Source organism: Streptomyces sp. NPDC017520 (assembly GCF_044329855.1).
Lineage (GTDB): Bacteria > Actinomycetota > Actinomycetes > Streptomycetales > Streptomycetaceae > Streptomyces.
Genome location: NZ_JBIRKB010000022.1, coordinates 1 through 57,671, shown reverse-complemented (window position 1 = coordinate 57,671; position 57,671 = coordinate 1). Strand labels below are relative to the sequence as shown.

Genomic DNA, 57,671 nt, shown 5'->3' with positions numbered 1-57,671 from the left:
ACGCGGGCAGGGCGTCCAGCGGAGGATCCTCGTCGGCGCCGTAGCCGAACGCGAGGGTGACCTCCTCCTCCACGCCCGCCTTCGTCCGCGTGACGCGTACGGTCGCGATGCCCGGTCGCGAGCGGTTCCCGACCACGACGAACCACGATGGTTCCGGCGCCCGTTCGAACGCGACGTCGGTCAGGCGGGCCGGGGACCAGGGGAGGGTCGCCGGTTCCGACGTGCCCCAGCCGGCCGGCGGTTCGCCCGTCAGCTCCCGCCACACCGCCTCCAGGCCACCGCCCAGCACCAGCCGCTCGTCCGCCGGGTGCACCATGCGGAAGGTCAGGCCCAGCTGGCGGTCGCCGGTGTCGTGGACCTGCTGGAAGGCAGCCGCCACCGGGGTGCGCGGGTCGTCGTCCGTGGCGTCGGGGGAGAGCACCGGGTCGAACGCGCCGTCCTGCCACCGCAGTACGGCTCCGGTCAGTCCGTCGTAGTAGCCGTCCCGGTCGTCCCGGACGATCCAGCGGGACGGCCAGCCGCCCAGGGCGTCCCGTACCGCGGGGGAGAGCGTGGTGCCCGCCGGGCTGACGATCTGGAGGCCGAGACCCGCCTTCGCCGCCGCCCGGAAGGCGTCGGACAGCCAGGCCGTCATCGCCACCACCGGGCGGTCCTGGATGACGACCGCGACCTTGTCGGTGAGCACGTCGATGGCCGGCTGGGCGGCGGCGGGTTCGGGCGCGACGCTCACGCCGTCGGTCCTCACCACGGCGAGCGATCCGGCCGCGTCCGGCGGCCAGGCGGAACCGCCCGCCAACGCGGCGAGCCGGGTCGCGAAGGTGCCCGCGAGCTGTTCCGCCTCCGCGACACCCGTGGTGGAGCGGGCCTCCGTCCACCAGTACGGGACCGGCGGGGCCGTGGTCCCGAGCAGCCGCTCGGCCTCACCCTCGACGGAGACCAGCAGCGGGGCCTCGACGGAGACGAGCGGGCGGCCCTCCGTGTCGCAGAGCTGGATCACCGCGCCCCCGCCCCGTGTGCCGACCAGCTTGTCCGGGCCGCCCGAGAGCAGGCCCGCCAGGACGGCCCAGGGGTCCGGAATGCGAGGGGTGAGAGCGATGACGTCCTTGGTCATGGAGTGGTCGTCCGGTCCTTCCGGTCCTTCGTTGTTCGGCGGTAGGCGGTAGGCGGTAGGCGGTAGGCGGTAGGCGGTCGGCGTGCGCCGCGGGGCGGGGCTCGTCTGTCCCGCGAGGTCTCACATCGGCGCGTACACCGTCTGGATCAGGCGGTTGGGCTGCCCACGGCTGACGAACACGCCCCGACCGGGAGCCTGTTGGGAGGCGTACACGCCGGGGAACAACTGGCCCTCGCTGCGGTCGCCCGCCATCAGGAGCGCCGAGGCCCCCGACTCCCGCAGGCCCTGCACCAGCGGCTCGTACATGCCCCGCGAGGCGCCGGCGACCCGGCGCGTCAGAACGAAGTGGAGGCCGATGTCGACCGCCGAGGGGATGTACGGAAGGAACGCCGCCAGCGGTGACTGTCCGGCGGTCGTGAGGACGTCGTAGTCGTCGACGAGGACGACGATGCGCGGGCCCGCGCCCCAGTTGCCGGGCTCCAGGTCCTCCAGCCGGGCGTTCTCGTCGGGCAGGCGCTTCTCCAGCTCGGTGGCAATGCCGGCCGAAAGCCCCGCACACAGCTTGGAGTTGTACGCGTACCCGCCGTTGAACTCCTCCGGGACCGCACCACGCAGTGAGCGCCGGGGGTCCATCACGGCGAACACCAACTCGTCCTCGCCGTAGCGGTCGATGAGCCCGTGCGCGACCGTCCGCAGCAGGTTCGTCTTGCCGCATTCGCTGTCCCCCAGGACCAGCAGGTGCTGGTCGTGCTGGAACAGGTCGAGCAGCACGGGTGCGAGCGCCGACTGGTCGAGACCGATCGGTACGCGCGTGGGCTCGGCCGCCGACCCCGGCAGCGAGTGCGGCCCCAGAACCTGCGGCAACACCCTCACCGGCTGGGCCACTTCGCCGCTCCAGGTGGCCCGGACCGTACGCGCCGTGCGTTCCAGGACCGCGCCGAGGTCCGCCGTGTCGGCGACCCCGTCCGTACGGGGGAGCGCCACCTGGGCGAAGAGCTTTCCGTCGGTGAGGATCCGGCCGGGCTCGTCGGGCGACAGGGTCTCGGCGAGCTTGCGGTCGATGCTGGACTCGCCGGGGTCGTTGAGGCGCAGTTCGACGCGGGTGCCGAAGTTGGACTGGATGGCGATGCGTACGTCGTTCCAGCGCAGCATGGACGCGACGATGTGGATGCCGTAGCCGCCGCCGCGCTTGAGGATGTCGGCGATCGCGTCGTCCAGCTCGTCGAAGTCGTCGCGCAGTGCACCGAATCCGTCGATGACGAGGACGATCTCGGCCGACGCGAGTTCGGGCAGCCGGCCGGCCGCGTGCAGGGTGCGCAGTTGCTCGACCGAGTCGATGCCGTGCTCACGGAAGAGTTCCTCGCGCACCGCGAGCATCGTGCGGACCTCCTCGACGGTACGGGCCGCCCGCTCCCGGTCGGCGCGGCCCGCGATACCGCCGACGTGCGGCAGGCCCGAAAGGGCCTGGAGACCGCCGCCGACCAGATCCAGCCCGTAGACGCCGATCTCGCGCGGGGTGTGGGTCAGCGCGAGGGAGAGGACGAGCGTGCGCAGCAGAGTCGTCTTGCCCGACTGGGGCCCGCCGATCACCGCCGCGTGACCGCCCGCCGTCGTGAGGTCAAGGAACCACTGGCCCTGCCACTGCTTGGCAGGGTCGTCGAGCAGTCCGAGGGGGATGCGGAGAGGCCTTCGGCGTCCTTCCGTGACCGCTCCGGTCAGCCGCATGCCGCGCGGTCCGATGTCCAGTGGGCCGGCGACGGTGTCCAGCGCGGTGGCCGTGGGCAGCGGTGGCAGCCAGATGCTGCGTACGGGCGGCGCCGCTCCCGTCAACTGGCCGACCATGACGCCGAGTTCGGTCGGGCCCGTCTCGCGGCGACGGGACGCCGGCTCCACGGACTGCCGCGACTCGTCCGGACCGGACAGGGTGTTGAACGCCTCGTACGGCAGCGCCAGCGGGCTGGTCTCCTCCTCGTCGGTGCTGCGGACCGGACCGCGATAGCCGCCCGAGACATAGCCCGCCTTGAACCGGGCGTAGTGGCTTGTGTCGACCTTCAGATAGCCGAACCCGGGCAGCGGAGGCAGGTGGAAGGCGTCCGCCGTGTCCAGGACGGTCCGGGACTCGTCGGCGGAGAAGGTCCGCAGGCCGAGACGGTAGGAGAGGTAGGTGTCCAGGCCCTTGAGCTTGCCGCCCTCGATGCGCTGGCTGGAGAGCAGCAGATGCACGCCGATGGAGCGGCCGATTCGGCCGACGGAGAGGAAGAGGTCGATGAAGTCCGGCTTCGCGGTGAGCAGTTCGCCGAACTCGTCGATCACCACGAACAGGTGTGGCAGCGGGTCCAGGTCCGGCCGCTTCTCGGCGCGCAGAGCCGCGTAGTCTCCGATGTCCGCGACGTTCCCCGCGTCCTTGAGGGCCTGCTGGCGGCGCTTGACCTCACCGGCGAGGGAGGAGTGGACCCGTTCGACGAGCCCCGCCTGGTTCTCCAGGTTGGTGATGACCCCGGCCACGTGCGGAAGGTCCGCGAACGGCGCGAACGTCGCCCCGCCCTTGTAGTCGACCAGCACGAGCGCCAGGTCTTCCGGCGGATGGGTGGCCACCAGGGCGAGGACCAGGGTGCGCAGCAGCTCAGACTTGCCCGAGCCCGTCGCGCCCACGCACAGACCGTGCGGGCCCATCCCCAGCTCCGAGGACTCCTTGAGGTCCAGCAGCACGGGCTCGTGGGAGTCGCTGATGCCGATCGGGACGCGCAGGAAGGCGCGCTCGCCGCGCGGCGCCCACAGCCGTTCCAGGTCGAGGCGTGCCACGTCGTCGATGCCGAGCATCGCCGCGAACTCCACCGGACCGGAGAGCGGGGCGTCGGCCAGGGATTCGGCGGACAGCCGCAGCGGCGCGAGCATCCGGGCCAGCCCCTCGGCGAACGGGATGCCCGCCTCGTCCACCGTGCCATGGGCCTCCACGGGCTCCGGCGTCCGCAGGTCCTCGATGGTCACGTCGGTGCCGTCGACCGTGATCCGTACGCTGACGTGTCCCGGTTCCTGCACCCGCCGCTCCAGCAGATGCAGCACGGTGACGCCCATCTCGCGCAGGCCGACGGCGTCGTCAGGGCGCGGCAGGTCCACCGCGTCCTCGCCGTGCCCGTCCGTGACGACGAGCAGCCGGGAGTTCATGGACAGCGCGTCCCGGCCGGCCAGGCCCCGGCGGACCTCGGCCGCGTACGAGGCCCGGCGGCGCAGCTCCGCCCCGATCTGCCGGGCGAGCTGCGGGGCGGAGGGGGCGATGCGGCGAGCGGCGACCGGCCCGTCGAACTGCTCGGTGTCGAGCAGGTGCGGCAGCCACTTCGCCCATTCCCAGTCGGCCATGCGCTCACCCGGCGCCGCGACGGCGATGGCCACGTCGTCGGGTGCGTGCAGGGCGGCCGTCTGGACCAGCAGGGCGCGGGCCACCCGCAGACAGTCCTCGCGCGGGCCGATCACACTGACGTTGCCGATCCGGTCCAGCGGGACGGTGAGCGGCAGTTCGGTGCCGTTGCGGAACCGGTTCACCAGAGCCGACGCCTCGTTGAGCATGAACAGGTCGGGCGGGGTGAGGACCGTCGAACCCGGCTCGGCGATTCCCAGACCCCGTACGGGCATCTCGCCGGTGCCGACCCGCACCCGCAGGAAGTCGTCGTCGACCCTGCGCCGCTCCCAGAGGCGCGCCGGGTCACGCACGATGTCGTACAGGGCGTACGGCGGGGGGTTCAGGACATCCGCGCGCTCACGTCGTTCGCGCTCCTCGCCCGACAGCTCCTCCCGCAGGTCCTCCACATAGGCGAGGTACGCCTCGCGCTGAGTGCGTCGGGTGCGCTGGGCCTTGCCCCGCTGCGAGAAGAGCAGCGCCACGGAGCCGATGACGGTGACCACGAGGATGATGGCGCCGAGGGCGGCGAACTGGCTGTTGCGGACGACCGTCATCATCACGACGGACGACATGACCCCGGCAACCGGCAGCAGCGACATCGCGACGTTGCCCGCCTTTCCCTCGGGGAGGTTGGGCGGGGCCTCGATGGTGCGGGGCACGGGCGCGGCCGGGGGGCGGGTGGTCCGGGCGGGGCGATGGATCAGTCGGGTGCTCATGGGCGTGGTCCGGCGTTCGCGGTGGCGGAAGTGGAGGAAGTGGCAGAAGTGGAGGAAGTGGCGGAAGCAGCTGCTGCGACTGTGGCTTTGGCTTTGGCTTTGGGTGCGGCGGTCGCAACGCCCCGCGTCGCGGTCACCGGCGCTTCTGGGAGAGCTGGAAGACCTCGGCGGCCAGCCGGGTGGCGGCCAGCCGCGTCGGCCGGGCGAGCAGTTCGGTACGGAGTGCGCCGCCTGCCGCCAGATGCCGGTCGTGGGGCAGTACGTGGACGGTCGCGCCGGTGGACCGCAGCTTCTCGGCGGCGGCCTCCACGTCGATCCCTGGGCGGGACGTCGTGCTCGTGAGCGCCACCACGGTCCCGGCGATCATGTGGCGCGGCAGCCCTTGCATCCACTGGAGGACCGCGTACGTGCTGGTGATGCCGTCCAGCGTGGCGGGCGCGGCCAGTACCCGGGCCTGGGCGGCGGAGAGCGCGACCCGGGCGACCTCGGCGGGCAGTGTCTCGCAGTCGACGACGGTCACCCCGAAGTAGCGGCGGAGCGCGACCATGACCCGCTCGTACGCCGCTGTGTCCAGCATCGCTCCGATCCGCCCCTGGCTGCCGGGCAGCAGCCAGGCGTTGTCGGGGAGTTGGACGAGGTATCCGGTGACGTCGAGCAGCGACATCTGCGGCTCCACGATGTCCGCCAGGTCGGCCGTGGTCCAGCGCAGCGCTTCGGCTCCGAGACGCAGGGGCAGCGAACCGAGCGCCGGATCGGCCTCGACGAGGAGGACCGGGTCCTGGCGGTAGTGCGCGTACGCCGTGCCGAGCAGGGCGGTCACCGTCGTCTTGCCCGCGCCGCCCCGGATGGAGGTGACGGCGATCTGCCGGCCGGTCGTCACCGGCTGCTGGAGCCGTTCGGCGGTGCGGGTGATCTCGGCGACCTCGCGGGCCGCCGACGAGGAGACGATCCGGCGTACCGCGCGAGAGACCCGCGCGGCGGCCGGCTCACCCTGCCGGGGGCGGCGTGCCGTACCGGACAGCGCGCTGTCGATCACGGGCCGTGAGTCGGGGGACCGGGCGGGCCGCTGTGCGCGTGCCGACGGTGCGGCGGGAGAGGGAGCGGGCGACGCGACGGGCGAAGAGGGCGAGTTCGGGCCCGGCACCCGCCCGCCTGTACGCGGCTGCGGCTGCGGCTGCGAAGGCTGCGCCTGTTCCTGTGCCGCGGTGTGGCCCTGTGCCGCAGTGTGGCCCTGTGCCGCACTGTGGTGCTGCGCGCGCTGCGGAGGAGGGGTACCTCTCAGGTCGCGCAGCACATCGCCCTGCCAGTTGTCCGCGTTCGGCATGTCTGCCCTTCTCCTCCGCTCCGATGCCCCGACCGGAGCCGCCCGCGCATGAATGTCAGAACTTGTCGAGCAACTGGCCGTAGATGCCGAACACACCGATGGCGAGCGGGAACAGCCCCACCATGCCGATGGACTCGATCAGGTCAGCGGTGCGCCGGAGCCTCACCCGTACATGCTCGGGAGGCTCCACCGTCAGGGCGAGCAGGGGCAGCAGTGCCGCCACGCCGAGCACCACGACGGGGCCCGTGCCCCCGGACGGCTGCTCCATCCACAGCATCACGAGGCGTACGAGCAGGACCGCCGCGCCGGCGAACAGGGCCACCACCTCGGCCACCAGAGGGAACGCGCGAGCCCTCGACAGCAGCACCACCGCTACCAGCGAGGGCAGGAGCACCGTCCACACGGTCGGCCGTGCGGTGAGGGTGAGGAGCCAGCCGGCCGCCGTCGCCGACGCCGCGGTGACCACGGTGGCGAGGGCGAGTCCTCGGTGGGTGGAGGTCAGTGCGTCGGCCACGTCGTGACGGCTGACCGATGCCCCGCCCGACCGTCGGTCATCGAGCGCGGTGAGGCCGGACGCCATCAGCGCGAGCCGGGGCAGCACGCCGAGCAGCACCACGGAGAACACCGCCATCACAGCGCCCAGTCGGGCCGGATCGGGCTCCACGGCGGCGACGGCCTCCCACACCGCGGTGACGGCGACGGTGGCACCGGCGCCGATCAGGCCGCCGCGGCCGAGCGGCGAGAAGAACCCGAGCAGCAGCAGGGCCAGGGCCACCGCCGTCCCCACCGCGGCGAGCCGGGCCGGGCCGGACCAGTCGTACGCGTCGGCGGCGGTCCAGGCCGTGAGAACGCCGAGGCCGCCCGAGACGGACAGTAGCGCGGTCGACAGGCCGCGATTGCCCGTCCCGATCCGCGCGCACAGCGCGCCGCCCACCAGGAGGACGGCGGTGGCGACCGCCAGCGCGACGGCCAGGGTGCCGAGCGGGAGTTCGCGCCGGGCCAACAGGGCGGCGATCACCGCGAAGGCCACGGTCGACGCCCCGGCGGTGACCCTGCGAGCGGCCGGACGCCAGCGCCAGGCCTGGAGGTCGAGGCTGTCCGCCACCTGGTCCGTGACGTCGTGGACGACCGGGGCGGGCGGAGCCGCGTGGGTCCTGACCAGGCGCAGCACGGCGCCGTCGCTGACGTTGGCCGAGGCGAGCGTGCTGTCGTGCGGCAGGGCTGAACCGTCGGAGGTGATCAACTGCCGGGTCAACGGCCGCGAAGCCGCCCGGTCATCCAGCAACTGAAGGATGTCCGGCAGTAGTTGCCCGATGGGTGTGTCCGAGGGCAGCACGATGTCGGCCCGGCGCCGCTCGCCGACCAGGGTCACCCGGCTCAGTTCCGACTGGGACGTCCTTGCTGTGCTCACCACTTACGGAAACCTATCATCGTGATGTTCCGGAATTTCGGGCCAATGAGGCATAGAGCAGGGCGTGGTTGGCGCATTTCCGAGCTCGGCGCAATTTCGTCTGCGATACGTGCGCGCCTGGTGAATTTCCGGCCACTTCGTCGTTTCTCGGCCGGAGTTGATCAGGGGCCGCTCTCCGGGCCGGAAGAATGCGCCGGCGATGCGTACTGCTGCGCCTGCCGTTGCTGCTTCTCCTGCTCGGCCTTCTGTTTGTCGAGCGTGTGCTGGAGGAAGGACCAGCCGACGCACCCGGCACAGAGCACGGCGGTGATGGCGATGCCCGCGAATACCTTCCCGAGGCGCTCGTCGGCGGTGCGCCGTGCGCGCCCCACGCCGAAGAGCAGAGCGTCTCGCGTCCTGCGGCGGCGTACCCCCACCGATTCCAGCAGCTGACTGTCGTAATCCCGTGCCACACCATCCCCCTTTGCCACTGCAACATACCGAGGGGTGGTTGTGGAGTACACATCAGGGGGGGCGGGACGTGAGGGAAGCGGAGTTCACGCCCCGCCGGGGCGCGTCCAGTCGTGGTTCTCGCGTACGAGGGTGAATCCGGCCGACCGGTAGAGCGCTGCGGCCGCCTCGTTGCCGGCCGGCGTCAGGACGGCCACCGCACTCGCGCCCCGGTCGACGAGCGCCGCGCACGCGCCCCGTACGGCGTCGCGGCCGTAGCCGTGACCTCGGTGGTCCGGATGGGTGCCGACCGGTTCGAGCAGTCCGCACCTTCCCGCGCCCCCGAACCAGCCGGTCGCGGCGGCGGCGGGGTCCCCGGCGGGTGTGCGGACGAGCGTGTCCACGGCGAGGTGGCCCGCGGGGGACTCCTTCATCCTGCGCCAGTGGTCTACGGAGAACGTGGATCCCTCGAAGGCGGCCCGGTGCACCAACGCCCGGTCGTCGGCGTCGGACCCGGTGACCCGCACCGCGCGGCTCGACACCGGCCCCGGGGACCAGGAGAAGACGAGCCAGGGCTCCTCCGTGTCCGGTTCCCAGCCGGGTACGGGCAGGCCGTCGGTCGCGTCGTTGCCGGGTACGAGCAGGTCCTCCGCGTCCGCCGCGAGCGCTCCGAGATCGGCGTCGGGTGCGGCGGTCACGCGCAGTACGGGGCCGTCGAGGAAGCCGACCGCCACGGGTGCCGCCTGCGCCGCGTCGCCGGACCGGGCCCCGGCCTGCGATGCGACCTGGGCCCCGGCCTGCGATGCGACCTGGGCCCCGGCCTGCGATGCGGCCGGTGCGTCGGGCCCTGCTGAGGCCTGCGCGTCGGTCCAGAGGTAGACGGTCGCGTCGTCCAGTCGCAGAAGCCAGCCCACGTCCCCGGGGTGCAGGCTCCCGGTCGGGGCGTCGGGCGGTGTCCACGCACGCAGGGCACGCAGCGCCGGGCCGGTGCCGGCAGGGGACAGGCGGTGCCGCGTGAGTGAGGCCATGCGCGGAGACTAGTCAGCGCGCCACAGAAGCGCGAAGACTTTTGTGCCCGGCGTGCCCGGCGTGCCCGGGGCGCCTGGGGTGCCCGGGGTGCCCGGGGTGCTCGGGCCGGTGGTCATGTCTGCCGCAGCGCGAACCACAACTCCGCCCGTACGTCCATGTCGTCCAGGTCCGAGCCCAGCAACTCCCCGCACCGCCCGATGCGTTGGCGGACGGTGTTGCGGTGGACGCCCAGGGCCACCGCCGTACGGTCCCAACTGCCGTGGAGGGAGAGCCAGCAGCGCAGGGTGTCGGCCAGCGGCGCGGTGAGCGGGGCGAGGAGGGCGCGGGCGTGGGCGGCCGCCTGTGCGGGCGGGACCAGCGCGGCGAGGCCGCTCGCGGGGGCGTCCACCCTCAACGGGGCTCGGGTCGCCCCGCGTGGGCCAGGGCGCGGGCGGCCAGGGTGTCGGCGGCGTCGAGAGCGGTGACGGGGGTGGGCGCGGACGCGCCGAGCGTCCAGCCGGGCTGCGGGGTGAGCCGGGCGGAGCGGGGCGGTGCATCCGTCCCCGCGGGATCGTCGTCCAGCGGCTCCCCGCCCTCCGCCGGGCCCGCCCCCGGGGTCGCCCTGCCGTCCGGGCCCAGCAGGAGCCGGACCGCCTCGCCCGCCCCACGTCCCGCGTCGACCAGGGCCGTGCCCAGCGACGCGCCCAGGGCCCCGGCCGTCAGGGCGTCCGCCGGGGCGCCGTCGGTGCGGCGGGCGTGGATCACCGTCCAGGGGCCGGTGGAGCCGAGGAGGGGCGCCACCTCGGCCGGGGAGGCCCCCAGGAGCAGGCGGACCAGGGCCGCCGAACGGCCCGCCGCGTCCGCGCCCTGGTGGGGGGCGGCCAGGAGGGAGAGGAGGACCACCGCGATGCCCGCCACCGTGTGGTCGCCGGACTCCCGTCGCCGGGTCGCCAGCGCCAGGACCAGGCCCTCGCCGCCACCCAGCGCGTACGCGGACAGGAGGGACCCGCCGTGGGTGTCGGTGGCTGAGGAGGGGGAGCCGGGGCGTTCGCGGGCGACCACCCGGGCCAGCCGGGCCAGGGCCCCCGCCGCCTCCGGGTCCGGGCGGCGGCCCGCCGCGTGCACCTCCTCGCCCCGCGCCGTCAGCAGGACCGCCCGGCCGCCGAGCCGCGTCGCGAGCTGGTGGAGGACCGCCGGTACGGGGTCGGGGCGGGCCGCCGCCGTCGCCAGCGCCTGCTGGGCGCGGGCCATCCGGCGCAGCTCGCGGTGGCGTGCCTCCGCCATCAGCTGCCATACCGCCCGCGCGATGGCGGTGAACGGGGTCTCCGGCCCCACCTCCAGCAGCGGCAGGCCCTCCCGGTCGCACGCCTCGATCAGGGCCCGGGGCACCGTCTCGTGCACCGGCCGCACCCCAAAACCCAGCGCCGCCGCCCCCGCCTCCACCAGCCGGCCGACGTAGCGGTCCGGGTCCGTCAGCAGCACCCCCGCGCTCAGCAGCAGTTCGCCGCCGAGCAGATACGGATACGGGTCGGCCATCTCCGAGGTGTGCACCCAGAGCAGATCGGCGTCGGCCGGGCCCGCGATCCGGCGCAGGCCCAGCTCCTCGCGCGCCAGGAGCTCCGCCAGCGGGATGGGCGGGGTCGGCGGTCCGGCCGGCGGAGTCGTCCGCGGGGTGTCCGCGGAAGGGTTCGGCGTGTTCGGCGTGTTCGGCTGGTTCGGCTGGTTCGGCATGGATGGTTCATCCATTCAGTGCGTCGCGAATGGAGGAAACGTACACTTCAAAGTTGGCTTTCGGCCACCTACCGTCTTCCGGGGGTGTGGGCCGGACGGGCTGGGAGGCCCGCACACTTGACACCGTACGAACCCGAGGGAAAGGCACACCCCCATGAGCAGCACCGAATCGCCGCGCGGCCCCATCGACTCCTCCCGCGTCCCGCGGTACGCCGGGCCCGCGACGTTCGCCCGGCTGCCCCGGCTCGACGAGGTCGGCCGGACCGACGTCGCCGTGGTCGGCGTGCCCTTCGACACCGGGGTCTCCTACCGGCCCGGCGCCCGCTTCGGCGGCAACGCCATCCGTGAGGCCTCCCGGCTGCTGCGCCCGTACAACCCGGCGCAGGACGCCTCCCCGTTCGCCCTCGCGCAGGTCGCCGACGCCGGGGACATCGCGGCGAACCCGTTCAACATCAACGAGGCCGTCGAGACCATCGAGGGCGCGGCCGACGACCTCCTGGGCACCGGCGCACGCCTGATGACCCTCGGCGGCGACCACACCATCGCCCTGCCCCTCCTGCGCTCCGTCGCCAAGAAGCACGGGCCCGTCGCGCTGCTCCACTTCGACGCGCACCTGGACACCTGGGACACCTACTTCGGCGCCGAGTACACCCACGGCACCCCGTTCCGCCGGGCCGTCGAGGAGGGCATCCTCGACACTTCCGCCCTCTCCCACGTCGGCACCCGCGGCCCGCTCTACGGCAAGCAGGACCTGACCGACGACGAGAAGATGGGCTTCGGGATCGTCACCTCCGCCGACGTCATGCGGCGCGGCGTCGACGAGATCGCCGACCAGCTGCGGCAGCGCATCGGCGACCGACCGCTCTACATCTCCATCGACATCGACGTGCTCGACCCCGCGCACGCCCCCGGCACCGGCACCCCCGAGGCCGGCGGCCTCACCTCCCGCGAGCTGCTGGAGATCCTGCGCGGCCTCTCCTCCTGCCACCTGGTCTCCGCCGACCTGGTCGAGGTCGCCCCGGCGTACGACCACGCCGAGATCACCTCCGTGGCCGCCTCGCACGCCGCGTACGAGCTGACGACGATCATGTCCCGCCAGATCGCCGCGGAGAAGGCGAAGGGGGCCGCGTCCCAGTGAGCCACGACCACGACGACCGGCCGCAGCTCACCGCCGCCCAGGCCGCCGCCGTCCTGAACCCGCCGGCCGGCCGCAACGGCGGTGACCTCGTCGTCGAGTCCCTCCAGGGGCTCGGCGCGACCACCGTCTTCGGGCTGCCCGGCCAGCACGCGCTCGGCATGTTCGACGCGCTGCGCCGCTCCTCCCTCCGTTACGTCGGACTCCGCGTCGAGAACAACGCGGGCTTCGCCGCCGACGCGTACGGCCGGATCACGGGGGAGGTCGCGCCGCTGCTCCTGTCCACCGGGCCCGGGGCGCTGACCTCGCTCGCCGCGCTCCAGGAGGCGGCCGCCGCCTCCGCGCCCGTCCTCGCGATCTCCAGCCAGATCCCCACGGCGGGGCTCGGCGGCGGGCGGCACGGCTATCTCCACGAGCTGCGCGACCAGCAGTCCTCCGTCCGCGACATCGTGAAGTCCGTGCACACCGTGCGGTCCGCCTCGCAGATCCCCTCCGCGATCGCCGCCGCCTGGGAGTCCGCGCTGACCGCCCCGCACGGGCCGGTCTGGGTGGAGATCCCGCAGGACGTGCTGCTCGCGGAGACGACCCTGCCGGTCGTCAGCGCCATGGACGCCACCCCGCGCGAGCTCTACCCGCGCCCCGAGCTGACGGTCGCCGCGGCCCACCTGCTGTCGAACGCCGAGCGGCCCGTGATCGTCGCGGGCGGCGGAGTCGTCCGCTCCGACGCCTCCGGCAAGCTGCGCGCGCTGGCCGAGAAGCTCGACGCCCCCGTCGTCACCACCTTCGGCGGCAAGGGCGCGTTCCCCTGGGAGCACCCGCTCTCGCTCCGCTCCTGGCTGGAGGACCGGCACACGACCGACTTCCTGGAGGACGCGGACGTCCTGCTCGTCGTCGGCTCGGGGCTCGGCGAACTCTCCTCGAACTACCACACCTTCCGCCCGGGCGGCCGGCTGATCCAGATCGAGGCGGACGCCGGGAAGCTGGAGGCCAACCACCCCGCGCTCGGCATCCACTCCGACGCCCGCGAGGCCGTGGCCGACCTCCTGGAGGCCGTCGAGCGGCGCGAGGACGCGGGAGCCGCGGAGCGCGTGGCCACGGTGCTGGAGAAGGTACGGGTCCGGATCGCCGCCCAGGAACTGACCCTGGAGCAGCAGGTCCTCGCCGCCGTCCGCGAGGCGCTGCCCGACACCGCGCCCAGCTTCTGGGACATGACGATCCTGGCGTACTGGGCCTGGTCCGCGTTCGACGCCCGCCGACCCAACACCATGCACTCCGCCCAAGGCGCGGGCGGCCTCGGCTACGGCTTCCCGGCGGCCATCGGCGCGGCCGTCGCCGACCCGACGAAGCCCGTGCTCGCGGTCTCCGGCGACGGCGGCGCGATGTACTCCATCGCGGAGCTGGCCACCGCCCGCCAGTACGACCTGCCGCTGACCTGGCTGATCGTCGACGACGGCGGCTACGGCATCCTGCGCGAGTACATGACGGGCGCCTTCGGCGAGGCCACCGGCACCGAGCTGTCCCGCCCGGACTTCGTCGCGCTCGCCGAGTCCTTCGGCGTCCCCGCCGTCGTGACGACACCGGAGTCCCTCGCCGCCGACCTCGGCAAGGCGCTGGCGGCCCCGGGCCCGTCCGTCGTGGTGCTCCCGGCCGTGCTGCGGATGTTCGAGCCGACGCACCTGTAGGCCGTGCGCCTGGGCCGTATGCGTAGGCCGTGCGCGTAGGCCTTATGCGTAGGCCTTATGCGTCCGGAGCGCGGCGGGCCGGGCCGGACCGAGGCCCCCCCGGCCCGGCCCGGCAGAAGGTCCGGCAGCTGCCGGAACACCACCGAGGCGGCGGGCCCCTCGCCCCGGCCGGCGGCGGCCGGATACCGGCCCGCCTGCCCGAACGGGTCCTAGGACCCCGGTACCGCACGCCCCCGACCATCGGCCCGTCCGCCGCCCCCTTTGTCGCGGCGGGTGTTGCGACGGGATGAAATCCGCAGCCCCGGGCGTTGGTTCCTTCCGGTAGGCCAGGTGGAACAGCTGAAGCGGAGCCTGGTCACCGGTGGAACAGCTGGATCAGCGGACAGGCCGAGGAGAAGGCCGAAACGGGAGGCAAGGCGTGACGGGCGCAGAGCAACAGGGGTGGGGCCGGCGGCTGACCGGGTACGCGTGGCGGTACCGGCGCAACGTCGTGCTCGCTCTCGGCTCGTCGCTCGCCGGAATGGCCGTCATGGCCCTCGTTCCGCTTATCACCAAGGTGATCATCGACGACGTGGTCACCGACCACACCCGCTCTCTCGCCGTCTGGACCGGACTGCTCATCGGCGCGGCCGTCCTCGTCTACATAGCCACCTACATCCGCAGGTACTACGGCGGCCGGCTCGCCCTGGACGTCCAGCACGACCTGCGTACGGACATGTACACGACGATCACCCGGCTCGACGGGAAACGGCAGGACGAGCTGTCCACCGGGCAGGTCGTCGGCCGGGCCACCAGCGACCTCCAGCTGATCCAGGGGCTGCTGTTCATGCTCCCGATGACCATCGGGAACGTGCTGCTCTTCCTCATCTCCCTGGTGATCATGGCGTGGCTCTCGCTGCCCCTGACCCTCGTCGCCCTCGCCGTCGCCCCCGCCCTCTGGTTCATCGCCCGCCGCTCCCGCACCCGGCTCTTCCCCGCCACCTGGTACGCCCAGAGCCAGGCCGCCGCCGTCGCCGGAGTCGTCGACGGGGCCGTCTCCGGGGTCCGGGTCGTCAAGGGCTTCGGCCAGGAGGACCAGGAGACCGGCAAGCTCCGCGAGGTGGGGCGCCGGCTGTTCGCCGGGCGGCTGCGCACCATCCGGCTGAACTCCCGCTACACCCCCGCCCTCCAGGCGGTTCCCGCGCTCGGCCAGGTCGCCATGCTCGCCCTCGGCGGCTGGCTGGCCACCCGGGGCGAGATCACCCTCGGCACGTTCGTCGCCTTCTCCACCTACCTCGCCCAGCTCGTCGGCCCCGTCCGGATGCTCGCCATGGTCCTCACCGTCGGCCAGCAGGCCCGCGCCGGCGTGGAACGCGTCCTGGAACTCATCGACACCGAGCCCTCGATGCGGGACGGCACGAAGGAACTGCCCGCCGACGCCCCGGCCGGCATCGAGTTCGACGACGTACGGTTCGGATACGCTTCGCCTCGCTCCGCCTCCGCTACAGACACGGACCTCGGCAGCGGAGCCTCCGAGCGCCCCGTCCTCGACGGGTTCTCGCTCACCGTCGAACCCGGCGAGACCGTCGCCGTCGTCGGCGCGTCCGGCAGCGGCAAGTCCACCGTCTCGCTCCTGCTGCCCCGCTTCTACGACGTCTCCCACGGGGCCGTCCTCATCGGCGGCCACGACGTCCGCGAGCTGACCCAGGCGTCCCTGCGCTCCGCCATCGGGCTCGTCCCCGAGGACAGCTTCCTGTTCTCCGACACCATCCGCGCCAACATCGCCTACGGCCTCCCCGACGCCACCCAGGAGCAGATCGAACAGGCCGCCCGCGCCGCCCAGGCCGACCGGTTCATCGCCGACCTGCCGCAGGGGTACGACACCACCGTCGGCGAACACGGGCTCACCCTCTCCGGCGGCCAGCGCCAGCGCGTCGCCCTCGCCCGCGCCATCCTCACCGACCCCCGGCTCCTCCTCCTCGACGACGCGACCTCCGCCGTCGACGCCCGCGTCGAGCACGAGATCCACGAGGCCCTCAAGCAGGTGATGGCGGGCCGTACGACGCTCCTCATCGCCCACCGCCGCTCCACCCTCCAGCTCGCCGACCGCATCGCCGTCCTGGACGGCGGGAAGCTCGCCGCGATCGGCACCCACGAGGAGCTGGAGCGCACCTCCGCGCTCTACCGCCGCCTCCTCACCGACCCCGACGAGCTGGGCGGCACCTCGCCCGGCCACCGCCCGCCGCGCACCGAGGCCGGCCCCGAGGACGACCGCGCGCTCCAGGAGGAGCTGGACGCCGAGTTCGACGCGGAGCGCGGCATCACCCCCGCGCTCTGGATCCGCGAGGAGGAGGAGCGGGACACCACCGTCGCCGGTATGCCCGCGACGCCCGAGCTGCTCGCCCAGGTCGAGGCCCTGCCGCCCGCCACCGACACCCCCGAGGTCGACGAGGCCGCCGCCGTGCGGCCGGAGGACTCCTACGGGCTGCGCCGGCTGCTGCGCGGCTTCGGCGCGGTCCTGCTGATCAGCCTCGGTCTCGTCGCCGTCGACGCCGGCATGGGCCTGCTGCTGCCGGTCCTGATCCGGCACGGCATCGACGAGGGCGTCTCCCAGCTCTCCACCGGTGCGGTGTGGGCCGCCTCCGCGATCGCGCTGGTCGTCGTGCTCGTCCAATGGGTCGCGCAGACCGGCGAGATCCGGATGACCGGCCGGACCGGCGAGCGGATCCTCTACGCGCTCCGCCTGAAGATCTTCGCCCAGCTCCAGCGGCTCGGGCTCGACTACTACGAGCGGGAGCTGACCGGCCGGATCATGACCCGGATGACGACGGACGTGGACGCGCTCGCCACGTTCCTCCAGACCGGGCTGGTCACCGCGTTCGTCTCCGTCGTCACCTTCTTCGGCATCATGGCCGCACTGCTCGTCCTGGACGTCCAGCTCGCCCTGGTCGTCTTCGCCACCCTGCCCGTGCTGATCATCGGCACCGTCTTCTTCCGGCGCAGCAGCGTCAAGGCGTACGAGCTGGCCCGGACCCGCATCAGCGCCGTCAACGCCGACCTCCAGGAGTCCGTCTCCGGCCTCCGTATCGTCCAGGCCTTCGGCCGCGAGCACGACGGGGCCGTCCGCTTCGCCGAGCACAGCGACCACTACCGCCAGGCCCGGGTACGCGGCCAGTGGCTGATCTCCGTCTACTTCCCGTTCGTCCAGCTGCTGGCCTCGGTCGCCGCCGCCGCCGTGATCATCGTCGGCGCGGGCCGGGTCGACAACGGCACGCTGACCGTCGGCGCCCTGGTCGCCTACCTCCTCTACATCGAACTGTTCTTCGCCCCCGTCCAGCAGCTCTCCCAGGTCTTCGACGGCTATCAGCAGGCGACCGTCTCCCTCGGCCGCATCCAGGAGCTGCTGCGCGAGCCCACCTCGACCGCCGACCCGGACGAGCCGCTCGACGTGCTCTCGCTGCGCGGCGAGATCGCGTTCGAGGACGTCTCCTTCGCGTACGGCTCCGACGAGGAGGCCCTGACCGGTGTCGACCTGCGCATCCCGGCGGGCCAGACGGTGGCGTTCGTCGGGGAGACGGGGGCCGGGAAGTCGACCCTCGTCAAGCTCGTCGCCCGGTACTACGACCCCACGGCCGGCCGGGTCACCGCCGACGGAGCCGATCTGCGCACCCTCGACATGACCGCCTACCGGCACCGCCTCGGCGTCGTCCCGCAGGAGGCGTACCTCTTCGCCGGCACGGTCCGCGACGCCATCGCCTACGGGCTGCCCGACGCCACCGACGCCCAGGTGGAGGCCGCCGCCCGCGCGGTCGGCGCGCACGAGATGATCGCCACGCTGGAGGACGGCTATCTCCACGAGGTCGCCGAGCGCGGCCGCAACCTCTCCGCCGGGCAACGCCAGCTCATCGCGCTGGCCCGCGCCGAACTCGTCGACCCGGACATCCTGCTCCTGGACGAGGCCACCGCCGCCCTGGACCTCGCCACCGAGGCCCTGGTCAACCAGGCCACCGACCGCATCGCCGGCCGCCGCACCACGCTGGTGGTGGCCCACCGGCTGACCACCGCCGCCCGCGCCGACCGGGTCGTGGTCATGGACCACGGGCGCGTCGTCGAGGACGGCACACACGACGAGCTGCTCGCCCGGGGCGGGCGGTACGCCCGGCTGTGGCGCACCTTCATCGGCGAGGGCATAGGGGAGGACGAGCCGGCGGGCGTCTGAGCGGCGGCGGCCCCCGCGTGCAACCTCCGGTCCCCGCGTGCAACCTCCCGCCCGTCTGCTGCGTCGTAGCCAGGGACGCACAGGTGCGTACAGACGTCAGGTGGGCGCGAAGGTGTTCGAAAGGGCTGCGGAGCCGGTGAATCCCATGAGACCGACAGAGCCGACGGGATCGACAGGACCGACGGGATCGACAGGACCGGCGGGGTGGCCAGGACCGGCGGGACCGGCAGGGTCGCCGGGGCCGGCGGGACCGGCAGGGCCGGCGGGGTCGGCGGGAACGGCGGGGTCGGCGGGAACGGCGGGACGGCCCTGGCTGGTCCGCGTCCTCGTCCTGCTCCTGCTGGCCGGACTCGTGCCCCTTCTCGGCGCCCCCGGCGTCGCCCGGGCCGCCTCCGGCTGCTCCGGCCGCCCCGCGAAGACCGTCGAGTTCTCCACGGGAGAACTGCGCGTCTACAAGAGCCGCGCGCAGGCGTGCGCGGTGACCGTCGCCAAGAAGCCCGGAAAGCGGCGGACGATGAGCGTCACGCTCCAGGCGCGTGGCGGCCGCGCCGTCACGGACAAGGGCTCGTACACGAAGATGGCCGGCCCGGTCACCGTCAACGCGCTCAACCGCTGCGTACGGGCCACCGGCGCGATCGGCAAGAAGTCCGCCTCCACCGGATGGATTCTCTGCTGAGCACGCCGGCCTGCCGGCCGGGCTTCCCCACCGACACGCACGGATCTTCTCCATGACTCGGACAACCAGGTCTGGCGTGGCGTGTGTTGCCCCGATAAGTTCACGGCGACTGTCGTGAATCAAGGGGAGCGTGCATGCGCAAGTCACTCACAGGGGTTCTCTCGCTCGCCGTGCTCATAGGCACGGTCGGAGCCACGGGGGCCTCGGCCGGTGCGGCCACCGCCGCGGAGCCGGCCGCGAAGCGGAGCAGCGGCGTCGCCAAGGGCGGCGAAGCGAGCAACGAGGACGTCAAGGACCGCATCCTGGCCATCCCGGGCATGAGTCTGATCGAGGAGAAGCCCTACGCGGGCTACCGCTACTTCGTCCTCAACTACACTCAGCCGGTCGACCACCGGCGCCCGTCCAAGGGCACGTTCCAGCAGCGCCTGACGCTGCTGCACAAGGACGTGAGCCGCCCGACGGTCTTCTTCACCAGCGGCTACAACGTTTCCACGAACCCCAGCCGCAGCGAGCCGACGCAGATCATCGACGGCAACCAGGTCTCGCTGGAGTACCGCTACTTCACCCCGTCCCGGCCCGCCCCTGCCGACTGGTCGAAGCTGGACATCTGGCAGGCCGCCAGCGACCAGCACCGGGTGTTCGCGGCGCTGAAGAAGATCTACAGCAAGAAGTGGCTGGCCACCGGCGGGTCCAAGGGCGGCATGACCGCCACGTACTTCGAGCGCTTCTACCCGAAGGACATGGACGGCGTCGTCGCCTACGTCGCGCCCAACGACGTCAACGACAAGGAAGACTCGGCGTACGACCGGTTCTTCGCCGACGTCGGTACCCAGGAGTGCCGCGACAAGCTGGCGGGCGTGCAGCGTGAGGCGCTGATCCGCCGGGACCCGCTCCAGAAGAAGTACAAGGAGCTGGCCGCCGCCAACGGCTGGACCTTCAACACCGTCGGCTCCCTCGACCGCGCCTACGAGGCCACGGTCCTGGACTACACGTTCGCGTTCTGGCAGTACAGCCTGCTCGCCGACTGCGTGGACATCCCGGCCGACGCCGAGAAGGCCACCGACGAGGACATCTGGAACTCCGTCGACGCCATCTCCGGCTTCTCCGCCTACGTCGACCAGGGCCTGGAGAGGTACATCCCGTACTACTACCAGGCGGGCACCCAGCTCGGGTCGCCGGACATCACACAGCCCTGGCTCGGCGGTCTGAGCCGCTACGGCTACCAGCCCCCGCGCAACTTCGTGCCCCGCTCCATCCCGATGAAGTTCGACCGGCGCGCGATGCGGGACATCGACCGCTGGGTCAAGCGCAACGCCCGGCAGATGATGTACGTCAACGGCGAGAACGACCCGTGGAGCGCGGAGCCGTTCCGTCTCGGACGCGGTGCGAAGGACAGCTACGTCTACACCGTCCCCGACGGCAACCACGGCGCGAAGGTCTCCGGTCTCGTCGCCGACGAGAAGGCGAAGGCCACCGCCGCGATCCTGCGCTGGGCGGGCGTCGCCCCGGCGGCCGTCGAGGCGGACCCGGCCAAGGCGAAGCCGCTGGCGAAGTTCGACAAGAGGCTGGACAAGCGCAACGGCGAGATCGAGCGCGACGAGGCCACGCTGCGCCCGTAGGGGCCGCACGCGGTTCTCCCCGCCGCATGCCCATGGGGCTGCGTCCTTCGGTCACTCTCCCGGTGACCGGCGGGCGCAGCCCACGGCCAAGTCCCGTCCGGTCCGCGAGGGCGGACGACCATACCTTGCGGAGACTCCCTAGTACGCCAGCCCGTGGCCCACCGGATACAGCACCTGCGTCGGGTCGTCCGCGCGTTGCACCGGGACCGGGAGGGTGCCCTCCGGATCGGCGTGGCCCGCGATCACCCGGGCGGCGGCGCGCAGTTCGACGTCGGTCCAGGAGTACGCGGCGAGGCTCGCGGCGACTCCGGTCCCGGTGAGGTGGGCGACGTCGTAGGGGTTGCGGACCGCGACGGTGACCACCGGGACGCCGGTCGCCACGAGGGCCGTGACCAGGGTGCGCTGCGAGCTGGCCGCCGTGACGTTGTACGTCGCCACGACCACCGCGTCCTTGCCCTCGGCGGCGGCGACCGCTTCGGCGATCTTCGCCTGGTTCGGAGCCGTACCGGTGGACAACGCCGTCGCGGCGAAGCCCAGTTCGCCGAAGGCGTCGCGCAGGGTGCTGGTCGGCGGGCCCGTGGTCCCGGAGGGGGAGGCCGGATCGGCCCCCACCACCAGCAGGTCGTGGTGGCTGCGGCGGGAGAGCGGCAGCAGGGCGCCCGGATCGGCGAGCAGGGTCGTCGTGCGCTCCGCGATCCGGTCGGCGGCGGCCCGGTGGGCGCGGCTGCCGACCGTGCGCTCGACGCCCCGCCGGCTGACGAACGGGTCGCGGAACAGGCCCAGCCGGCTCTTCAGCCGCAGGATCCGCAGGATCGATTCATCGACTCTCGCCTCGCTGATCTCGCCGCCCCGCACCGCCTCCAGCACGGCGTTCCAGGCGACGGAGAGGTTCGGCGGGTTCAGCAGCTGGTCCACGCCCGCCAGGAGCGCGAGGACCGGCACGCGGTCGTCGCCGTACTTCGTGCGCACCCCCTCCATGCCGAGCGAGTCGGTGACCACCACCCCGTCGTAGCCCAGCTCCTCGCGGAGGATGCCGGTGAGGATCGGCCGGGAGAGCGTGGCCGGGTCCTCGGAAGGGTCGAGTGCGGGGACCACGATGTGCGCGGTCATGATCGAGTCGATACGGGCCCGGATCGCGGCGCGGAACGGCGGGGCGTCCAGCTCCTCCCACTGTGCGCGGGTGTGGTTGATCACGGGCAGCCCGGTGTGGCTGTCGGTGCTGGTGTCCCCATGACCGGGGAAGTGCTTGGCGGTCGACGCGATGCCCGCGCCCTGATAACCCTTCACCTGCTCGGCGACCAGGGCGGCGACCGCGTCGGGGTCGGAGCCGAACGACCGTACGCCGATGACCGGGTTGGCCGGGTTGACGTTGACGTCGGCGTCCGGCGCGTAGTTCTGGTTGACGCCGAGCGCGGCCAGTTCGGCGCCCGCGATCCAGGCCGCCCGGCGGGTGTCGGAGCGCGAGCCGCCCGCGCCGAGCGCCATCGCACCGGGCAGCAGGGTGGCGGGTTCACCGACCCGGCAGACGATGCCGTGCTCCTGGTCGGTGGAGACGAGCAGCGGCAGCCGGGAACGCCCGGCGAGCGCGGCGCGCTGGAGGCCGTTGGAGAGGTCGGCGATCTGGTGGGGGTCGCGGGTGTTGTGCGCCCAGGTGAAGTAGATGATGCCACCGACGTGGTACGTGGAGATCAACTCGGCGGCCGTACGGACCCCGATCTCCTTGAGGTTCGCGTCGATGTCGGCCTGGTCGGGGTCGGTGGCGGAGTGCCCGTAGACCCGCGTCACGAAGAGCTGGCCGACCTTCTCCTCCAGGCTCATCCCGGCGATGATCCGTCGCAGCCGACGGTCGGTGGAGGCGTTCGTGGTGGGCGCGGACGCGGCGGAGGGGGCGGCGGAGGCGCCGGTGGCCGCCGCCGCCGTGGCGGCCGCAGTGGCGGTGAGGAGGGTGCGTCTTGAGGTGCGGTGGGGCACGTGAGCTCCTTCCCGGGGTGAAAGAAACTTCCAAGGAAGTAGGCTTATAGGGAAAATAACTTCCGGTCAAGAGTCCCGGCCGCCCGCCCCGAGGGCCCGCACGCGAACGGACCCCGCGCGAACCGACCCCGACGCGGGAAGCCGTCCGACCCCGACACGGGAAGCCGTCCGACCCCGACGCCGGAAGCCGTCCGACCCCGACCCGCCGCCCCGCCGCTAATGCTTGGGCGCTCCGATCCGCAGCAGGTACTCGCGCCCCGCGTCCAGCAGCCCCGGCAGCTCCGCCGCCCCCGGGTGCCAGCGCTTCTCGTACTCCCAGCACACCCACGTGTCCGGATCGAGCCGGTCCAGGCAGTCCGCCAGCGGAACCACCCCGGAGCCCAGCGCCACCGGGGTGAGGTCGTCCGCCGACGCGACGTCCTTCACCTGGACGTAACCCAGGTGCGGGGCGAGCACCGCCTGACTGGCGGCCGACTCCTCACCGGCGAGCCAGGTGTGCAGCACGTCCCAGATCGCGCCGACCCGGGGGTGCCCGACCGCGGCGACGATCCGGGCGACGTCGAGGCCCGCCCGGTGCGAGTCATGCGTCTCCAGCAGGATGTTCACACCCATGTCGGCGGCGGCCGGCGCCGCCGCACCGAGCCGCCGGGCGGCCGTCGCGTCGGCCTCCGCCTGCTCCTGGTCGCCGCCGCCCGGGAAGACCCGGACAGAGGACGCGCCCAGGTCCCGGGCGAGCTTCACCAGCTCGGACAGCTCCGCCAGGACGGGCTCGTCGTCCCCCTCGGCGGCCGCCTTCACATACCCGGCGAGGCCCAGGATCTCCACCCCGCCGGCCTTGAACGCCTCGACCACATCGGCCCGTTCCCAGGACGAGAGCCCCAGGTGTACCGGCTCCTCGGGGTGGACGCGCAGCTCCACCCCCCGGTAGCCGTTCGCGGCGGCGAGCCGGACGACCTCGGATACCGGCGTTCCCGGCACTCCGAGGGTGGAGAATGCGAGCTTCATCGTGCTTGTCCTTCCCTAGGCCCTGTCGTCGAACTCCCGTCTGCCCCGCGGCGCCATGCACGCACTCTCGCCGCACCGGGCACACGCCCGAGTACGTCCAGTACGCGGACCTGCGCCCGGCACACCGAGAGCACGCACCTGACCCCGCAGGGCCGTCCTTCGGGCGACGGCGGGAGTTCGACGACAGGACCTAGGCCCTGGTCCGCCGAACACGCCCTGGTGCCGTCGCCCCGCTCCTGCCCGCCGGACCGGGCGTCACTCCCAGCGGCCGGCCTCCTCAGCCGACGCCCCGCAGCAGTCGCTCCAGGCTACCCAGCAGCTTCAGCGCGTCCTCGCGCCGCGCACCCTCCAGCAGGCCCGCGTCGGACGCCGCGCGCTGCTCGGCCTCCCGCACCCGCTCCGGGGTGACCACCCGCAGGGCGGCGGCGGCCTGCCGGGCGAACATCGCGAGCAGGTCCAGCTCCCGGACGCCCGACCTGGCCTGGGGGGAGGGGTCCAGCACCTCCAGCACGCCGAGGATCCGGGAGTCGCTGATGAGCGGGGCCGCCATCAGGGCGTTCGGCACGTACGCGGTCGACTCGGCCAGCGAGCGGTCGAAGGACGAATCCGCGCTCAGGTCGTCCACCACCATCGGCTCGCCGGACGTCGCCACCCAGCCGGCGATCCCGCGGCCGGCCGGGAAGCGCCGGCCCACGAGGAACTCCTCGCCCTGCCCGGACACGGCCTGGAAGACCAGCTCGTCCGCCTCCTCGTCGAGCAGGAAGACCGAGCTGGCCTCGGCCCCGAAGATGGCGCGGGCCACGTCGACCACCGACTGGAGCAACTCGCGGCGCGGCGCGTCGGCGATCTGGGCGTCGGCGACCGGGGCGGCGGCGACCGGGGCGGCGGTGGGGGAGAGGGAGGGAGCGGGATCAGTTCTCGGAGTCATCACGGATATCTCCTGCCGCAGTGGAAGGACGCGGCGTGTGGCGCACATTGGCCGCGGACAGATAGAGGGCGTTCTTGAGCTGGAAGGCCGTCATCCGCGGATGCGCGGACAGGACGCGGGCGCAGAGCCCGGCGACGTACGGCGTGGCGAAGCTGTTCCCCGTGGTGCGGATCGTCCGGCCGCCCAGCCATGGCACGGTCACGTTCTGGCCGGGACCGAAGAACTCCACCGGGGGCTCCGGGTTGTACAGGTGCAGTTCGGGGTCGTCCTCCTGGTGGCTGCCCACCGAGATCACCGACGCGAACCGCCAGGGGAAGCTCTCCACCGGGGTGTTGTGGGCCGAGGCGACGATCACCGTACGGGCGAAGTAGGCGCTGTCGGCCAGGCTGTGCAGCTCCTGCGCGAACCGTGTGCGGGTGGTTGACAGGCTGAGGTTGACCACGTCGAAGCCCTGCTCCACCGCCCAGCGCAGCCCGGCCATCAGGATGTCGCCGGTGCCGGAGAACCGCTCGCCGAGCACCCGCACGCTGTGGATCTCGCACTCCGGGGCGGTCCGCCGGACGATGCCCGCGCACGCGGTGCCGTGACCGCAGGTGTCCCCGGTGGTCGTCGGCTCGACCGTGATCTCCCCGCTCTCCGCGTCCTTGACGACCACCCAGGAGCCGGCCAGCGGGCCGATCAGCGGATGGTCGCGCTCCACGCCCGAATCCACCACGCACACCCGCACCCCGCGCCCGGTGGCGGGCCCGGCGGGGCGGCCGAGCGGCGGTCCGGGGTCCGCCAGCACCGGTACGTCCTCGGGGCCACGGCCGCGCAGACTCCAGGTCAGCCCCCGCCCCGGGGCCCCGCGCGCTCCCGGGGCCGTCCCCGGCTGCCCCGTCCCCGCCCGCGGTCGTTCCGGCTCCGTCCGTGGCCGTCCCGCCCCCGCCCCTGCTGGTGGCCGTTCCGGTTCCGTCCGTGGTCGTCCCGCCCCCGCCCCTGCTGGTGGCCGTTCCGGTTCCGTCCGTGGCCGTTCCGGTTCCGTGGTCGTCATCGGTCAGCTCCTCTCCCTCGTCGTGGCCAGGGGCCGGGGCGGGTGCGCGAGGAAGCCGGAGACCCGGCGCACCCCCGGCAGATGCCCCTTGCCCGTGAACTGCGCCCCGGCCGACCGGGCCGAGGCCCCGGCCTCCGGCCGCCTGCCCAGGGCGGCGAGCGTGTGCGCCCGGTCCAGCTCGGCGGTCGCCCGCACCAGCGGGGAGTCCGTGAGCAGCGAGGCCCGGACCGCCCGCTCCGCGTGTTCCGCCGCCTCCTCCGGGCGGTCCCGCACCGTCAGCCGGGCCCGCAGCCCCGCCAGGTCCACCGCGTCCGCACGGCTCAGCCCCGACGGGTCGCCGACGCCCGCCAGCCGGGCGGCCGCCGGAGCCTCCCGGCCCGCGTCCAGCTCCAGGCGGGCCGCGTCCAGCGCCACCGCCGTCCGCATCCCGGCAGCCCCCGTGCGCCGGGCCGCCGCGTCCGCCCGGCCCAGCAGGTCCAGGGCCTCCGTGCCGTTGCCGAGCAGCCCCTCCACCGTCGCCCGGAACACCGGGAGGAAGACCTCCGCCTCGGCGAACCCCAGCTTTCCGGCCAGCCGTTCCGCCTCGGCCAGGCAGCGGTACGCCTCGTCGCGCCGCTCCTGGAGCGCGTACAGCACCGCCAGCGGGCAGTTGAGGGTGACCCGGACCGTGGGCCGGCCCGCCCCGTGCGCGGAGAGCAGCGACCGGCAGCGGACCACCGCGTCGGGCACCGGGACCGGCCCCCGCCACAGGGAGACGCCGATCGCGCCCAGCGCCCCGGCCCGTTCCGGCTCCGCACCGGCCAGCACCGCGTGCTCCAGGGCGCGCGCCTGGTCCCGCTCCGCCTCCTCGTGCCGCCCGGACCGCTGGAACTGCTGCGCGAGCCGCAGATGGGCCCGCGCCCGGCCCGCCGAGTCCCCGGCCGCCTCGAACACCGGCAGCACGGCCCGGGCCACTGCGGCGGGGCCGGCACCCGGGCCGCCCGGATCCAGCACCGCGAGCGCGAGGCGGGCATGCGCGGCCTCCACCGGGTCGGACCCCGAGTCCCTTACGAGGCGCAGCAGTTCGGCCCCCTCCCCGGTGCGGCCCAGCGCCACCCGTACCTCGCCGAGCCGCCGTGTCGCCGCCGGGTCCCCGGGGCACAGGTCCACCGCCCGCTCCAGCAGGCCGTGCGCCCAGTGCAGGTCCGACCGGGCGGCGGCCTGCGCCCCGGCCCGGCCCAGCGCGGCGGCGGCCCGCTCGCGCAGCCGCCGGGCCGGATCGTCCAGCAGGCCCAGCTCCGCGCGGTACCGGTAGGCGCGCTCCAGATGGCCGCCGACCGCGCCGTCGCCGCTCCGCAGCACGCTGGGCAGCTCCGCCGCCCAGGCGTGGCGTTCCGCCTTGGCCCGCTTGGACAGTGAGGCGTAAGCGACCTCGTGCACCAGTCCGCTGCTGAACCGGTACGGTGCCGGCTCCCGGGCCCCCGGAGCCGCCGGGGTCCCCGATTCCACCAGGCGGCGCCGGCCCAGCACCGCCAACGCCTCCTCGACGCGCCGCCGGTGCTCCGGGGCCGACCCGGCAGCACCGGTCGCCCCGGCGAGCTGCCCGGCGTCCTGGCCCTCCCCGGCCCGTACGGACAGCTCCAGCCGGACCAGCTCCGGCGCGGTGAACTCCCGGCCGATCACCGCCGCCAGGTCCACCACCCCGCGCTCCGCCCGGGCCAGGGCCCCGATGCGCGCGCCCAGCAGGGCCTGGAGCGTGGGCGGCAGATCCTCCTCGGCGGCCGGGTCCCCCCGGCGGGCGGCGACCGCCGGGTCCGCCCGGTCGCCGACCAACAGCTGTTCCAGGTAGAGCGGGTTGCCCCCGGCCCGGGCCAGGAGCCGGTCGTCCACCGGGGCCGCCCCGGCGTCCGGACCCGCGAGACCGGCGGCGAGCCGCGCCGCCTCCTCGGGCGGCAGGCCGGTGAGCTGGAGGCGTCCCGCACCGGCGGAGGACCCGCCCACCCCGGCTCCCTCGCCCGGCCCGCCCGGCCCGCCCGGCCCGCCCGGCCAGCCCTGTCCGCCCGGCTCGTCCGCGCCCTCCGCACCGTCCGGCCCGCCCGGCCCGTCCGAACCCTCCGCACCGTCCGGCCCGTCGGGCCGCCCGGCGCAGAGCACCAGCACCCCCGCGCACCCCGAGCCGTCCGTCAGCCGGTGCACCGTGCGGACCAGCAAGGGGGCCGCAGCGTGCCAGTCGTCCAGCACCAGGACGGCCGGGCGGGTCCGGGAGGCCCGCTCCAGGACCGCCGTCAGGGCCGCGCACATGTCCTCGAAGGGCGCGTTCGGCGTACCGTCGCGCAGCAGGCCCCCGGACAGCAGGGCCATCGCGTCGTCGACCGCGAGACCGCCGGCCGCGACCTTCGTGTCGTCCGCGGGCCCGGGCCCCCGACCGGACGCCGGCCCGGACTCACGCGTGGACCCGGGACCGGGACCGGGACCGGGCGCGGGCCCGGCGTCGGACTGCCCGGGATCAGCTCCGGACGTGGGCGTGGGCGTGGGCCCCGCCACCACCAGCGCGCGCACCGCGTCGGCCAGCGGGGCGAGGGTGCCGTGATCCCCGTAACTGCGGCACCGCCCCGCGCCGTACGTGAGCGCGCCGGACGCCGACCGCCGCGCCAGCCACTCCCGTACCAGTCGGGTCTTGCCGATGCCCGCCTCCCCGGTGACCCGCAGCAGCCCGGCCCCGTCGCTCCGGACGGCCCGCTCCAGAGCCGCGTCCAGCGCCCGCTGTTCGGCGTCGCGGCCGACGAAAGGGACGTCGAAGCGGCGCAGCAGCTCGGGGTCGTCCGCGCCCAGTGCCAGCAGCCGGTGGGCCTCCACGCTGCCCCGCTTGCCCTTCAGCCGCAGCGGCCCGGTGGGTTCGGCCCGCACCGTCGGGCCGGCGGCGAGCAGGGTCTCCGGGCCGATCAGGATCTCGCCGGGGCCCGCGTTCTGCTCCAGCCGGGCGGCGATGTTGACGGTCTCCCCGGAGACCAGGGCCTGCCGCGCGGTCGCGTCCGAACCCGCCACCACCTGGCCGGTGTTGACACCGATACGGGTGGTCAGCTCGATGCCCAGGGTGGCGTCCAGCTCCTCGTTCAGCCGGGCCAGCGCCCGGCGCATCCCGAGCGCCGCCGCCAGCGCCCGGCGGGCGTCGTCGTCGCGGACCACCGGTACGCCGAACACCGCCATCACCGCGTCCCCGATGAACTTCTCCGGGGTGCCGCCCCGCGCCACGATCTCCGCGCTCATCGCCTCGAAGTACCGCAGGGTCACCGCGCGCAGCGTCTCCGGGTCGAGCACCCCCGACAGTGCGGTCGACCCGACGAGATCGCAGAACAGCACGGTCACCGGCTTGCGTTCGTCACCGGGCGGCGCGGCGGGGGCCGGTCCGGCCCCGCCGGCCCCGGTGGCCGCGCACGGCGTCCCGCAGGACGAACAGAACCGGGCCGTCGGCGGCAGATCCTGCTGGCACGAGGAGCAGTTCATGGCGGGTCCTTCTCTCCCGGGGGCCGTGCGGTCGGGGGCGTGCGGTCAGGGGGCCGCGGTCAGGGACGGCGGCGGGCGGGCGCACTGGGCGCTCGCGCCCCGGTGGGTACGGCCCCGGCGGCGGTGCGCCCGCCGCCGGGCCCGTCACGGTGATCGGTCACCGTCCGCCGGCCAGAACAGGGCACCGGCCAGTACAGGGCGCCGGTCAGAACAGGGCGCCGCCGGCGATCTCGCCGTGCGCCTGGACCTCCGGTCCCACGGCGTCCAGCCGGCCCTTGACGTCCAGCAGCAGCGCCAGTTCCTCCGGCGTCAGCCCGCACAGCACCTCGCGCTGCTCCTCGGTGAGCAGGTCCACGGGGAAGCCCGCCTCGTACAACGCGGCGGGCAGCACGGGCCGTTCGCCGTTCTCGGGTGGTCCGGTCATGGTGTGACTCCCATCGGTGGGACGAGTCCGGCCCCCCGCAGCGACGGCGCCGGTGCGGAGCGCCCGAGCCGGACGAACAGCCTGGTGAGCGCGTCGAGGGAATGCAGTGCGCTGACCGCCACGGCCGCTTCCGGCCCCCGGCCGAGCGGCAGCCGGTCCAGCAGCGCGTACAGCTCGTCCAGGTGCTCCGTGTCGATCACCGAGTGTTCCCGTACGGTCCGCAGCGCGGCGGCGGGCAGCCCGGTCAGCCGGGCGATGCGGCCGGTGAGACCGGGGGCGGGGGCGTAGCCCTCCAGTACGGCGATGTAGCCGAGCAGGGCGACCGGGTGGTGGTGCTCGATCCAGTAGTACTGGGACCCGACGAGCGAGGCGACCAGGGGAGAGGGCAGCCGACCGAGCGCGTCCTCGGGCGCGCCGCCCGCTGCCCGGAGGTCCTCCAGGAGCCAGGCGTCATGGCCCTCCTCCTCCCGGATGTGCTCCTCCAGGTACGCGGCGAGCGGCGCCGCCAGCGGATCGCCGGAGTCGGACAGGGCGCGGGCGCGGTCGAGAGCCAGCTCCATCAGCGGGACCGAGGCGCGGATGACGGCGTGCATCGTGCACAGGTACGTCCGGTAGCGCGGCAACAGCCCGTCGGCGCGCCACATGTGGTGCGTGGCGTCCTGGAACTCCGGCTCCAGCAGGCGGAGTTTGACCCGCAGCCGCGCGGACGCCCCCGCGCGCCCGAGCCGCGTACCGTCGGTCGCGGTGCTCATCGGACGTCCCGCCCGTCGGTCGCGGTGCTCATCGGACGTCCCGCCCCTCGGTCTCCGGCAGCGGCGGTCCGCCCGTGACGACCAGTGGCGCGTACGCCGCGCAGCCGTGACGGCGCACGACGCCCTGCGCGCCCTCCCGGGAGCCGCGCACCGCGGCCGTCAGGTCCAGCAGCGCCCCGGCCGCCCCGCCCGCCACGGCGAGGGCCCCGGCCGCCGCCGCCTCGTCGTCGCCCAGCGCCCGGCAGCCCTCGCAGTAGGAGCCCGTCCCGGCGCCGGAGCCGTACCGGGCGGCCAGATGCGTGGGCCCGACCGTGCGGAGCATGCGCAGCACCGGGGACTCCAGCGCCCGGCCGCGTACGGTCGCCCAGTCGTCGACGCCGATGTGCCCGAGGTCCAGATGGGCCGGGACCGGCCGCCTGTCGACGGTGTCCTGGTTGCAGCAGGCCAGCACCCGCCCGTCGAAGGCGACCACCGGCCAGGCGGCCATCGAGCACGGTGACGCCGCCGCCGGGTCGGGGCCGGTGCGGGCGGGCCTGGCCCAGGAGGCGGCCCGGCCGAACGGCCGCACCTCGTTGACCAGACAGGGGACCCGGCCGTCGAACTCCCGCTCCACCGCCCGGGTGATGTCGGCCAGATACGGGTCGGACGCGCCGGTCCCGGTGAGGTGGAAGCTCACCGCCACGCCCTCGTCCCGGATCCGGTGCAGGGCGCGGAACACGTCGGCGCGCGGGACCTCGCGCTCGTGGTGCGCGTCGAGGGAGGCCGAGAAGTGGTCGACGGAGCGGATCGCGCGCAGGATCGCGGGGGGAATCGCGCCGCCCCGCCTGCCCCGCCGGGTCCCGGACCGGGCGCTCCCGGACTGGGCACTCCCGGACTGGGCACTCCCGGATCGGGTGCTCCTGGACCGGGCGAAGAACATGCCGCTGAGCAGCGCGGTACGGGACCCGGCGCGGCGCGCCAGCGTGCTCAGCCGTTCGGTGAGCACGGGCAGCAGCAGCGGTTCCCCGCCGGTGAGCATGACGACGTCGGGCCGGTTCTCCGTGCTGAACGAGCCGACGAAGCGCTCCAGTTGAGCGCCGTCCGGCTCTTCCCGGGTGAACAGGTCCGACCCGGTCGAGCAGTGCGCGCAGCTCAGCGGGCACCGCCGGGTGAGGCCGAGGAGCAGGCCGGCGGCCGGGAAGGGCCGCCGTGCGACGAGTTCGGCGAGTTCCATGCGGGCCGCCTCCTTCGGGGCCGGGGCGCGTCGGGCGCGTACCCAGGCTGCGCGCAACCGGTTCGGGGACGGTCCTGCGGTGCTTCGGCGGCGGTATGGGCCCAGGTCGGGGCGGGTCCCCGGGCAGCCGCCGCGCCCCGCGAACCGGCCTCCGTCCGCCTTCAACTGGCCTGATACCGGTGCCATACCGCCGCCGAAGCGATCGCCAGGCCCGGCTTCCTAACTTTCTCGGCAGCGGCAGGCACCGGCCGGCCGCACCGGACACCGAGGGGCGATCCCCGACGGAACCCGGCCCCGCTGTGACGAGTGGATGGAGATCACCATGTCCGAGAACACCAAGCCCGCAGCCGGCGACGCCGAGGAGACCCCCGAGGTCGAGGCGCACTCCGTCCTGGACCTCCAGGAGACGGCCAACAACCACGACATCATCCAGCCTCCCGGCAACTGCGTCAGCACCGTGAGCCTCGTCCTGGGCTGATCGGACGGACCATCCGGTCCGTAGCCGCGTCCGCCGGGGCCCGAGCCCCGCAGCCGCTGTGCCGGCCGAAGCCGGGGCGGCCTCCGCGCACCACGGAGGCCGCCCCGTCCCGCGCGTCCGACGACCACTGACGACAGGAGCCCCGATGGCTGAGCCGCTCCGTTCCAACCGGGATTTCCGGCTGCTCTGGCTGAGCGGCCTCTTCGCCGCATTGGGCGGCCAGATGAGCGCCATCGCGCTGCCCCTGCTGATACTCAAGGAGACCGGCTCCGCCGTGCAGGCCGGCGCCGTGGGAACCGTGGCCGTCTGCGCCGTGCTGATCACGATGCTGCCGGGCGGGGTCATGGCCGACCGCGTCGAACGCCGCCGTCTGATGCGGCTGTGCGACGCGGGCAGCCTGGCGGCCGTCACCGCCCTGGCCGTCGCCGTGTGGAACGGGCACGCCCCGATGGTCCTCGTCCTGCTGGTCGCGACCTCCGGCGCCGTACTGAACAGCTTCTACGCCCCCGCCGCCTTCGGTCTGATGCGCGCGGTCGTGCCGCCGGACCAGATGGGCACCGCTACCGCCCGGCTCCAGGCGCGCACCTCCACGGCCCGGCTGGTCGGCCCGCTCGTCGGCGGCGCGCTGTTCGGCGTGCACCAGGCCCTGCCCTTCACCGCCCAGTTCCTCGGGCTGTTCCTCTCCACCGCCTGTGTGGCGCTCGTGCGGACCCGCTCGGAGGCCAGGACCAGGGCGGGTTCGGTGTTCAGCCGCCGGGAACTCACCGCGGGGCTCACCTTCCTGTGGGAACTGCCGTACCTGCGAACGGTGTTGCTCGTCTTCGGGCTGGGCATGAACTTCTCCTTCGGCGCCCTCACCTTCACGGCGCTCGCCGTCTTCTCCGACGGCGGGCGCTCCGGCCTCGGCGGCGGCTTCGTCATCACCTGCGTCTCGGCGGGCGCCCTCGCCGGCGCCCTGATCGCGCCCCGGTTCGCGGCGGAGCGCCATGTCCGGACGCTCATCGTCCTCACCTGCTGGAGCTGTGTGGGGACGGCCGCCGTGCTGGCCTGGCTCAGCAGCCCGCTGGTGGCCGGACTGCTCTGCGCGCTCTGCATGTGCCTCTCGACGGTCGCCAGCATCGGCTTCCTCTCGACCCTGCTGGTCGTCACCCCCGAGGACCGGATCGGGCGGGTGCAGAGCGCCGCGGGCTTCCTCTCCTCGATCGTCCAGCCGTTCGGACCGCTCGTCGGCGGCTTCCTGCTGACCACCCTGGGCGGCAGCGCCGCCTTCGTCGTGATCGGCTGCGTGCTGGCCGTCTCGGCGGCCGTCGTGACGCTCGCCCCCTCCGTCCGCGCCGGGGCGCCCGAGAAGGCCGGACCCGTCTCCACCCGCCCGGCGGCCGCCCCGGAGCGGACCACGGCCGGGCCGGCCCCCGACGCCGCGGGTCCCGGCGCACCCTGAGGAGGAACCCCGTGCCCGGTCTCCACCAGACCCAGCTCTACTGCCTCGCCGACCGCACGTACTACGAGACCCCCGCCCGGCTGAAGGACGCGGACACCCGCTACCCGCTGGACTCCGAACCGCCGGCCGACGGCTGGCGCCGGGTCGCCGGCGGACTGTGGACCTCCCTGCTCCCCCCGGACCGCGAACCGGCCGGGCAGGGCTGGAAGATCCATGTCTCCACCGTCCCCGAGGAGGCCGAGGAGACCCTGCTCGACACCGCCCGGATCTGCCGGGCCCACGAGGTGCCGTTCAAGTTCCTCCGCAGCGAGCGGGCCCTCCTGCTGATGTCCGGCAAGTACATGTCCCGTGGGGGCGCCGGGAAGTTCATCACCCTCTACCCACCGGACGAGACCGTCTTCCTGCGGGTGCTGGACGAGTTGGCCCGCGCCCTCGCCGGCCGCCGCGGGCCCTACATCCTCAGCGACCTGCGGATCGGCGACGCCCCGGTGTACGTCCGGTACGGGGCGTTCGTCTCCCGCTGGTGCCTCGACGAGGACGGCGAACGGGTGCTGGCCCTGCGCCACCCGTCCGGCGAGCTGGTGCCCGACGAGCGCGGGGTGGTGTTCCGGGTGCCGCCGTGGGTCACCGTCCCCGACGAACTGCGCCCGCACCTGGCGGCCCGCGCCGCCGCCGGGGACGCCGCCTTCCCCTACGACGTGTCCGAAGCCCTCCAGTTCTCCAACGCGGGCGGCATCTACCTGGCCCGGCACCGGGAGACGGGCCGTCAGGTGGTGCTCCGCGAGGCCCGGCCGCACAGCGGTCTTGACGAGGCGGGCGACGACGCGGTGACCCGGCTGCACCGCGAGCACCGGGCCCTGACCGCGCTGGCCGGGCTGGACTGCGTTCCCGAGGTGTACGGCGTACGGACCGTGTGGGAGCACCACTTCCTGATCGAGGAGCACATCGAGGGGACCACGCTCCTGGAGGAGATCGTCGGCCGCTTCGCCCTGCTCCACAGCACCGGCACGGCCGCCGAACTCGCCCCGTACACCGACTGGGTGGACGCGGTGACCGAGCGGCTGACCGAGGCACTGGCCGCCGTCCACGGGCGCGGGCTGCGCTTCGGCGACCTCCACCCCTCCAACATCATCATCCGACCCGACGGCCGCGTGGCCCTGATCGACTTCGAGTACGCCACGGCCCTCGACGACCGGGACACCCCGGTGGCGGGCGCCCCGGGGCTCCAGGCGCCCGCCGGGACCATCGGCGCGGAGGCCGACGCCTACGCCCTCTGGGCGACCTGGCTCTACATGCTGATGCCCATCATGGAGATGGCCGGCCACGACCGGGCCAAGGCGCTGACCCTGGAACGGTGGGCCCGCCGGAGGTACGGCCTCGACGCCGGAGCGGGACCGCGCAGGCCCGCCGCGCTGCGGGCCGCGGAGAGCGCCGACGGCGGCGAGCGGGAGACCGCCGCGCTGCTCGACGGCCCCGAGCCGGACTGGGCCGGGCTGCGGGACCGGCTGCTGCGGGGCATCCACGCGGGGGCGACGCCCGACCGCACCGACCGCCTCTTCCCCGGGGACCCCGAGGTCTTCTCGACCGGCGGGAGCGACGTCGCTCACGGGGCGGCCGGGGTGCTCCACGCCCTGCACCGCATCGGCGCCCCGGTGCCGCGCGCCTGGACCGACTGGCTCGTCGACACGGCCCGGCGACGGGACCCCGCGTCGCCGGGCGGCCTCTACGGCGGGCTGCCGGGCACGGCGGTGGTGCTGTCCGCGCTGGGCCGCCGGGAGGAGGGCCGGGAACTCCACGAACGGTCAGCCGCCGCGCCCCCGTCCGCCTCGGCCGACCTGATGAACGGCCGCGCGGGCATCGCGCTCGCCGCGCTGCGTCTGGCCCGGCCGGACCGTGCGGAGGACGGATCGCCCGACGCCAAGACCGACCACGACCTCGTCGACGCCGCGGCCCGCACCGCCCACGACCTGGACCGGCTGGTGCGGGGCGAGTCCGTGCCGGGGCTGCGCGCACCCGCGTCGGCGGGGCTGCTGCGGGGGCTGAGCGGTGCGGCCCTGCTCCACCTCGAACTGCACGCCCTGACCGGCGACGAGCAGTTCCTGGCGGCCGCCGGCCGGGCCCTCGCGGCGGAGGCGGCCCACTGCGTGACCATGCCGGACGGCACCGTCCAGGTGAAGGACGGCCGGCGGCACTTCCTCTACCTGGACCAGGGAAGCGGAGGTTTCGCCCTGGTGGCCCAGGCCTATCTGGCCCGCCGTGACTCCCCGGAGCTCCCTACCGGGCCGACCTCGGCCGCCGACGCGGCACTGGCCGCCCTGCTGCCCGGGGTCGCCAAGGGCTGCGCCTTCGAATTCGTCCGCGAGCCGGGCCTGTTCACCGGCCGGGCGGGGCTCATGGCCGTGGCGGGCGCCCTGTCGCCGGAAGGCCGCACGGCCCCCGGGGTCCTGGCCTCCGTACGCAACCTCTCCTGGCACCTGGTCGCCGACGAGGACCGGCTGCTCGTCCCGGGGGCGGGTCTGATGCGCTGCTCCGCCGACCTGGCCACCGGCGCGGCGGGGCTGCTGATGGCCCTGCACCACCTGGCCGGCGGGGAAGCCGGCGGCCCCTCCCACGGAACCCCCGCCGACGACCGGCCGCACGGTCTGCTGGAGCTGCTCACCCTGGGATGAGCGCGGAAGCCGGTACACCGCGCCGCTCGGGGGCCTCGCGCTCGGCCCCCGCTCCCGGGAGGTCCGATGCCTCCTCCCGCCCGGCCGGTGCGCGGGACCGGCCCGGGGTCTCGCGTTCGGCCCCCACTTCCGGAAGGCCCGAAGTGTCCCGCTCGGCCCCCGCTCCCAGGAGGTCCGAAGCCTCCTCCGGCCCGGCCGGTGCGCCGGGCCGGTCGGGGGTCTCGCGTTCGGCCTGCTCCCCCGGGCGGGCGGGGGCCTCGCGCTCGCGGGCGTACAGGCCGAGCAGTCTCGGCACCTCGTACAGTGCGGCGTGCGCGGTGACCTCCCCGGTGGGCGAGGTCACCGCACCGGCGCCGATGAGCGACTCGACCGCCCGGATCGCCACCCGCTCCCCGCAGCCCAGCGCCGCCGTGGCCCGGTCCAGGGTGAAGCCCCCGTCCTCGGTGAACCCCGCCAGCCGCCCCAGCACCCACCGGTCGCCGTCCGCGAGATCCCGCCAGCCGGACGCGATCCGATCCCGTACGGAGACGTCTCCGGCGACCAGTTCGTCCAGGGCGGCCGACGGATCGCCGAGCCGGTCCGCGTACTCCGCCAGCGGCAGATGCCGCAGCACCGCGAGCCGCATCCCGCTCACCTCCACCGCGAGCGGCAGCGCCCCGCAGGCCCGGACGATCCGCAACGCCGCCCCCGGGTCGGTCCGCAGCCGCCCGGCCCCGATCAGCTTCCCCAGCAGCTCCAGCGCCTCACCGTCCGCCAGCGCGGGCAACGCGATCCGGTGCACCGGGGCGAGCCCCGCCAACTGCCCCCGGGCGGTGACCAGTACGGAGCACTTCCCGGACCGGGGCAGCAGCCCCCGTACGGCCGCTTCGTCCGGCACGCCGTCCAGGACGACCAGCGCCCGGTGCCGGGCCAGCCACCCCTGCCAGGCGTCCGCGAGGGCGGCCGTCGCCACACGGACGTCCGCCGGCCCGCCCTCCGGCTTCGCGGGGGCCCCGCCCGCCACCCCGCACAGCCGCCCCAGCTCCGCCAGGACGTCCGCCCGGCTCCGGGCCGTACCGTCCTCCCGGCGCACCCGGACATGGACGCGGCCGTCGGGGAAGCGCTCGGCGAGCAGATGCGCCGCCCGGACCGCGAGCGCCGACTTCCCCGCCCCGGCCGGGCCCGAGACGACCACCACACGCTCCTCGCCGCCGCCCAGCACGTCGAGCAGGTCCCGCAGTTCGTCGCGGCGGCCGGTGAAGGCCCCCGTACAGGCGGGCAGCGTCTCCGCTCTCCCCGCCTCCCGGGCGGCGGCGGGCCGCCGGGCCTCGCGCCCCGGGCCGAGCATCGAGCGGTACTGCGCCGCCATCGCCGGGCTCGGCTCCAGCCCCAGCTCCCGCGACATCAGCTGCCGGTAGTCGTCGTACACCGCCAGCGCCTCGGCCTGCCGGCCCGACTGGTGCAGGGAGGTCATCCAGGCGGCCCGGAGCCGTTCCCGCAGCGGATGGCGCTCCACCAGATCCCGCAGCCCGTCCACCGCGACGGCGGCCCGGCCCAGCTCGATCTCGGTCTCCGCCCAGTCCTCGAACACCGTCAGGCAGCGGGCCTCCAGCCGGAGGGCCTCCTCGGCGACCTCGGCGGAGTCCCGCAGATCGTTCAGCGGCGGCCCCTCCCACAGGTCCAGTGCCTCACGCAGGAGCCGGGCCGCGCCGGGCAGATCGCCCCGACCGGCCGCCGCTCGCCCCGCGCGGGCCAGCGCCCCGAACCGCAGGGTGTCCAGCTCGTCCTCCGCGATACGCAGAAGGTAGCCCCCGCAGCCGTGCACCACCCGTCCCCGGCCCCCGTCACCGGCGGGCCCCAGGAGGGCCCGGACGGCACTGACGTAGACCTGGAGGTTCTTGCGGGCGGTACGGGGCGGGTCGTCCGGCCACACCGCGTCGGTCAGCACGCCCACCGGTACGGGGGTGTTGGGGCGGGCCAGCAGCGTGGCGAGGACCAGCCGCTGCTTTCGCGGGCCGAGCGGCAGCTCACGGTCGTCCAGCCGGGCCGTGAGCGGGCCGAGCAGGGAGACGTACACCGCACCTGCGGAACCGGTACGGGCGGGAGGTCGGTTCATCAGCGGGCCTCCGGAACGGGGACGGGCGGCGGACTGGGCCGTACGTACGCCCCGATCCTGCTGCCGCCCCGGCCCCCGCACATCGGGGCCCCGCACGCATTTTCCGCCCGGCCACCCGACCGAAACCGCCCGGCGCCCCCATGTTGCCCGCCCCGGCCCCCACGGCCCTGCCCCGGCCCCTACGGCCCTGCCCCGGCCCCTACGGCCCCGCCCCGGCCCCCACGGCCCCCGGAGCGGACCCACGCCCCCCGAGGGGGCCCACGCCGGGCCGGTGCGGGCGGAGATCGCCTCGGACCGGTTCGGGTGGGCCCCGCCTCGGAGCAGCTCGCGCGGACCCCGCCCCGGGCCGTTCGGGCGGACCCCGCCTCAGGCCGTTTCGGCGGCGCACTCGGCGGCGAACTCGCACAGCGCGGCCCGGTCCGCGCGCCCGGTCTTGCTCAGCAGACTGGCCATGTGCTTCTCCACCGTGCGGGGCGAGATGGACAGCCGCCGGGCGATCTGCTGGTTCCCGGGCCGCTCGGGCAGCAGCACGAACACCTCGTACTCGCGCGGGGTCACCCCGCCGGCCCGCAGCGGCGACGGGATCCGGTCCCAGCCGCCCCGGTGCTGGCCCACGCTGGCCCCGGCCTGCCGCAGCGCCGCCCGGCACGCGGAGGCGACCGGCTGGACCCCGGCCCCGTAGAAGTACTCCTCGGCGGACCGCAGCCACGCCACCGGCTCGCCCCACCCGTCCGCGCGGGCCGCCTCCGCGACCAGTCGCAGCCCCAGGTGGCGGGCGACTGGGAAGGGCGCGGACCGCACATCGAACGACGCCATCAGCCGGGCGGCCCCGGCCGGATCCCCCTCCCGGCCCAGCAGCACCGCGTCCGCCAGCTCCAGGAACTGCCGGTTCCAGGCGAGACACCCTCCGGGAGTCGCCCGCGCGCGGGCCAGCTCCGCCCGGTCCGCGTCGCCCGCCAGCACCCGCAGCAGCGGGCGCAGCCCGTACCGCCCGCTCAGGTAGTAGTAGCTCGGGTGGTCCGCCTCCCAGGCCAGCGCCTCGTCGAGCCCCGCCGCCGCCCGCGCCCGGTCCTCCTCCAGGAGCGCCCCGAACGCCCGGCAAAGACCCGACCGGAGCGGCACCAGCAGCGACTGCTCGCCCCCGGCCCGCCGGAACGCGGCGAGCGCCCGGTCCATGTCCCGCCGCCGCCCCCGGTGCGCGGCCATCGTCGCCCCGGCCAGCAGCAGATACCGGTGGGCGGACCGGTCGCCGACCCGGGCACTGGCCTCCGTCGAGCGGCCGATGATCTCCTGCGCCTCCTCCCACCGGGCGCACATCACCGCGTTCATCGCGAGCAGCCCGTCGACCGTACGGGTCAGCAGCAGCGCCCCCAGTTCGGTGGCCGCCGCTCGCGCGGAGAGCAGCCGGGCCGCGTCCCCGGTCCGCATGAAGGCGTTCGCGCCGAGCCGCACCAGCGCTTCCACCCGCCAGACCGGCAGGGCGTGTTCGGTGGAGATCGAGAGCATCCGCTCCAGCGCCGCGTCCGCGGCGTCGAAACCCTCCTCGCGCCGCAGCAGCGCCAGCAACTGCCAGGCCTGACAGGCCACCACGGGCAGCCCCTCGGCCTCGGCGGTCTCGGCGGCCTCCCGGACGGCCCGCTCGGAATCCGCCGGATCCCGGGGCTTCTCACCGTGCCCGGGGAGCAGCGCCAGATACCCGTCGACCACCACGAGCGCGGCCCGGCGGCCCGCCGGCGGCGACGGACCCAGCAGGACGCGGGCCGCCTCGACCTGGAGCGCCGCTTCGGCGGTGCGCTCCGCCATGACCGCCGCCCAGGCGAGCTCGATGTGGATCAGGCCGCGCCGGGCGGCGGCCTCGGAACGCGCCGGAACCGGCGGCAACGCGTCCGCCAGCGCCAGTGCGCCGTCCAGATCGCCGCCCTCGGCACGGGCGACCGCCAACGACTCGGCGACGGCGGCCCGGTCGCTCTCGGCGGCCAGCGGGTGCGCCCGCTCCAGCAGCACCACGGCGGAGCCGTGCGCCCCCGAAGCGAGCATCCGTCTTCCCGCCTCCGCGAACTGGCGGGCCGCCCCGGCCCGGTTGCCCGCGGCCAGTTGCAGCGCCGCCACGAGCTGCCGGCCGTCCTCGTCCAGCGGCTGCCCCGCGTGCTCGATGGCCACGGCGGCGCGGCGGGCCAGCGAGGCGCGCTCGGCCGGCGCCAGCGAGGAGATCAGGGCCTCGGCGGTCAGCGAGTGCCGGAAGGTGTAGCGGTCGGGGGCCGCGCCGTCCGGGGCGATGACACCGGCCTCCACCGCCGACCGCAGATGGGTGAACAGGACCCGGTCCTCGAAACCGGTGACGGTCTGGAGCACGGTCACCGAGAACTGGCTGCCCAGGGTGGCCGACGCCAGTAGGAGGTCGCGCACCGGCTCGTCCAGCCGCTCCAGCCTGCGGGCCCAGCTGCGGACGATGTCCGAGGGGACCGAACCGTCCGGCTGCTCCACCGCCTCCCAGCCGTCGTCGGTCCGCCGGAGCCGGTCGGTGTCCAGCAGGTCCGCCAGCAGGACTTCCAGCAAGTACGGGTTGCCCGCGGCGCGTTCGGCCAGCCGGCGGTGCACCGACTCGGGTATCTCCTCCGGCCGCGCCTCCAGACACGCGCCTGTCAGCGCCCGTACCCGGTCCTCGCGGAGCGGTCCCAGCTCCCGTACGGTCGCGGCGTGCCGGCGCTCGGCGGAGCGTACGAGGTCCAGGGCCGCGCCCGGCTCCGGACGCAGGGTGCCCAGGAACAGGATGGGCAGATCGGCCAGGTTGTCGATGACGTACTCGACGACCGCGACGGTCTCCGTGTCACAGTCGTGCAGATCCTCCAGCAGGATCGCGCAGCCCGCCTCCCGGCCCAGCACGGACAGCAGCCGCAGCAGGGCCTCGGCCAGCTCCACGACCGTCTCCGGATAGCCGGGGGACCCGTCCCCGCGCCACTCCGGGACCAGCCGGGCCAGCGCCGGGTGGTAGGGCGCGAGCTCCGGATCGGTCGGGGTGCCCGCGGCCCGGAACCGGGACGCCAGCGCCTCCGCGAGCGGACGGAAGGGCACGACGAGCCCGGTCGAGGTGGCCCGGCCGCGTAGCACCGGCATGCCGAGCCCGTACGCCCGGTAGGCGCACTCGCCCACCAGCCGGGACTTGCCGATACCGGCTTCCCCGAGGAGGAACAGCGCGCGCCCCGAACGCCGCCGTACGGCGTCCAGGGCGCTGCTCAGCAGTCCGATCTCTTCGTCCCGCCCGACGATGACCGGCGAAGTGGCTCGCATGGCCGCAGGCTACTGGAGCCCCAACCCCTACGACAGCGGACCAATTCGGCTTATTCGCGGTTGAGTTGGCTGGAACCGCTCACCACGGGGCTGTCATGGTGGTCCACGGCAGGTCGTGGCTGTAGCCGCTCTCTCCCTCCGAGGCGCTGAGAAGTCTGCCGCGCGCACCGAGGCCTCCGGTGGACCCCAAGGAGATCTGCCCCGCCGGGTGCTCGGGTGTGCCCTCGTGCGCGATCTCGCCGGACGCTTGCAGGGCCGATTCGCCGAACTGGTTCATCTCTGCCTCATCCTCTGGGTGGTGGTGGTTGCCGTCGTCGAAATCCGTGGTTCGGTCAGGGCGCCCGGGAGGGGCGCAGGAGCAGGGCGGACCCGATCCGGTCGGGGAACCCGGCCCGCAGCAGCCCGTGCCCGATCCCCGAGAGCCCGGTGAGCAGCCCCGGGTGCGGTACACGGCCGGGCGTCCCGCACTGCGGGCCCGCCCGGTCCGCCGAGGCCAGCAGCGTCCCGGCCCGGCGCATCCACGCGGGCCGCGCCGCCGGGAGCGCGCTGTGGCCGAGGAGTTCGAGCAGCCCCGCCTCCCCGTGGCACAGGCTGTCGTCGGCGAGCGGACCGATGCCCGCCAGCTCGCCGGAGCGCACCGCGAGCCAGCCGGACAGCTCCGGGTCCGCCAGCGCGTCGGGGCTGTCCGCGATCGCCAGCGCGATGCCGGCCACCCCGTCGCACCAGGCGGGCCCGGCCGATGGCCAGGCCGCCGTTCCGAACGCCGCTGCGTGAGCCGACCCGGCGGTCGTTCCGTGCGGCGCTGCGGTGGCGGTCACGCGGTCCGCCCCGGCCGTCGCTTCGTGAGCCGGCCCGGCGGTCGCTCCGTGCGGCGCTGCGGGGGGCGTACCGTGCGGCGCTCCGACGGTGGCTGTGCTCACGCGGTCCGCCCCGGCCGTCGCCCGGCGCAGGGCGTCCAGTCCGGCGCCCCGGTGCTGTGCGTCGCCCCCGGCCCCGGCGAAGCGCAGCAGCGCCCAGCCGATCCCCGCCGCCCCGTCGGCGAAGCCCCCCGCGTCGGGGAGCGGGGCGGCGGCGATCCGCTCGGCGCAGCGCTCGGCACCACGCCAAGCCTCCGGGCGGCCGGTGGCGCGGTGCACCGCGAGCAGCGAGACGAGCCCGCCCGCCGCCCCGCCGCGCACCCCGTACCCGTCCTCGGCCGCGCTCGCCGCGCAGCTCAGCCGGACGGCGGGGCCGGCCTGGTCCAGCACCTCCCGGTCGCCCAGCAGCGTGCCCACCTCGGTCAGCGCGTACGCGATGCCGCCGAGGCCCGCGAAGGCGCCGGAGCCCAGGGACCCGAGCTCGTCGGCCCGCCCGTGCAGCGCGTCCAGCAGCCCCGGGACCGGGGCGAGCGCCTCACGGGCCGCCTCCGCGTACCGGGAGACGCCGGTGAGTGCGGCCAGTTGCGCCAGGAAGAGCGCGGGCCCCGTGTAGCCGCCCGCGAGGTCCGCCGCCATCGGGGTGAGCCGCCAGTAGCGCTCGCCGAGCAGTTCGAGCCCGATCCAGTTGGTGCGGCGCTCGTGCCGGTAGGCGAGGGAGACGAGCTGGTCGCCCACGGACCGCGCGGCGGACAGGAGTTGCTCGGGTTCCGGGGCGGTCGCCGCGCTCCGCGACCGGCCGCCCGGCGCCGCCCGGTGCGGAGGCTCGGGCGAGGTGCTCACCATGGCGGCCCGGATGATCCGTTCCTGGTCCTGGCGGTCCACGGTGTCCATCGCGCGCACCTTCGCCTCGACGCGGGCCAGCCCGGTGGGGCCGGCGGGGCCACCGCCGGGCTGCCCCGGAACCGTACGGCCGGTGCCGCTCCACAGCTCCGCGCCTCCCGGCCGGGTGCCGAACACCGGCACGTCGCCGCGCCACAGCTCCGCGACCTCCTCGTCCTCCACGCCGGGCAGCGCGGGCACGCCCAGGAGCGGGGTGCGCAGCAGCGAGAGGATCTGGTGGCGTTCGGTGGCGTCCCGCATCAGGTCGGGGTGGGTCGACTCGTCCAGAAGCGTCGTGTACGTCCAGGTCGGCCGGGGCACGACGCGCACCTCGTCCGCCGCGAAGAGCCGCAACAGGCCTCCGTCGTCGAGGAGTTCGTCCCGGTGCTCGCTGATCGCGGTGTATCCGGCGCGGAAGCCGCCGCACAGGGCCTCGGTGTACGCGGAGGGGTCGGCCGCCACTCCGCCCAGCCGGGGCCGGTTGGCGGACTCGGTGAACCGGCCCGCCCGCCGCACCAGCCGCATGCGGTCGGTACCGGCGTCCGCCCAGTCGGCGGTCTCGATCGGCGACGACGCGGCCCGGCCCCCACCGATCGCGGACATGTCGAGCGCGGTGGTGTCCCCGACGAGCAACTGGGGCAGCAGGCCCACCCGGTGGACCGAGTCGTGCAGGGCCCGGGCGGCCGGATCGGCGGACCGGGCGGGTCCCAGCGGCGGGTGGAACAGCGTCTCCACATCGACCAGCACCGGGTGCGGGCCGCAGGCGATCAGGTTCTCGTGGTGCAGGTCCGTACCGTCCAGCGTGTGCAGCAGCGCCAGCAGCGCGCCCTGGCGCCGGTAGAACTGCCGGGTCTCCGCGGCCGAGGCGCAGGGCCGCTCCTCGACGAACTCGGCCCAGCCGTACTCCCCCCGGTCCAGGACCCGCGGCACCCGCAGCTCCGGAGCGCCGGACAGCGAACCGAACCACTCGGCCAGGGCGTTGAAGTGCCGGTGCGCCGCGAGCGGACGCGGCTTGTAGACCAGCCGGGCGCCGTCGGCGAACCGCAGCAGCATCACCGACCGGCCGCCGCGGTGGCTGTCGCCCGCCCCGGCCTCGACACCGGTGAGCGCCCCGGGCCCCGCGCTCCCGCCGCGCCCGCACTCCGGGGAACCGGCCCGGTCGCCGAGCACCCCCGAGGGGGTCAGCAGGTGCCGGTCGGCGGCGAGCCGCGCGGCCATCTCCGCGAACGCGTCCCCCGCGTTCAGGCAGGCCGTCGCGAGGAGGCGGGCCAGCACGGGATAGCCGGTGACGAGCAGGGCGAGACCGTCGCGGCGGGCGGTTTGCCGTACGAAGTCCCGGAAGCGTTCCTCGGACCCCTCGCCGCTCAGCCGGCCCAGCCGCCGGGCCTCGTGCAGCTCCGTGACGAGGGTGCGCGCCGCGATCCGGGACAGCCGACGCGTCAGCTGCCGCCGGAAGTCCGCCAGGAGGGGCGAGGAGCCGTCCGCCACCGGGCCGTCCGTCGTCGGGCCGGCCGCCCGGCCGTTCCCGGAGCCATTGACCGGGCCGCCGTTGACCGGGCCGCCGTTGACCGGGCCGCCGACCGCCGGGCCGCCGACCGCCGGGGCGTCCTGCGCGAGCGCGTCCCGGAGGCGCCGGGCCGCCGCCTCGACGAACGGTGCGACGACCGGCCCGAAGCCGCTGAGCCCCGGGTACGCCCGGTCGGGGACCACCACGTCACGCGGCGCCGAGGTGACGGCCTCCCGGGCGAAGACCGCCCAGCCGGGCTCGCCGGCGGGGCTGCCGCCGACGACACCGGGGAGCCACCAGGGCGCTCCTGCCGCGTCCCTGAACGCGACGGAAGCGGGGGCAGTGGGCGCGGCGGAAGCGTCGGCAGTGGACGCGGCGGGAGTGGACGCGACGGAAGCGGCGGAAGTGGACGCGACGGAAGCGGCGGGAGTGGACGCCTCGGAGACGGCAGGGGCCGGCTCGACGGATACAGCGGGGGCAGGGCGACGGCTCGTGCCTCTGTCGATCAGATCCTTCTCCGCCACAGCTCCGCACCTCCCCGGTCCCGGGCCGGACCCGGTCGGGCCGCCCGCATTCATCGTGGCGGGGGAGCGGGTGGGGGCGCATGGGGGAGTCGCCCCCATCTTTCGCCCTCTCGCCCGCAGACGCCGGTAACGCGGGCTCCTGGCAACAGAATTGGCGGTTTCTCGTCTGCCGCTCGGGGTCGGGCCGATGCTTAATGGGGCTCCCGCGCATGCGGGGTGAGAGACGAGTGCACGGGGGAACGCATGAACACCACGGGCAACTTCGGGCCGCCGTCCAGACCGACGCCACCGTCTGGACCGCCTGCCTCACCACCACCGGCCCCTCCGGCCGGACCTCCCTCTCAGCCACCGCCGCTACCGCCGCTGCCGCGTCCGGGAGGCGTACTGGAGATCTCGGTCAAGCGCCGGATGCTCTGGATAGGAGCGGCGGCCCTGCCGCTGCACAACCTCACCCGGGTCGAGGCGATCAAGATAAGGCCGGAGCGGAACGTGATCCGCTTCCTGGTGGGCCTGGCGTTGGTGGCCTTCGTCTATTCGATGACCGGCTGGGCTCCGGTTCTGGTCCTGCTCATCGTCCTGGTCGTCCTTTTCGTCAAGGCGCTCATCGCACCGGCGAAGCCGGTCCTGGTCGTGGAGACGGCCGGCGGCTCCTTGGTGCTCGTGACGCTGCCGAACGTGGACGAACTGCGGGCGATCGCCGGGCAGGTAGTGCACGCGATCGACCATCCGGAAGCCGAGTTCACCGCACACGTGAACCAGTTGAACAACTACAACGGCCCCGTCTTCAACCAGAACGGCGGCCAGAACACGGGGATCAGGCTATGACCGAACCGACGCACCACTCGACCTACAACGGCCCCGTCTTCAACCAGAACGGCGGCCAGAACATCGGCGTCAACTACGGCTATGTCGGCGCCGCCCAGGACCCGGAACTCCACGCGGCCGTGGAGGAGCTGAAGTCCCAGCTCCGCGGTCTCACCGCCCACCTCACCCCGGACCAGGCCCGTACGGTCGAAGAGACCCTGCCCGTGCTGGCCATGGACCGCGAGGCCATGACCGCGCGAAGCCTCACCCTGGCGCGGCTCGGCCAGATCGCGAACAGCCTGGGGCCCGTGGCCCAGCCGGTCGCGGACGCGCTGGGGCGGGTGCTCGGACTGCTGGGCTGAGGGCCGACAGGCCCAAGGGGCATCCCTGCGCCGGCTCACCCCCGGGGCGCCGCCGTGGACCCCCGGATCATCAGCTCGGCCGCGATGGTCGCGATGCCGCCGGGCGGCGGGTTCTCCTTGCCCATCGCCAGCCGCCCGGCCCGCGCGCCCGCCTCGAAAAGCGGCAGCCGCACCGTGGTCAGGGCGGGCACCGCGTCCACCGAGAACGGCAGGTCGTCGAAGCCCGCGACCGAGATGTCCTGGGGGATCCGGATCCCCTGGTCCCGGACGGCCGCGCACGCGCCCAGCGCCACGGTGTCGTTGGCGGCCACGATCGCGGTCACATCCGGTGCCCTGCGCAGGAGTTCGAGGGTGGCCTCGTAGCCGGAGCGCCGGTCGTAGGGGCCGTGCACGGTGAGCAGTTCCTGATCGTCGGAGCCCCGGCCCCCGTCGGCCCCGGCCCCGGCGGCGTCCAGCCCGGCGGCGCGCAGCGCCTCCCGGTGGCCCTCCAGCCGGTGCCGGGTGGTGGTGCGCTCCGGGGGCCCGGCGACGTAACCGATCCTGCGGTGGCCGAGCGAGATCAGGTGCTCGGCGAGGCGACGGCCGCCGCCCCGGTTGTCGAACGTGAGCGCGGCGACGAGGGCGTCCCCCTCGGGCAGCGGGGGCCGCCCGCAGAAGACGATCCGGGTGCCCGCGTCCGCGAGCTTCGTCAGTTTCGCGGACATCGCCGCCTGGTGGGCCGGGTTCTCGACCGCGCCGCCGGTGAGGACGACGGCGGCGGCGCGCTGGCGCTGGAGGAGGGTGAGATAGGTCAGTTCGCGTTCCGGGGAGCCGCCGGTGTTGCAGATGACGGCCAGCTTCTCGCCGCCCGCCCGTCCGGAACCGTCCCCGGGGCCGCCGATCTGCGTCTGGGCCGCCCCCGCCATGATCCCGAAGAACGGGTCGGCGATGTCGTTGACCAGGATGCCGACCAGGTCCGAGGTGGCCGCGGCGAGCGAGCTCGCGGGCCCGTTGAGCACGTAGTCCAGGTCGTCCACCGCGCGCAGGACCCGCTCCCGGGTCGACGCCGCCACCGGGTAGTTGCCGTTCAGCACGCGCGAGACGGTGGCCGGGGACACCCGGGCGCGGGCCGCCACATCCGCCAGGGTGACTGTCATCGCTGTCCTCCGTGAGATCACGCGCGGCCCCCTCTTGTCCGGCCGCTGTCGGCAGGCTAGCGTCATCCCGTATAGAAAGCGCTTGCTATAGCCGTATGGAGGGACCTTCGTGACACGCAGGACAGTGCGCATCGCCATGAACGGCGTCACGGGACGCATGGGATACCGGCAGCACCTGGTGCGCTCGATCCTCGCGATCCGCGAGCAGGGGGGCCTGGATCTCGGCGACGGCGAGGTGCTGTGGCCCGAGCCCGTGCTCGTCGGCCGCCGCGCCCACGCCCTGGAGGAGCTCGCCGGGCGCCACGGTCTGACCGAGTGGTCGACCGACCTGGACGCGGTCCTCGCGGACGACACGATCGACGTCTACTTCGACGCCCAGGTCACGTCGGCCCGGGTGGAGGCGATCAAGAAGGCCATCGCGGCGGGCAAGCACGTCTACACCGAGAAGCCGACCGCCACGGACGTCGAGGGGGCCCTCGACCTGGCCCGGCTCGCCCGGGACGCGGGCATCAAGCACGGCGTCGTCCAGGACAAGATCTTCCTGCCGGGCCTGCTGAAGCTGAAGCGCCTGATCGACGGCGGGTTCTTCGGCGAGATCCTGTCCGTGCGCGGGGAGTTCGGCTACTGGGTCTTCGAGGGTGACTGGCAGGAGGCCCAGCGCCCCTCGTGGAACTACCGCGCCGAGGACGGCGGCGGCATCGTCGTCGACATGTTCCCGCACTGGGAGTACGTGCTCCACGAGCTGTTCGGCCAGGTCACCTCCGTAACGGCGCACGTCCAGACGCACGTTGCGCAGCGCTGGGACGAGCAGGGCAAGCCGTACGACGCGACCGCCGACGACGCCGCGTACGGCATCTTCCAATTGGCGGGCGGGGCCGTCGCGCAGATCAACTCCTCCTGGACGGTACGGGTCAACCGCGACGAGCTGGTCGAGTTCCAGGTCGACGGCACCCACGGCTCCGCCGTCGCCGGGCTGCGCAACTGCCGTGTCCAGCACCGCTCGTCGACCCCCAAGCCGGTCTGGAACCCGGACCTCCCGGTCACAGAGTCGTTCCGCGACCAGTGGCAGGAAGTCCCCGACAACCAGGAGTTCGACAACGGCTTCAAGGCGCAGTGGGAGCTGTTCCTGCGCCATGTGACCCTGGACGAGCCGTACGCCTGGGACCTGCTGGCCGGTGCCCGGGGCGTCCAACTGGCCGAGCTGGGGCTGAAGTCGTCCGCCGAGGGCCGCCGCTTCGACGTCCCGGAGCTGACCCTGTGACCCGCGCGACCGGTTCGCGACGCCGCCGGAGGCCGCTGACATGACGATCCACCTGCCGCAGGGCCCCTACACGCCCCGCGCTACACCGCTCGACCTCGCGCCGGGAGCGCCGGCCCCCACCTCCCGTACGGTCTTCTCGGCGGCGCACGTGGTCGCGGACCCTTACGCGGACATCAGCCCGGACGACCCGGCCGCCGTCGACTGGGAGTCCACACTCGCCTTCCGCCGCCACCTGTGGGCGCACGGCCTGGGCGTCGCGGAGGCCATGGACACCGCGCAGCGCGGCATGGGCCTGGACTGGTCGGGCGCCGCCGAACTGATCCGCCGATCGGCCGCCGAGGCGAAGGCGGTGGGCGGCGCGATCGCCTGCGGCGTCGGCACCGACCAGCTGCCCGTAAACGGTCCTACGCCCACCCTGGCCGAGGTCACGGCGGCGTACGAGGAGCAACTGGCCCTCGCCGAGGAGAACGGCGTCCAGCCGATCCTCATGGCCTCCCGCGCGCTGGTCCGCGCCGCGCGGGGCCCGGAGGACTACCTCGCCACCTACGCCCACCTCCTGCGCCAGGCCTCCGAGCCGGTGATCCTGCACTGGCTGGGCCCGATGTTCGACCCGGCCCTGGAGGGCTACTGGGGCAGCGCCGACCTTGACGAGGCCACGGACACCTTCCTCAAGGTCATCGCCGAACACCCCGACAAGGTCGACGGGATCAAGATCTCCCTCCTGGACGCGGCGCGCGAGATCGACGTACGCCGCCGTCTTCCGGGCGGGGTGCGCTGCTACACGGGCGACGACTTCAACTACCCGGAACTCATCGCGGGCGACGAACGCGGCTTCAGCCACGCCCTGTTGGGCATCTTCGACCCGCTGGGCCCCCTGGCGGCGCACGCGGTACGGGTGCTGGACACGGGAGATGTGGACGGCTTCCGGGCCCTCCTGGACCCCACGGTCGAGCTCTCCCGCCACCTCTTCCGGCCGCCGACCCGCTTCTACAAGACGGGCGTGGTGTTCCTGGCCTGGCTCTCCGGCCACCAGGACCACTTCACGATGGTGGGCGGACTCCAGTCGGCGCGCTCGCTCCCGCATCTGGCGAAGGCGTACGAACTGGCCGACGGCCTGGGCCTGTTCCCTGACCCGGAGCTGGCCGAACACCGGATGCGCTCGCTGCTCGCGGTCCACGGAGGCGCACGATGAGCGACGACCCCCTCTCCCGCCTCTCGCTCAACCAGGAGACCATCAAGCAGTGGTCGCTGCCCGAGCTGACCGAGGGCTGCGTCAAGGCGGGCATCGGCAGGGTGGGCCTGTGGCGGGCCCCGGTGCAGGCGTACGGCGTCGAGCGCACGGCCAGGCTCCTGACGGACGCCGGACTCACCGTCACCAGCCTCTGCCGGGGCGGCTTCCTCACCGCCCTCGACCCAGAGTCACGCGCCCGCGCCCTGGAGGACAACCGGGCGGCGATCGACGAGGCGGCGGCCCTGTCCACCGACACCCTGGTCCTGGTCTCCGGCGGCCTCCCGCCCGGCAGCCGCGACCTGCACGGGGCCCGGGAGCGGGTCGCCGACGCGCTGGCGGAGTTGGCCCCGTACGCGGCGACGCGCGGCGTACGCCTGGCGATCGAGCCACTGCACCCGATGTACGCCTCCGACCGCTGCGTCGTCTCCACGCTCGGCCAGGCCCTGGACCTCGCGGAACGCTTCCCCGCCGAACAGGTCGGGGTGGTCGTCGACACCTACCACCTCTGGTGGGACGACCGGGCCCCGGCCGAGATCGCCCGCGCGGGTGCGGGCGGCCGCATCCACTCCTTCCAGTTGGCCGACTGGATCACCCCGCTCCCGGCGGGCGTCCTGCTCGGCCGGGGCCAACTGGGCGACGGCAGCGTGGACTTCCGCGCGTTCCGCCGCCACGTGGAGGCCGCCGGCTTCGACGGCCCGATCGAGGTGGAGATCTTCAACGAGTCGCTGTGGGCCCGGGACGGGGCGGAAGTCCTGGCGGAAGTGGCCGACCGCTACGTGCGTCATGCCTGCTGAGGGCTGTGCGCGGGGCCTCGGGTAAAGAGATCGCAAAGGGCTGCAACCTTTGCGTACCCTCCCGTGTCACACATGGCGTCGGGACTTCCGGGGAGGGGTCCGGGGGGAACGGGAAGGCCCGACGGGAGGGGAAAGCGAGGGGGGTCCGGCCGCGAGGCCGGGCCCCATTTCGCTTCTCCGGCTCCGTTACCGTTCCCGCCATGACGGAGAACACGGCGGAAGCCGGCACCGAGAACACGGCGAAGGCCATGACGGAGAGCGCGGCGGGGACCGCCGGGGAAGCCTGGCCCGAGCCGCCTCTCGCCGGCACCGAGGCGGCAGCCGTGCTCGGCGCCCTGGAGCGCCAGCGGGCCACGCTCGCCTGGAAGTGTTCCGGCCTGGACGCGGCCGGACTGAACACCACGCTCGGCGCGTCCGCCGTCACGCTGGGCGGCCTGCTCAAGCACCTGGCCCACGTGGAGGACAGCCACTTCGCCCGCCTGTGGCTCGGCACACCGGTAGGCGCCCCCTGGGACGCGGTGGACTGGGACGGCGACCCCGACTGGGCCTACCGCTCCGCCGCCCAGGACACCCCCGAGCAACTGCGCGCGCTGTGGCGGGAGTCGACGGCCCGCTCCCGGGCCGTCGTCGACGCGGCGCTGAGTGCGGGCGGCGGCCTGGACCAGCTCGGCGCCCACGTCACGCGCGGCGGCGAACGCCCGAACCTCCGCCGCATCCTCCTGGACCTCATCGAGGAGTACGCCCGCCACGTCGGCCACGCCGACCTCATCCGCGAGTCGGTCGACGGCCTGACGGGCGAGGACCCGCCGAGGTGAGCCGGAGCGGCCGGGCCCGAACGTGTGGCGCGCCGCACGGACGGCGGAGCCCCGCCCGGCCGGTCCGGGAGGTCAGCTCCGCAGTTCGGCGAGCCGGGACAGGGCGTCGGCGGCGGCATCCCGTTCCGCCGCCCCGAGGCGGACCCCCGCAGCCTCTTCGAGCAGCGCCGCCGCCCGTTCCGCGTCCCCCATCCGCTGGGCGATGTCCCCGCGCAGGACGAGAAGTCGCAGCCTCTGCACCGGAGTCGGGCGTTCGTCCGTCAGTCCCAGCGCCCGGTCGATGATCTTCGCCGCGCCCGGCAGGTCCTGCTTGGAGTCGGCGAAGAGGTCCGCCATGTGCAGGGCGCGGGCGAAGGTCTCCTTCGGCGCGGGCCGGTGGTTCTGGTCCTCGCTGATCGGCTGCCCGATCCGGATCGTGTTCCCGGTCGGGTCGGTCACCAGGAACTGGCGCACCCCGTACGACATGTCCTTCAGCGGACCGATGCGCGGCAGCCCCCGCGCCGGGACGCGCCCGTAGGCCTTCTTGAGGCCCGCCCGGAACGCGGCATGCAGGCCGTCCACATCATCGGTGAGGACGTAACACCCGGAGTGGGAGGAGGCCGGTTCGTACTCCTTCATGCCGTACAGCTGGAGCTCGACCGATCCCCGCTCGATGACGGCGTACGCGTACGGGCTCTTCTGGAGGTGCGTCGTCCCGAAGCCCAGGGCGGTGTAGAAGTCGACGGTGGTCTCGATCAGCGAGGTACGGCAGGGCAGCATCGGGATGGTCGTCTCGGTCATGCGAGCAGAGTAGTCAAACTTGAATACTAAGAGCAAGGAGTGGCCGACGCCCGGCCGCCACGGCTACGTGTCCTGATGCGTCTGCGGGGCGGGATCGGGCGTCGGGGACCTTCAGGAGTGAAAGTTCACGCCGCTCCGGCGATGTTTTCGCAGGTGGGGAGCGGCGACACAGGTCTAGACCGAACGGCCTCTTTACGCCTCTCTCCGCCCGTGCGTTACTCATGTCATGTCCATGGCGTCCGGTAATCGGATGTCATGGATCTCTTCCCGTCAACGTGCCCGGAGGTTGCTATGCCCGCGTACCGTTCTCCGTCCCGTCGGCTCAAGAGATCCAGAGGAGCGCTGATGGCAGGGGCGCTCGGCAGCGCCGCGGCGCTGATCCTCACCGCCACGGGCACGGCCGCCGCCGCGCCTCCCGACCCCGATGAGCCGATCCGCTCCGGACAGGCGTGGATGGGGGCGGGGACCCGCATGGAGCAGGGCCCGGCGTCCTCGGCGGCGGGCGGCGTGACGCCGATGGACACCAGTGGCGTCCAGGGCGTCGACGTGTCCCACTGGCAGGGGGCGATCAACTGGGGCTCGGTCAAGGCCGCGGGCATCGACTTCGCCTACATGAAGGCGACCGAGGGCACGTCCTTCAAGGACAGTCGCTTCAGCGCCAACTACACCGGTTCCTACAACGCCGGCCTGATCAGGGGCGCGTACCACTTCGCCCGCCCCGACGTCTCCAACGGGGCGACGCAGGCGGGCTACTTCGCGGGCAACGGCGGAGGATGGTCCAAGGACGGCAAGACCCTCCCCGGGGTGCTGGACATCGAGCACAACCCGTACGGCGCCATGTGCTACGGCCTCTCCACGACCCAGATGCGCACGTGGATCAACGACTTCTACAACACGTACAAGGCGCGCACCACCCGGGACGTCGTCATCTACACGACGGCCAGCTGGTGGAACACCTGCACCGGAAACTGGACCGGCATGGCCACCAAGTCGCCCCTCTGGGTGGCCCATTGGGGAACCAGTAGCCCGAACATCCCCAGCGGCTTCCCCACCTGGACGATCTGGCAGTACTCGGCGACCGGCCGGGTCGCCGGGGTCTCCGGCGACGTGGACCGCAACAAGTTCAACGGCTCCATGACCCGGCTCCAGGCCCTCGCCAACAACACGGCGTAGCGGCGCCGCCCTCGCGACGGCCGGGTGAGTTGCGGCGGCTCACCCGGCCGTACCGCCGCCACACGCCGCAGTCACCGCCGCTGGCCCCCATACCGTCCGCACGCGCCAGGAGCCCGCAGTGAACCTTCCGCAGCCGTCCCGCCGCCACGTCCTGCTCGCCGGTGCCGGCGGCCTGGCGGCAGCCGCCCTACCGGGTACGGCCCACGCCCTCGATGCCCTCGACGCCATCGAACCGGACATCGACAGCACGACCCAGTGGAAAGCCCGTCCGCCGCGGAGCCCGGTCGAGCTGGTGGGCAAGCGGCCGACCATGATCGTCGTGCACCACACGGTCAGCGCCAACACCTCCGACGTCTCCCGCGCCCAGGCCCACCGGCACGCCCACTGGGTCCAGGACCTGCACATGGACAAGAACGGGTGGACCGACACCGGCTACCACTTCCTCGTCAGCCGGGGCGGCTGGATCACCGAGGGCCGCCACCGCAGCCTCAGCACGCTGCGGAGCGGCAGCGACTTCGTCCTGGGCGCGCACACCTCCGGCCAGAACGGAGCGGGCATCGGGATCGCCAACGAAGGCGCGTACCACGACGGCGCCCAGCCGCCCCGGGCGCAGTGGGAGGTCCTGGTGACGCTCTGCGCGTACGTCTGCCAGCAGTACGGCATCGCGTCGAGCCGCATCTACGGGCACAAGGACTTCGGAGACACCCTCTGCCCGGGCGTACTCCACGACAAGCTGCCGCAGCTCCGGAGCGAGGTCGCGGCGAGCATGGGCTGAGCGACGGACCGTGCCGTGTCACGTCTCGTAGACTCGACCGCCTGAACGATCTGCGCGGCGGCGGCGACGGGGTGGGAAGAGTATGGACGAGTGGCTGCCGACGCGGAACCGGAACAGCCCGCCCAGCACCTCCCACACCGGACGGAACCGCCATCCATGTATGTCTCCCGCGTGCGCGTCGAGAACATCAAGTCGTTCCACGGCCCGCGCGTCGTCGACCTGACCCTGACCCGTCCGGACGGTTCGCACGCCGGCTGGACGGTCCTCGCAGGACGGAACGGCGCGGGAAAGACGACGTTGCTCCGGGCCGTGGCTCTGGCCTTGAGCGGTCCGGCTGCGGCGCGCAGCCTCGTGCCGGACTTCGACAACTGGGTGACGCGGGGCACCTCGGCGGGGCGGGCCGAGGTCGAGATCGCCAGGGACCCGGACATCGACCGGTTCACCCACGGGCGGCCACCGAACGCCGGGTTCAGGGCCGGTCTGCGGTGGCGGGCGCCGCAGGAAGGGGCAGCTGACACCCGCTTCTCCCACCACAGCAGGAGGGGGAGCCGGCCGTCGCTGGAGGAGATCCGCTACACGGACGCGCAGAGCAGTGCCGCACAGCGGGGCCCGTGGGCGGACAACCCGGTCGGCTGGTTCTGCGCCGGCTACGGGCCGTTCCGTCGGATGGCGGGGGGTTCGGGAGACGTGCAGCGCCTCATGCTTGCCTCCGGCCCTGTCGCCCGGCAGGCGAGCCTCTTCCACGAGGACGCCTCGCTCGCCGAGGGAGTCACCTGGTTGATCGAGCAGCACCTGCGGGCCCTGGAGGGACGGCCGGGAGCCGCCGCCCTCAAGGCCGCCGCGCTGGCCATTCTCAAGGACGGCCTGCTTCCGGACGGCTACGAGGTCGACGACGTCGACTCCGAGGGGCTGTGGGTCCGACGCGACGGTCATCGATTTCCGCTCCGTGAGATGAGCGACGGGTTCCGGACGGTGGCCGCTCTGGTGGTCGACATCCTCAAGCAGATGCACGACGCCTTCGACGCCCTGGCCCTGGGAGGCATCGACGACGACGTCTTCGGTGACCTCACCGTGGAGACCATCGATGACGAGACCGCCGTGAACAAGATCCCGGGCATCGTGATCATCGATGAGATCGACGCCCACCTCCACGTCTCCTGGCAGCGCCGCATCGGCCCCTGGTTGACCGCGCACTTCCCCAACGTCCAGTTCATCGTGACGACCCACAGCCCGTACATCTGCCAGGCGGCTGACCTCGGAGGTCTGATTCGTCTGCCGGGGGTGAGGGAGGACGCGGCGCCCGAGGTCGTGCCCGAGGACCTGTACGAGCGAGTGGTCTACGGCAGCGGCGACGACGCGGTCCTCTCCGACCTGTTCGGTCTCGACACCCCGTACTCCGAGCGGGCCGAGCACGTCCGCGCCGAGTTCGTCGCCCTGGAGTCCCAGGTGTACGAGGGCGACACCTCGCCGGGCACCGTCGCGCGCTACAAGAGCCTCAAGGACCTGCTCACCAGCTCCCCGGCGGCACGGGTCCACGAGATGTCCGCCCAACTCCACCGCATCGCCCAGGAGATCGGGGACGGAGAAGGCGGCGAGGCGGAGTGATCCGCCTGGAGCGGGCTTCGCTGCCCCCGGACACGGTGGCTCATCTCAAGTCGTACACCGAGCAGATCGAGCGGACCGTCGCGTCGGACCGCAAGGCCAGGGCGGCCGAGCTGTGGGCTCACACCACCGTCCGCCGACGCGTACGCGACGGTCTGCTGGCTACCCTCGCCGGCATGGCGCCCGGTCACCAGCGCTGCATGTACTGCGGTGACAGCCAGGGCACGGACATCGACCACTTCGAGCCGAAGAGCCTTGCTCCGCTGCGTACCTTCGAGTGGTTCAACCACTTATTGGCCTGCGCGTACTGCAACAGCAACCAGAAGCGGAACAGCTTCCCTCGATCCGAAGCTGACGGTAGCCCGCTCCTTCTCGACCCCACGCTCCAGGACCCACTGGAGCACCTGCGGCTGGTCCTGCCGGTGTGTACGTACAAAGGGCTGACTCCTCAGGGCGACGCGTGCATAGCCGTGTTCGGCCTCAACTCCCGAGGCGTCCTCGTCGACGGCCGCAGAACGGCGTACGGAACCGCCAAGCAGTCGGTCGAACTGTGGCGGATCGCCACGGACCGGGGCCAGCACGACAAGGCGGCGGAGATCGTCCGGTTGGCTTGGAACCGTCCGCTCGCGGACGTCCTGGCAGGGATGTTCCATCAGGCCGGCCACCCCGCCGCGGCGCTCTTGTTCGTCGGCGAGGAGGAGACCCTCGGGCTACTCCGGGACCGGGACCTGCGCGCGGCGTTTCTGTCCCGCGCGTGACACCGCCCGGCGGCTGTGGTCAGGCGGAGAAGTCGCCGCTCTTGAGCGCGGTGACGAACGACGACCAGCCGTCTGCGGAGAAGACGACGGCCGGGCCTGCGGGGGCCTTGCTGTCGCGGACGGGGATGGTGGCGTGGCCGTCCGCGACCTCAAGGCACTCGGCGTTGGCCCCACCGCTGTAGCTGGACTTGCGCCATCCGGTCAGCGGCGCGCCCTCAACGATGCTGGGCTCGGTGATGTGCATGTTCGTGCTCCTCCGCGATGCTTCTGACGAGCGCCACCGACTCTTCCCGCGGGGCCGCATCACTCAGGGCGAGAGTGTAAGAGGTGTGGCAGGCGTCAACCACCGCCGGATCGTCCAACAGGCGCCCGTTGTGAACTCCTTCGACATAGGCCAGAGGGGCCGCGTCCGCGAAGGACAACAGGTAGAGCATGCCTTCCAGAAGCGCGTGCGCGCCGGATGCCAGAGTCAGCACGTGCAGGCGTACGCGACCGGACTCCGCCAGGTCCGCCACTTTGTGCAACTGCTCGGCCATCACCTGCGGTCCGCCGACACGGCGTCTGAGCGCACTCTCGTCGAGCAGCATCCACGTTACGGGCGTTGATGGCTTGTCGAGGATCAGACTGCGCCTGGTGCGGCTGACAACGAGTTCGTCAAGTTCCTCCGAGCAGTAATTCGGGCTGTACGCCTGGAACACGGCGCGAGCGTATGCCTTCGTCTGGAGCAGACCCGGGATGAGCGATGATCCGTAGTGTCGGATTTCCGTGGCCAGTTGCTCCCACTCGGCGACCAGTCCGAAGTAATGAGCGAAATACGGGTCCAAGTCCTCCAGCCACCGCCCGAAGAACCCGTCCGTCCCCAGCGCGCGGTCGATCCGCTGAGCGTCATCCGGACTGGGCAGCCGCCGCCCCGCCTCGTAATGGCTGATGAGGGTCGGCGAGCAGACGACCATCTCGCTCAACGCTTCCTGCGTCAGCCCCGCCGCGATACGCCGCAGCCGCAGCTCCTCGCCGTACTTCTGCCTCGGCGTGCGCGGCCCCTGCTTCGTTCCCATGCACTCCAACTCCCCGTCTTGACGAACGCGCTGTCATCCCCGACCCCCTAGAGATCGTCTTCAAAGGTGATCAGGTGATGAGGGATCATCTTGGTCATGGTGCGTCGTCATGAGCTTTCGGATGCCGAGTGGGCTGTGTTG

General features: G+C 73.8%; 40 protein-coding genes and 1 pseudogene (1 of these 41 running past the window's edge). 18 read left to right on the top strand and 23 right to left on the bottom strand.

Features of this window, described 5'->3' with window-relative positions; genetic code table 11:
- The 7 genes and pseudogenes from ACH4KB_RS33885 to ACH4KB_RS33855 all read right to left on the bottom strand — a co-directional run.
- Positions 1–1,111, bottom strand: the 5' portion of a protein-coding gene (locus ACH4KB_RS33885; RefSeq protein ID WP_398070261.1) for a DUF6177 family protein. 308 nt of this gene lie to the left of the window's left edge; the window shows 1,111 of its 1,419 coding nt (coding positions 1–1,111); the start codon lies at positions 1,109–1,111; its stop codon lies off the left edge, out of view.
- Between the two features lie 120 nt (positions 1,112–1,231).
- The gene (gene eccCa, locus ACH4KB_RS33880; protein WP_398070259.1) at positions 1,232–5,224 is read right to left on the bottom strand and encodes a type VII secretion protein EccCa; all 3,993 of its coding nucleotides are present in this window, start codon (positions 5,222–5,224) and stop codon (positions 1,232–1,234) included.
- 133 nt (positions 5,225–5,357) lie between these two features.
- Positions 5,358–6,548: a MinD/ParA family protein gene (locus ACH4KB_RS33875; protein WP_398070257.1), complete on the bottom strand. Its 1,191-nt coding sequence runs from the start codon at positions 6,546–6,548 to the stop codon at positions 5,358–5,360.
- Positions 6,549–6,603: 55 nt separating this feature from the next.
- Complete coding sequence (eccD, locus tag ACH4KB_RS33870; protein ID WP_398070255.1) at positions 6,604–7,962, bottom strand: type VII secretion integral membrane protein EccD; 1,359 nt, start codon at positions 7,960–7,962, stop codon at positions 6,604–6,606.
- 158 nt (positions 7,963–8,120) lie between these two features.
- The gene (locus tag ACH4KB_RS33865) at positions 8,121–8,411 is read right to left on the bottom strand and encodes a hypothetical protein (protein ID WP_398070253.1); all 291 of its coding nucleotides are present in this window, start codon (positions 8,409–8,411) and stop codon (positions 8,121–8,123) included.
- Between the two features lie 84 nt (positions 8,412–8,495).
- The gene (locus ACH4KB_RS33860; protein WP_398070251.1) at positions 8,496–9,416 is read right to left on the bottom strand and encodes a GNAT family N-acetyltransferase; all 921 of its coding nucleotides are present in this window, start codon (positions 9,414–9,416) and stop codon (positions 8,496–8,498) included.
- A gap of 113 nt (positions 9,417–9,529) precedes the next feature.
- A pseudogene (locus ACH4KB_RS33855) lies at positions 9,530–11,142 on the bottom strand (PucR family transcriptional regulator).
- A 139-nt stretch (positions 11,143–11,281) separates the two neighbouring features.
- Here ACH4KB_RS33855 and speB point away from each other — a divergent pair.
- From speB to ACH4KB_RS33830, 5 genes are all read left to right on the top strand, one after another.
- Entirely contained in the window at positions 11,282–12,265 is a 984-nt protein-coding gene (gene speB, locus ACH4KB_RS33850) for an agmatinase (protein ID WP_398070249.1), read from the top strand.
- Positions 12,262–13,944 carry a thiamine pyrophosphate-binding protein gene (locus ACH4KB_RS33845; protein ID WP_398070247.1) on the top strand — a complete coding sequence of 561 codons (1,683 nt, stop codon included), beginning with the start codon at positions 12,262–12,264 and terminating at the stop codon, positions 13,942–13,944. The genes speB and ACH4KB_RS33845 overlap by 4 nt, the downstream gene beginning before the upstream one ends.
- A 418-nt stretch (positions 13,945–14,362) precedes the next feature.
- On the top strand, positions 14,363–18,142 hold the full coding sequence (locus tag ACH4KB_RS33840) for an ABC transporter ATP-binding protein (protein ID WP_398070245.1): 3,780 nt from the start codon (positions 14,363–14,365) through the stop codon (positions 18,140–18,142).
- A 145-nt stretch (positions 18,143–18,287) separates the two neighbouring features.
- Complete coding sequence (locus tag ACH4KB_RS33835) at positions 18,288–18,818, top strand: hypothetical protein (RefSeq protein WP_398070243.1); 531 nt, start codon at positions 18,288–18,290, stop codon at positions 18,816–18,818.
- Positions 18,819–18,952: 134 nt separating this feature from the next.
- Complete coding sequence (locus ACH4KB_RS33830) at positions 18,953–20,437, top strand: S28 family serine protease (protein ID WP_398070241.1); 1,485 nt, start codon at positions 18,953–18,955, stop codon at positions 20,435–20,437.
- 138 nt (positions 20,438–20,575) lie between these two features.
- Here ACH4KB_RS33830 and ACH4KB_RS33825 read toward each other — a convergent pair whose 3' ends face one another.
- The 8 genes from ACH4KB_RS33825 to ACH4KB_RS33790 form a co-directional block, all read right to left on the bottom strand.
- A complete protein-coding gene (locus ACH4KB_RS33825; protein ID WP_398070239.1) occupies positions 20,576–22,408 on the bottom strand; it encodes a glycoside hydrolase family 3 protein in 1,833 nt (610 codons plus the stop codon).
- Positions 22,409–22,624: 216 nt separating this feature from the next.
- Positions 22,625–23,413 carry a sugar phosphate isomerase/epimerase family protein gene (locus ACH4KB_RS33820; RefSeq protein ID WP_398070237.1) on the bottom strand — a complete coding sequence of 263 codons (789 nt, stop codon included), beginning with the start codon at positions 23,411–23,413 and terminating at the stop codon, positions 22,625–22,627.
- Between the two features lie 277 nt (positions 23,414–23,690).
- Positions 23,691–24,341, bottom strand: coding sequence for a GAF domain-containing protein (locus tag ACH4KB_RS33815; RefSeq protein WP_398070235.1), 651 nt, complete (start codon positions 24,339–24,341; stop codon positions 23,691–23,693).
- Positions 24,325–25,128: a S8 family peptidase gene (locus ACH4KB_RS33810; protein WP_398070233.1), complete on the bottom strand. Its 804-nt coding sequence runs from the start codon at positions 25,126–25,128 to the stop codon at positions 24,325–24,327. The genes ACH4KB_RS33815 and ACH4KB_RS33810 overlap by 17 nt, the downstream gene beginning before the upstream one ends.
- A gap of 249 nt (positions 25,129–25,377) precedes the next feature.
- Positions 25,378–28,857: an adenylate/guanylate cyclase domain-containing protein gene (locus tag ACH4KB_RS33805; RefSeq protein ID WP_398070231.1), complete on the bottom strand. Its 3,480-nt coding sequence runs from the start codon at positions 28,855–28,857 to the stop codon at positions 25,378–25,380.
- Between the two features lie 205 nt (positions 28,858–29,062).
- On the bottom strand, positions 29,063–29,281 hold the full coding sequence (locus ACH4KB_RS33800) for an aroma-sacti cluster domain-containing protein (protein ID WP_003969047.1): 219 nt from the start codon (positions 29,279–29,281) through the stop codon (positions 29,063–29,065).
- Positions 29,278–30,033 (bottom strand): iron-containing redox enzyme family protein, encoded by a 756-nt coding sequence (locus ACH4KB_RS33795; RefSeq protein WP_398070229.1) that lies wholly within the window; start codon positions 30,031–30,033, stop codon positions 29,278–29,280. Before ACH4KB_RS33795 ends, ACH4KB_RS33800 begins: the two co-directional genes overlap by 4 nt.
- A gap of 28 nt (positions 30,034–30,061) precedes the next feature.
- Entirely contained in the window at positions 30,062–31,246 is a 1,185-nt protein-coding gene (locus ACH4KB_RS33790) for a radical SAM protein (RefSeq protein ID WP_398070227.1), read from the bottom strand.
- Between the two features lie 322 nt (positions 31,247–31,568).
- Here ACH4KB_RS33790 and ACH4KB_RS33785 point away from each other — a divergent pair, with 322 nt between their 5' ends.
- The 3 genes from ACH4KB_RS33785 to lanKC all read left to right on the top strand — a co-directional run bounded on the left by ACH4KB_RS33785 (position 31,569) and on the right by lanKC (position 35,834).
- The gene (locus ACH4KB_RS33785) at positions 31,569–31,724 is read left to right on the top strand and encodes a hypothetical protein (protein WP_164219961.1); all 156 of its coding nucleotides are present in this window, start codon (positions 31,569–31,571) and stop codon (positions 31,722–31,724) included.
- Positions 31,725–31,869: 145 nt separating this feature from the next.
- Entirely contained in the window at positions 31,870–33,165 is a 1,296-nt protein-coding gene (locus tag ACH4KB_RS33780) for an MFS transporter (protein ID WP_398070225.1), read from the top strand.
- Positions 33,166–33,176: 11 nt separating this feature from the next.
- On the top strand, positions 33,177–35,834 hold the full coding sequence (gene lanKC / locus ACH4KB_RS33775) for a class III lanthionine synthetase LanKC (protein ID WP_398070223.1): 2,658 nt from the start codon (positions 33,177–33,179) through the stop codon (positions 35,832–35,834).
- Here lanKC and ACH4KB_RS33770 read toward each other — a convergent pair.
- From ACH4KB_RS33770 to ACH4KB_RS33755, 4 genes are all read right to left on the bottom strand, one after another.
- A complete protein-coding gene (locus ACH4KB_RS33770; RefSeq protein WP_398070221.1) occupies positions 35,821–37,929 on the bottom strand; it encodes a BTAD domain-containing putative transcriptional regulator in 2,109 nt (702 codons plus the stop codon). The two genes, lanKC and ACH4KB_RS33770, sit on opposite strands and share 14 nt — an antisense overlap.
- A 366-nt stretch (positions 37,930–38,295) precedes the next feature.
- Positions 38,296–41,217, bottom strand: a complete 2,922-nt coding sequence (locus tag ACH4KB_RS33765) for an AAA family ATPase (protein WP_398070219.1) — start codon at positions 41,215–41,217, stop codon at positions 38,296–38,298.
- 79 nt (positions 41,218–41,296) lie between these two features.
- Complete coding sequence (locus ACH4KB_RS33760) at positions 41,297–41,494, bottom strand: hypothetical protein (protein ID WP_398070217.1); 198 nt, start codon at positions 41,492–41,494, stop codon at positions 41,297–41,299.
- 55 nt (positions 41,495–41,549) lie between these two features.
- Positions 41,550–44,984 carry a type 2 lanthipeptide synthetase LanM family protein gene (locus ACH4KB_RS33755; RefSeq protein WP_398070215.1) on the bottom strand — a complete coding sequence of 1,145 codons (3,435 nt, stop codon included), beginning with the start codon at positions 44,982–44,984 and terminating at the stop codon, positions 41,550–41,552.
- A gap of 363 nt (positions 44,985–45,347) precedes the next feature.
- On the opposite strand from ACH4KB_RS33755, the gene ACH4KB_RS33750 reads away from it, so the two are divergent.
- Together ACH4KB_RS33750 and ACH4KB_RS33745 are read left to right on the top strand one after the other, a co-directional pair.
- Positions 45,348–45,809, top strand: coding sequence for a DUF6232 family protein (locus ACH4KB_RS33750; protein ID WP_398070366.1), 462 nt, complete (start codon positions 45,348–45,350; stop codon positions 45,807–45,809).
- On the top strand, positions 45,806–46,150 hold the full coding sequence (locus ACH4KB_RS33745; RefSeq protein WP_398070213.1) for a hypothetical protein: 345 nt from the start codon (positions 45,806–45,808) through the stop codon (positions 46,148–46,150). Before ACH4KB_RS33750 ends, ACH4KB_RS33745 begins: the two co-directional genes overlap by 4 nt.
- A gap of 35 nt (positions 46,151–46,185) precedes the next feature.
- On the opposite strand, the gene ACH4KB_RS33740 is transcribed toward ACH4KB_RS33745, so the two are convergent.
- Positions 46,186–47,286 (bottom strand): LacI family DNA-binding transcriptional regulator, encoded by a 1,101-nt coding sequence (locus ACH4KB_RS33740; protein ID WP_398070211.1) that lies wholly within the window; start codon positions 47,284–47,286, stop codon positions 46,186–46,188.
- 109 nt (positions 47,287–47,395) lie between these two features.
- Between ACH4KB_RS33740 and ACH4KB_RS33735 the strand changes: the two genes are divergently transcribed.
- From ACH4KB_RS33735 to ACH4KB_RS33720, 4 genes are all read left to right on the top strand, one after another.
- A complete protein-coding gene (locus tag ACH4KB_RS33735; RefSeq protein WP_398070209.1) occupies positions 47,396–48,547 on the top strand; it encodes a Gfo/Idh/MocA family protein in 1,152 nt (383 codons plus the stop codon).
- 40 nt (positions 48,548–48,587) lie between these two features.
- Positions 48,588–49,739 carry a dihydrodipicolinate synthase family protein gene (locus ACH4KB_RS33730; RefSeq protein ID WP_398070207.1) on the top strand — a complete coding sequence of 384 codons (1,152 nt, stop codon included), beginning with the start codon at positions 48,588–48,590 and terminating at the stop codon, positions 49,737–49,739.
- Entirely contained in the window at positions 49,736–50,572 is an 837-nt protein-coding gene (locus ACH4KB_RS33725) for a sugar phosphate isomerase/epimerase family protein (RefSeq protein WP_398070205.1), read from the top strand. The genes ACH4KB_RS33730 and ACH4KB_RS33725 overlap by 4 nt, the downstream gene beginning before the upstream one ends.
- A 248-nt stretch (positions 50,573–50,820) precedes the next feature.
- Positions 50,821–51,387 (top strand): DinB family protein, encoded by a 567-nt coding sequence (locus tag ACH4KB_RS33720; RefSeq protein WP_398070364.1) that lies wholly within the window; start codon positions 50,821–50,823, stop codon positions 51,385–51,387.
- 72 nt (positions 51,388–51,459) lie between these two features.
- On the opposite strand, the gene ACH4KB_RS33715 is transcribed toward ACH4KB_RS33720, so the two are convergent.
- The gene (locus ACH4KB_RS33715; protein WP_398070203.1) at positions 51,460–52,167 is read right to left on the bottom strand and encodes a bleomycin resistance protein; all 708 of its coding nucleotides are present in this window, start codon (positions 52,165–52,167) and stop codon (positions 51,460–51,462) included.
- Positions 52,168–52,458: 291 nt separating this feature from the next.
- Here ACH4KB_RS33715 and ACH4KB_RS33710 point away from each other — a divergent pair, with 291 nt between their 5' ends.
- The 4 genes from ACH4KB_RS33710 to ACH4KB_RS33695 all read left to right on the top strand — a co-directional run bounded on the left by ACH4KB_RS33710 (position 52,459) and on the right by ACH4KB_RS33695 (position 56,475).
- Positions 52,459–53,340: a lysozyme gene (locus ACH4KB_RS33710; RefSeq protein ID WP_398070202.1), complete on the top strand. Its 882-nt coding sequence runs from the start codon at positions 52,459–52,461 to the stop codon at positions 53,338–53,340.
- Between the two features lie 118 nt (positions 53,341–53,458).
- Positions 53,459–54,115, top strand: a complete 657-nt coding sequence (locus ACH4KB_RS33705) for a peptidoglycan recognition family protein (protein WP_398070200.1) — start codon at positions 53,459–53,461, stop codon at positions 54,113–54,115.
- Between the two features lie 156 nt (positions 54,116–54,271).
- Positions 54,272–55,720 (top strand): AAA family ATPase, encoded by a 1,449-nt coding sequence (locus ACH4KB_RS33700; protein ID WP_398070198.1) that lies wholly within the window; start codon positions 54,272–54,274, stop codon positions 55,718–55,720.
- The gene (locus ACH4KB_RS33695) at positions 55,717–56,475 is read left to right on the top strand and encodes an HNH endonuclease (protein WP_398070196.1); all 759 of its coding nucleotides are present in this window, start codon (positions 55,717–55,719) and stop codon (positions 56,473–56,475) included. Before ACH4KB_RS33700 ends, ACH4KB_RS33695 begins: the two co-directional genes overlap by 4 nt.
- 19 nt (positions 56,476–56,494) lie before the next feature.
- On the opposite strand, the gene ACH4KB_RS33690 is transcribed toward ACH4KB_RS33695, so the two are convergent.
- Both ACH4KB_RS33690 and ACH4KB_RS33685 read right to left on the bottom strand, forming a co-directional pair.
- Positions 56,495–56,719: a DUF397 domain-containing protein gene (locus ACH4KB_RS33690; protein WP_398070195.1), complete on the bottom strand. Its 225-nt coding sequence runs from the start codon at positions 56,717–56,719 to the stop codon at positions 56,495–56,497.
- The gene (locus ACH4KB_RS33685; protein ID WP_398070193.1) at positions 56,691–57,530 is read right to left on the bottom strand and encodes a Scr1 family TA system antitoxin-like transcriptional regulator; all 840 of its coding nucleotides are present in this window, start codon (positions 57,528–57,530) and stop codon (positions 56,691–56,693) included. Before ACH4KB_RS33685 ends, ACH4KB_RS33690 begins: the two co-directional genes overlap by 29 nt.
- Positions 57,531–57,671 lie beyond the last annotated feature (141 nt).

Excerpts from the sequence above, each read along its gene's own strand:
- eccCa (WP_398070259.1), bottom strand. The coding sequence starts at position 5,224 with ATGAGCACCCGACTGATCCATCGCCCCGCCCGGACCACCCGCCCCCCG.
- ACH4KB_RS33875 (WP_398070257.1), bottom strand. The coding sequence starts at position 6,548 with ATGCCGAACGCGGACAACTGGCAGGGCGATGTGCTGCGCGACCTGAGA.
- ACH4KB_RS33860 (WP_398070251.1), bottom strand. The coding sequence starts at position 9,416 with ATGGCCTCACTCACGCGGCACCGCCTGTCCCCTGCCGGCACCGGCCCG.
- speB (WP_398070249.1), top strand. The coding sequence starts at position 11,282 with ATGAGCAGCACCGAATCGCCGCGCGGCCCCATCGACTCCTCCCGCGTC.
- ACH4KB_RS33835 (WP_398070243.1), top strand. The coding sequence starts at position 18,288 with ATGAGACCGACAGAGCCGACGGGATCGACAGGACCGACGGGATCGACA.
- ACH4KB_RS33830 (WP_398070241.1), top strand. The coding sequence starts at position 18,953 with ATGCGCAAGTCACTCACAGGGGTTCTCTCGCTCGCCGTGCTCATAGGC.
- ACH4KB_RS33820 (WP_398070237.1), bottom strand. The coding sequence starts at position 23,413 with ATGAAGCTCGCATTCTCCACCCTCGGAGTGCCGGGAACGCCGGTATCC.
- ACH4KB_RS33815 (WP_398070235.1), bottom strand. The coding sequence starts at position 24,341 with ATGACTCCGAGAACTGATCCCGCTCCCTCCCTCTCCCCCACCGCCGCC.
- ACH4KB_RS33805 (WP_398070231.1), bottom strand. The coding sequence starts at position 28,857 with ATGAACTGCTCCTCGTGCCAGCAGGATCTGCCGCCGACGGCCCGGTTC.
- ACH4KB_RS33800 (WP_003969047.1), bottom strand. The coding sequence starts at position 29,281 with ATGACCGGACCACCCGAGAACGGCGAACGGCCCGTGCTGCCCGCCGCG.
- ACH4KB_RS33795 (WP_398070229.1), bottom strand. The coding sequence starts at position 30,033 with ATGAGCACCGCGACCGACGGTACGCGGCTCGGGCGCGCGGGGGCGTCC.
- ACH4KB_RS33790 (WP_398070227.1), bottom strand. The coding sequence starts at position 31,246 with ATGGAACTCGCCGAACTCGTCGCACGGCGGCCCTTCCCGGCCGCCGGC.
- ACH4KB_RS33785 (WP_164219961.1), top strand. The coding sequence starts at position 31,569 with ATGTCCGAGAACACCAAGCCCGCAGCCGGCGACGCCGAGGAGACCCCC.
- ACH4KB_RS33780 (WP_398070225.1), top strand. The coding sequence starts at position 31,870 with ATGGCTGAGCCGCTCCGTTCCAACCGGGATTTCCGGCTGCTCTGGCTG.
- ACH4KB_RS33770 (WP_398070221.1), bottom strand. The coding sequence starts at position 37,929 with ATGAACCGACCTCCCGCCCGTACCGGTTCCGCAGGTGCGGTGTACGTC.
- ACH4KB_RS33765 (WP_398070219.1), bottom strand. The coding sequence starts at position 41,217 with ATGCGAGCCACTTCGCCGGTCATCGTCGGGCGGGACGAAGAGATCGGA.
- ACH4KB_RS33760 (WP_398070217.1), bottom strand. The coding sequence starts at position 41,494 with ATGAACCAGTTCGGCGAATCGGCCCTGCAAGCGTCCGGCGAGATCGCG.
- ACH4KB_RS33745 (WP_398070213.1), top strand. The coding sequence starts at position 45,806 with ATGACCGAACCGACGCACCACTCGACCTACAACGGCCCCGTCTTCAAC.
- ACH4KB_RS33740 (WP_398070211.1), bottom strand. The coding sequence starts at position 47,286 with ATGACAGTCACCCTGGCGGATGTGGCGGCCCGCGCCCGGGTGTCCCCG.
- ACH4KB_RS33730 (WP_398070207.1), top strand. The coding sequence starts at position 48,588 with ATGACGATCCACCTGCCGCAGGGCCCCTACACGCCCCGCGCTACACCG.
- ACH4KB_RS33725 (WP_398070205.1), top strand. The coding sequence starts at position 49,736 with ATGAGCGACGACCCCCTCTCCCGCCTCTCGCTCAACCAGGAGACCATC.
- ACH4KB_RS33720 (WP_398070364.1), top strand. The coding sequence starts at position 50,821 with ATGACGGAGAGCGCGGCGGGGACCGCCGGGGAAGCCTGGCCCGAGCCG.
- ACH4KB_RS33715 (WP_398070203.1), bottom strand. The coding sequence starts at position 52,167 with ATGACCGAGACGACCATCCCGATGCTGCCCTGCCGTACCTCGCTGATC.
- ACH4KB_RS33710 (WP_398070202.1), top strand. The coding sequence starts at position 52,459 with ATGCCCGCGTACCGTTCTCCGTCCCGTCGGCTCAAGAGATCCAGAGGA.
- ACH4KB_RS33700 (WP_398070198.1), top strand. The coding sequence starts at position 54,272 with ATGTATGTCTCCCGCGTGCGCGTCGAGAACATCAAGTCGTTCCACGGC.
- ACH4KB_RS33690 (WP_398070195.1), bottom strand. The coding sequence starts at position 56,719 with ATGCACATCACCGAGCCCAGCATCGTTGAGGGCGCGCCGCTGACCGGA.
- ACH4KB_RS33685 (WP_398070193.1), bottom strand. The coding sequence starts at position 57,530 with ATGGGAACGAAGCAGGGGCCGCGCACGCCGAGGCAGAAGTACGGCGAG.